Raw genomic sequence first — 47,711 nt, forward strand, 5'->3', positions numbered from 1 at the left:
CCACCCCGGCGCCTGTGCGGTACGCCTGAAGGTCGGCGCGATCGACAAGTCGCTGCTGGTATTCGGCGACCGCTACTGGGTAGACGGCAAGGCCTCCGACCCGCAGCCCTTCGATCGCATGCGCCTGGACTGGCGGCATGCTTACGGCGGCCCGAGCTGCACCGACAATCCGCTAGGCATTGGCGCGCAGGACGAAGACATCAACGGCGTGCGCGTGCGCCGGCTACCCAATATCGAAAGCCCGCATGAGCGCATTGCTTCGCCCGCTCAGCGCGTGGCTCCCGCCGGCTTCACGGCCTTGCCCATGGACAGTCCGCAACGAGCTGCGCGGCTAGGCCGCCAGTATGGCCAGCAATGGCTGGAGCATGACTTCCCGGGGTTCGCGTCCGACATGGACTGGCGCTTCTTCAATGCCGCGCCCCCCGATCAATGGGGCGCTCCCAACGCGGCGCTGGCTGGCGGCATGGAATACGAATTGTGGAACATGCATCCCGACCAGCCGCTGCAACGCGGCCGTCTGCCCGATTGGCACGCCCGTTGTTTCGTCAGCCGCCAAGCGGATGGCAGCGCACTTGAAGAAGTCGCATTGCGCCTCACCACGGCCTGGTTCTTTCCCGAGCGCAATCAGCTCGCGCTGATCTGGCACGGCGCGCTGGCGGTGCTCGAAGACGATGCAGCCGACATCCTCTACATCATGCCGGCACTGGAACATGCGGGCCAGGCGCGCGATGCGGCGCACTATCAAAGGGTGCTGGAACAGCGCCTTGATCCCGATCTCGGCGCCGTCTACGCCCTGCATGACGCTCAGCTGGTGCCGGAAGACATCTGCGGCGAACTGCCGCAAGCCGCAATGGAAGCCGTTGCCCAGCGCCCCTCGCAGCGCAACCTTTATGCCGGCGCCGCGCGGCGGCATGCCCGAGAGCGCGAATCCCTGCTCGCCCAGGGTCTGGATCCCGACTTGTACATGGCGCCGCTAGAACCGCCGCCTCAAGCGCCACGGCTGTCCGACCTGCCCAACACGATCCAGCGCATGCAACAGGAACTGGAGGAGGCCAAGCGCCTGTCCGGAGGCACCGCCGCCAGGGCGCTGGCCGATCCCAACCTACCATCCATGGCCGAAGTCTCGGGTGTCGACATCGACGCGCTGCGCAAGCTGGACAATGACGGCAAACTTCCGGCGGGTTTCGATCCCCGCGTGGTGAAGCGGCACATTGCCGACTTTGACGCCAATCCTCATACACAGGCCAAGCGAGCCGGGCAGAATGGCGACGGCGCGCCGCCTCCGCTCAGCGAAACGCTGGCCCCCCAAGTGCATCAGGCCTATCAGCAATCGGCGCACCAGTTCGCGCCGCCCCCGCCCATGCCACCGCTGCGTGCGCGGCGCACCCGCATGAAGCTGGAAGCGCGGCTGAAGGGCAACCGGGACTGCCGGGACATGAACCTGACCGGTGCGGACCTGAGCGGCCTGGACCTTTCCGGCGCCGACTTCCAGCGCGCCATTCTGGCGGGCGCCAAGCTTGTGGACGCGCGGCTGGATGGCAGCAACCTTACCGATGCCGTGCTGGCGGGCGCCGACCTGACGCGCGCCAGCCTGCGCGGCGCCAATATGTCGCGCGCCAACCTGGGACGCACGCAATGCTTCCAGACGGACTTCAGCGAAAGCCGGATTGCGGAGACCATCTGGGACCATGCAAGCTGCGAGGCATGCAGCTTTGCCGGCAGCACGTGGCGGCTCGGACGATTGAACCAGGCACGCCTGCGAGGCTGCGATCTGCGCGGCGCATCGTTCGAACAGTGGGCCGCGATGACGGCAGTCTTCGAAGACTGCCGCTTTCACGACGCGCGGTTGAATCAATGCGTGTTCATGCAGGGAACAATCGCGAACGCCGACTTTTCCCGCGCGGACCTGCAGCGCGTGAGCTTCATGGATGTGGAGTTTTCCGGCCGCTTCAGCCTGGAGAACGCCACGCTCGATGGCTGCGCCTTCGCCGGCCGCGTCGAGCTTGCCGGGGCATGCCTGCGTGGCATGCAGTTCAAAGTGGGCAGCATGCGCGGCGCAATGCTCGATCGGGCAGACATGCGCGGCGCGCAGCTCGCGGCGAGCGACTTCTCGAACTGCCGCTTGCGGGAGGCCGACCTTACCGGCGCGGCCGCCCCCGACACGCACTTCGTGCGCACCGATTTCTCGGGCGCGCGCCTGCGCAACGCCAACTTGATCAACAGCTTGCTCGGCAAGGCCGTCTTGCTGCGCGCCGACCTGACGGGCGCCAACCTCTTTCGCGCGGATGTCGCGCAAGCGCAGATGGACGGCAGCACCGGGCTGCACGACGCCTACGTCCAGGGCGCCAAGCTCTGGCCTGCCCGGCAGCCGGAGAACGCCTCATGAAGCGGGATCAATTGCTGGACCAGGTACGCCATGGCGAACCGATAGCGCACGTCAGCCTGGCCGGCCAAGACTTGCGCGGACTGGATCTCGCGGGCGCATTTTTCGACCAGGTGGATTTGAGCGGCGCCAAGCTAAGCGATTGCCAGTTGCAGGACAGTCAATTCCTCAACTGCGTGCTGACCGGCCTGGACGCCGCGGGCGCCAACCTGGACACGGCGCGGTTGTTCCGCTGCCAGGCCCGCGGCGCCGTGCTGGATGGCAGCCATGCCCATGGCATCAGCTTCACCGAATGCGATCTGAGCCGGGCCAGTCTGGATCAGGCCGAGCTGAGGGAAGCATCCTTCAACTCCACCGCGCTCGAAGAAGCCTGCTTTCGAGCTGCGCGCCTGGAGCGCTCGGTATTCTCGCGCAGCGCCTTGGCGCGCGCCGACCTATCTCGGGCGTGGATGAGCTTCACCCTGTTTCACCAGTTGGACCTGCGCAACGTCGTGCTGGCAGGCGCCAACGCGGAGAGCACCATGTTCATCGAATGCAATCTGGCGGCGCAGGACTTTGCCTCGCAAGCGTACCCGCTCTGCCATTTCACCGACTGTCAGCTGGATGCGGCGGACTTCCGCAATGCAGATCTGCGGCAGGCCGGATTCAAGGGTGCATCGTTGCGCGGCGCGCGCTTTGCCGGCGCCTCCGCGCCACAGGCGCTGTTCCCGCAAGCGGATCTGAGCGGCGCCGACCTGCAGGGCGGCCGCTTCGACGGCTCCATCTGGGCCGAGGCGACCCTGGACGACGCGTCCCTGCGCGGCGCCAGCCTGTCGCTGTGCATTTTTCAGCGCGCGCGTTGCGCCAAGACCGATTTCCGCGGCGCCAACCTGACCGACGCCGACTTTTCGCTGGCCGACCTGGGCCAGGCCGACCTGCGCGACGCCACCTTCCAACGCACGCGCATGCATCGCGCATTGACCCAAGGCACGCGCTGGACGCAGCGCCACGGCATTATCGAAAACGACGCCCCCCTGCTTGAGGCCGAACTCTGGTCGGCCGGGCGCGCCCCCACCTGACCTCGCGCGGCATCGCCGCCCCCTTTTTGCGCAAGGAGATAAACATGCTCGCTGTCTGCCAGTTGCCCAGCCTGGCCGTGGGCGTTCCAGACGTCTGCAAGACCCCCGTGCCGCCGATCCCGCATATCGACACGGCAACCTCGGCCATGGGCATTCCCGTGGTCTGGAACGTATGGTTGATGGCGGCGCCCGTGCACAACATGGCAACGCTGATACCCGTGACGCTGGGCGATACTGCCGGCGTGGGCGGCGGACTGATTTCGCAGACCTTCATGGGCCAGTCACGCTACATGACGGGCGCGTTCACCATGCTGGTACGCGGCGCGCCCATCGTTCGCATGACCAGCCTGACCCTGCAGAACACCATCAATGCGCCCGGCTTCAAGGCCTATTCGCCACAGCCCGTCATGGTGGTCCTGACGACCTGAACAGGCTGTGCGCAACTACAGTTCGCCGTAGGAGTGCAGCCCCGACAGGAACATGTTCACGCCCAGGAAGGCAAAGCCCGTGATAAGCAGGCCCATCAGTGCCCAGTAGGCCGCCATGGTGCCGCGCAAGCCCTTGATCAGGCGCATGTGCAGCCAGGCCGCGTAGTTGAGCCAGACGATCAGCGCCCAGGTTTCCTTCGGATCCCATTGCCAGTACGCACCCCAGGCGTCAGCCGCCCACAGCGCGCCCAGGATCGTAGCAACGGTGAAAAACGCGAAGCCGATCGCGATGGCGCGATACATGATGTCGTCCAGCACTTCCAGCGAGGGCAGTGCCGCGGCGATGCGGCGGCGCCCCAGCAGGATCGCGCCGACGATCACCGCGCCCACACCGAAATACAGCATCCAGGTGGCCGACAGGCCATCGGTGCGAAACACCATGGGCTCGGCGCACAGCAGCACGCCCAGCACGAACAACGGCGCCAGCTTGGCCCACGACGTGGTCTGCCCGTGCTGCTTGATCAGATAGGCAAAGCCCACCATCGCCGCCAGCGAGAAAGTGCCGTAGCCGATGAAGTTGGCCGGAACGTGCAGTTTCATCCACCAGCTCTTGAGCGCCGGCACCAACGGCTGGATCTGCCCGGCGTCGCGCGTGAACGAATACCACAGCAGGAAAACCACCGCCGACGTGACCACCAGCAACACGAAGCCGCCCAGCGCGCGCGTCGCGTACTTGCGTTCGTAATAGAGATAGAACAGTGCCGTGATCAGCGCAAAGAGCACGAACACTTCATACAGGTTACTGACCGGGATGTGGCCCAGGTCCGGCCCCATCAAGTGCCCTTCGCGCCACCGCACCAGCAGACCGGTAACGCCGGCAAACACCGCGCCCCAGGTCAGGGCCGTGCCGAGCCACGCGGCGGTGGGGCTGAAGAAGCCGATCCAGTAGCAGGCCATGGCCAGTGCAAACAGCGCGCACATCCAGAGAATGGCCGATTGCGACGAGAACAGGTATTTCAGGAAGAAAACCTGCTCGGCCCGGGCCAGATCATTGCCGTACAGCATCAGCGCCAGTCCGGCCGCGATGGCACAGGCAACCATCAGGCGGCGCAGCGGGCGCCACAGCCAGCCCATCCAGGCCAGCACCGGCACGGTGCCGCACAGGATGATCTTCTCGTAATAGTCCATCGCGTTGCTGTAGCGGTTCAGGGCGAAGCCCGCGCCCACTGCCAGCAACAGGAAGAAGACAACGTCGGTCCAGTCGGGCCTGCCGCGCTGCGCGCGGCCGTCACCGGTTTCGGACAGGGCGTCCTGCCAGAGCTGATCCGGCGCGGCGGCCAGCGATTGCGGCGACGAGGGATGCGTAGTGGTCGTAGTGGACATAGGAAACCTTAAGACCTCTTCTGGCGCAGCAGCGCCTGCTTGAAGCGTTCAAACTCCTGGTTGAAGTCGAGTGTACGCTTCTGGGACGTCATGGCCGCCAGGACGCTGCTGCCGCCGTTTTGCGGCTTGATCCAGATCCAGATGCGGCGGTCTCGAATATAGAACATCGAGAACACGCCCAGGACCAGCAGCAGGCTGCCCAGGTAGACGGTGTTCTTGCCGGGCGTGCGGCTCACCTGGAATACGCTGGCTTGCACGTGCTTGAAATCGGCCAGCGACAGGAACACGGGCGCCGGATAGACGGTCAGGTCGGACAGTGCCGCCACCGCCAGGCGCGACCACACGGCGGCGCGCTCGCCGTCCGGGCCCTCGGTCGCCACGGCGGGCAGGCCGGCGCGCTCGCGCTCGATGGCACGCAATTCGTTCATGCTGGCGCCGATCAGGCGGATCACGACGTCGGCAGCCCGTTCCAGGTCTTGCGGCGGCGTATTGGCCTGCAGGAACGAGGCCACGGCTTGCAAGCCGCCGGAGGCAAAGGTTTCCAACGCGCGCTCCGCGGCCGTCTGCAGGGGTTGACGATCCGTCCCCGACGGGCTGTTGCGCTCGGCGAAGCGGCGCGCGGCTTCCTGGCGCACCGCCGGATCGGCCAGGGTGGCCCGCAGCCGCATGAATTCGGCAATCGAACTATCGTCGTCCGCCGGAATGCGTAGATAGCGGAAGGGTTCGGAGGCATTGTTGCGCACGCCCGCCAGGAACACGCTGGCACCATCCAGCTCCACAGGCAGCATGTAGTTCTGGAATTCATGGGCCTGGCCGGCGTCGTCGATCAGCTTGTATTCGACACTGGGACCGACATTGCGCAGGTTTTCGTTCTTCTTGCCTGCGGCGCTGCCGGAGACGGAAGCGACATGCTCGGCAAAGCTCTGATTGCCGCCCTTGGGAGCGCCGCCGGTGAGATCCTCTACGTTGATGGGGCGCAGCGCCGTGATTTCGACGCCCATGCTGCGCGCCCCGCGCGCGGTGTGAGCAGTTACTTCGCTGCTCTTGCCCACGGTGCCGTCCACTGCGAAAGTAGCGATTTCAGATCCTACTAGCGGATAGCCTTTCAGCGTTACCGTACTGCCGCCGTCGTCGAAACTGGACTGGTAGACGGTCATGCCCTTGAAGCGCAGCGGCTCGTTGACCTCGATGGTGGAATCGAAGGTCTTGCCCGTATCCGGATCAGTGACCTCCACCTCGCTGGCGAAACGGCTGGGCATGCCGGTGGAGTAATAGTCCACCACGAATTTCTTGAGCTTGAGCGTGAAGGGCATCGGCTGGACCAGCGCGCCGTCGCCCACCATCACGACCGCCGTGCTGGCCTGCCCGCCCTCAGGCACCAGCACACTGGCGCGGAAGCTCGGATTGTCGACCGACAGGCGGCCGCTTTCCGGGACTTCCGAAATCAGCATGTTTTCGACGATGGGCTTCTTACCGCCGAACATGACCTGCAAGCGCACCGGCAGTTCGCTGTCCAGCAGGCCTCCAATACAGATGATGACCATGGCCGCGTGGGCAAACACGTAGCCCAGCCGGTTGGCGCTGCCTTTCTTGGCCGCCAGCAGCACCCCGTCCGCATCCTGGCGTTCGCGCACGGCATAGCCCAGCCGGCCCAGCAGGGACTTCAGGCCAGCGGCCGTCTGTGGCACGTCGGTGGGCTCGTCGGTTTCCACCCGGTGCGGGAAGGCGCGCAGGCTGCTGGCGCGCACATGTTCGCGGAACGAGCGCGCATCGCGCAGCATCTTGGGCGCGTTGCGGATCAGGCAGACCGAAGTCGACACGACCAGGAACCCCATGATCAGCAGGAACCACCAGCTGTTGTAGACATGCCAGATCGAGAACTTGTCGAACACCTCGAACCAGAACGGACCGAACTGATCGATGTAATTGTTGGACGAGCGGTTCTGCTGCAACACCGTTCCGACCAGGCTCGCCACGCAGATGAACATCAGCAGGCTGACGGCAAAACGCATCGAACCCAGCAATTCGAAGAAATCGCCGGGCAAGCTGCGCAAGGAGGGACGGGAGTGTGTACGGGTCGAATTCATGAAAAAAGGGGGGCCGCGCTATCGGCTACCCCCCTCATAGACAGCGCGCGGCGGAACGAGGTTCCGCTGCGCTAAGTTTGCAGAACGCGGACCAGCCGCGCGCGTGGCGGGCTTGCGCCTACCGCAGGCCGGCGGCGTAGTCCGACACGGCCTTGATGTCGGCGTCCGACATGCGGTCCGCGATGGCGAACATCACGTCGTTCTTACGGTCGCCACTGCGGAACAGCTTCAGCTGTTCTTCGATATACATGGGGAACTGGCCCGACAGCCGGGGGTACTGGCTGGGGATGCCGGCGCCATTGGCAGAATGGCACGAGGCGCATGCCGGAACCTTGCGATCCGGCAAGCCGCCGCGCCAGATCTTTTGACCCAGATCAACAAGCTTCTCCTGGCCGGCCGTGGCGGGCTCCTTGAGCGGCTGTTGCGCCAGGTACAGCGCGATGTTCTGCATGTCGGCGGGCGTCAGGTTCTGCGCCATAGCCGTCATCGGGGTGGGATTGCCGCCTGCACCGTTGCGCACCGGCAACTTGGCGCCGGGCTTGACCTGGAAGTCCGCCAACTGCTTGGCCAGGTACTCGTGGGACTGCGCGGCCAGGTTGGGATTCACCGGGATGGTGCTATTGCCCGCCGCGCCATGACAGGACGCACAGGCGATGATGCCTCTGGCCGCATCACCCTGGTCAAACAGCTGTCCGCCCTTGGCGGCATCAGGTTTTACCGGGCCCGCAGCGCCTTCGGCGGCGAAACTCGTAGTAGATAAGGCGGAGGCGCCGAGCAACAGCCCGCTCGCAACCAACATCCGGGACAGCACACGCTTCATGAAGACCTCGACGATCGCATCGATCAAGGCGCAAAAAGGCGCCCACGCCTGCCCGCACACCCTGGAATACCGTATCGAACCTGTTTTGCCTTCCTGCCTGCGATGTTGCTGCGAACTTGCCGGATAAAGCGTTCAGCAAGCTAAACAGTAAGCAAAAAAGACGGCTCCGCGCACGGGGACCACTGTTGCAAACGCCGGATTATACAATAGGGCTCGAAACCAACCGTATCCAAAGCCACCCGTGTCCCTCCTACATCGCGCCTCTTTCCTCACTTCCGCGGCTCGCCTCGACCAGCTGCCGGCCGCCGGCGCTCCCGAGGTCTGCTTCGTCGGCCGCTCCAACGCCGGCAAGTCCACGGCCATCAACGTGCTGTGCAACCAGCGCCGCCTTGCCTTTTCGAGCAAGACGCCAGGCCGCACGCGCCTGATCAATATGTTCAGCCTGCCCGACCCGCTGAACCCGGAAGGCCACATCGGCTATCTCGTCGACCTGCCCGGCTACGGCTACGCCTCCGTGGCCCGCGACGAAAAGGAAAAGTGGGCCGACATCCTGGGCGGCTACCTGCGCGACCGCGAATCGCTGGCCGGCATCGTGCTGCTCATCGACATCCGCCGCGGCGTCACCGAACTGGACCGCCGCCTCGCCAATTTCATCGCGCCCACCGGACGCCCGGTACTGGCCCTCCTGACCAAAGCCGACAAGCTGCCCTATGGCCAGCGCGTGCGCACGGTGTTTTCCGTGCGCAAGGATCTGGCCGATATTGGCGCCCTGCACACCATCCCCTTCTCTGCGCCGGAACGCATCGGCCTGGAAGAGGCTGGCGCGCACATAGAAAACTGGATTTCTCCCAAGGTCGTACCATGAACCCGCAGATCATTTCCCCTGAATTCCCGGTATCCCGCCCGCGCCGCCTGCGCCGCGACGACTTCACCCGCCGCCTGGTGCGCGAGAACGCCCTGACGGTCAACGATCTGATCTACCCCGTGTTCGTGGCCGAAGGAACCGGCCTGCAGCAAGCCGTGCCGTCCCTGCCGGGCGTGGTGCGCTATTCGCTGGATACGCTACTGCCCGTGGCGCAGGAATGCGTCGACCTGGGCATTCCCGTGCTGGCGCTCTTTCCCGCCATCGATCCCTCGCTCAAGACGCCCGACGGCATCGAAGCCACCAATCCCGACGGCCTGATCCCTCGCGTAGTGCGCGAACTGAAGGCCCACGTGCCCGAGCTTGGCATCCTGTGCGACGTGGCGCTGGATCCCTACACCAGCCACGGCCAGGACGGCGTCATCGACGACAACGGCTACGTCATCAACGAAGCCACCGTCGAGATCCTGGTCAAGCAGGCGCTCACTCAAGCCGCCGCGGGCGTCGACATGGTCGCCCCCAGCGACATGATGGACGGTCGCATCGGCGCCGTGCGCCGCGCGCTGGAGGCCAACGGCCATATCCACACGCAGATCATGGCTTACTCAGCCAAATACGCCAGCGCCTTCTATGGCCCCTTCCGCGACGCCGTGGGCTCGGCCACCAACCTGGGCAAGTCCAACAAGATGGCCTACCAGATGGACCCGGGCAACCTCGACGAAGCCCTGCGCGAAGTCGCGGCCGACCTGCAGGAAGGCGCCGACATGGTCATGGTCAAGCCGGGCATGCCCTACCTGGACGTGCTGCGTCGGGTCAAGGACACGTTCCGCGTGCCCACCTTCGCCTACCAGGTCAGCGGCGAATACGCCATGATCAAGGCCGCTGCCGCCAATGGCTGGCTGGACCACGACAAGGTCATGATGGAAGCCCTGCTGGCATTCAAACGCGCCGGCGCCGATGGCATCCTGACCTACTTCGCGATCGAAGCCGCGAAGCTGTTGAAGAACCAGCGCTAAACGTTCACGGCGTCGCGGGTCGGGCCGGCACGGGCCTCCCGCGATGCGTACCGTGGATCAAGTCTTCGCGGCCGCATTGCGGCCCGCCACGGGCGCCCCCCGGCGTAATCCCAGCCAGGTTCCGGCCAGCACGCAGGCCAACCCCGCGACGTGCGTCAGCGTGACGTGCTCGTCAAGGAACAGCGCCGCAAACAGCAGGCCGAAGATCGGCAGCCAGTTCACGAACAAGGCGGCGCGGCTGATGCCCAGGCGGGCGATCCCGGCATTCCAGACAATGTTGCTGACCCCGGAGGCGATCACGGCCGAGAACAGCAGCACCAGCCACGGCCACCACGTCATCTGCCAGGTATCACCCTGGTAGGACGCCGGCGTCAGGGCCGCATGCACCACCAGCATCAACCCGCCGGCCAGGTACATGTACCAGAGCATGCCCAACGGATCCATGCTGCGCGACATGCGCTGGATCACCAGACCGCCGCACACGAACACCAGCACCGCCACGAACACGATGGCGTCGCCCCAGCCCGTCAGGCCGATCCGCGCGCCGCTGCCGACGACCACCATGCCTACGCCCAAGAGACCCAGCAAGGCGCCGGAAATGCGCACCAACGTCAGTTTCTCGCGATAGAAGATCGCCGCCAGCAACGCCGACAGCAAAGGACTGGTCGCCATGATGAGCGTACCGTTGGCGGCCGAGGACACCCGCAGGCCCGTTACCAGCGCCATTTGGTGCGCGTACACGACCAGGAAGCCCGCCAACGCCACCCAGCCGAGCTCCGCGCCGCCCAGCCGGGGGATGCGGCCACGGCGCGCCTTGATGATGAGGGTGACGGTAATGAACGCGATGACGATGCGCACGGCGGCCAGCGCCTGCACATCCATATGCAGCGTCAGGTACTTGACCGACACGATGTTCAGGCCCCATGTGGCCATGACGAACATCAATTGAAGATAGATAAGACCTGTGCGGTCCTGGCTTGCATCAACTGTCGGGGACGTCACGGGCGCCGGCCTGGAGGGAGGATTGGATGCGCCGCCCACGCGGCGCCGTGGACATGGTATCGCGCCTGGGTCCGGGACTCAATGCGCGCCGAGGTAGGCCGCCCGGACGTTCGGATCGCGCAGCAGTTCAGCGCCCGAGCCGCTCAACGTAATGCGCCCGGTTTCCAGCACATACGCCCGATCGGCCACACCCAGCGCCTGGTTGGCCATTTGCTCCACCAGCACGATGGTCAGGCCGTCGTCGCGCAGCTTGCAGATCGCGGCAAAGATGTCCTGCACGATCAGGGGCGCCAGGCCCAACGAAGGCTCGTCCAGGCACAGGAGTCGCGGCTCGCTCATCAGGGCGCGCGCCATCGCCAGCATCTGCTGCTCGCCGCCGGACAGCGTGCCTGCCAGCTGATCGCGCCGTTCGCGCAGCCTTGGGAACAGCCGGTATCCGCGCTCCACGCCTTCGGCCACCGCCGCCGGGTCCCGACGCCGGATGTAGCCGCCCAGCACCAGGTTGTCGTAGACCGTCTGGTCCGCAAACACCCCCCGCCCTTCCGGCGACAGCGCCAGGCCCAGGCCCACGCGCTGATGCGCCGCCACCTGTGTAATGTCGCGCCCGTCAAAGGTCACGCGCCCGCCCTGCAAGGGCTCCAACCCTGCCACCCCCTTAAGCAAGGTGCTTTTTCCCGCGCCATTGGCGCCGATGATGGTCACGATCTCGCCCGCGCGGATCTCCAGAGACACGTCGCGCACCGCCTGGATGGCGCCATACGAAATTTGCACGGATTCTAGTTTCAGCATCGTCTACGGCCTGTTCATACCTAATGACCTGGCGCTCAGGCCATGCCGGTCCCGAGATACGCCTCGATCACCCGTTTGTCCGCCTGCACTTGCGCCGGCTTCCCTTCGGCGATCTTGATGCCGTAGTCCAGCACTATCACGTGGTCGGAAATTGCCATTACCAGATCCATGTGATGCTCGACCATCAGCAGCGTAATGCCGCAGGACGCGCCAATGCGCACCAACAGCTGCCCGAGTTCCGCGGTCTCCTGGGGGTTCAAGCCCGCCGCCGGTTCGTCCAGCAGCAGCAAGGTCGGTTCCGTCGCCAAGGCGCGCGCCAGCTCCACCCGCCTTTGCAGGCCATAAGGCAGGCTGCCCGCTGGCGTATCCGCCAGATGCTCCAGGCCCACCATGCGCACCAGCCGGTATGCGTGCTCACGCGCGCGACGTTCCTCGGCGCGGGCGCCGCGCAGTCCCAGCAGCGACGCCCAGAAACCGTTTTTCATGCGGCTATGGCGACCCAGCAATACGTTGTCCAGCACCGACAGGTCGCCGAACAAGCGCAGGTTCTGGAAGCTGCGGCCGATACCCATCTTGCAAATGGCGTGCGGCCGCTCGCCCGCGATGTCCGTGCCCAGGAAGCGGACCACGCCCGCGTCCGGCAGCACCACGCCGCTGAGCATATTGATCAGCGTGCTCTTGCCCGCGCCGTTCGGTCCGATCAGCGCATGCACGTGGCCACGGCGCAAGCAGAACGAAATGTCCTGCGCCGGCTTTACGCCGCCATACGCCTTGCTCAAGCTCTCGACCACCAGCAGCAAGTCCTCCTGCGCCGGGGCGGCCGGCTTGGTCATGGCGGGTTCCGCCTCGCCCCCGCCTTGCGGCCGCGCATCCGCGACGCGGCGTGCACGCCGCGCAAACAATCCCATCACGCCGCCCGGCATGAAGTACAGCGCGAAGAGCAACAACGCGCCATAAAAGAAGTGCTGCACCGATGGCCAGCGCGCCAGCATCGCATCGATGATGGTAAGCGCTATCGCCCCCACGGCCGGCCCCGCCTTCGAGCCCGCCCCACCGAACAACACCAGCAACAGAATGAAGATCGACAGGTTGAAGCCAATGAAATCCGAGTTGATGTACTGGTTCTGTTGCGCCACCAGCGCACCGGCAATGCCGCAGGTCACGGCCGCCACGACAAACGCGATGACCTTGGCGCGATACACCCGCACCCCGACGGAAGACGACGCGATCTCGTCGGCCTGCACCGACAGCAGCGCCCGGCCGAAGCGCCCTTCCAGCACGTTGCGCAGCAACAGCTGCGTCGCCACGCACAGCACCAACGCGAACCACACCCACTGCTGGTTGGTGAACGCATTCCCTCCCCAGGTCAGCGGCATGATGCCGAACAGACCCGACGGGCCGCCGAATACGTCCACCCATTCGGTGACGATCTTCTCCATGACGATGCCGAACGCCAGCGTCACCATGGCCAGATACGGCCCCTTGACGCGTAACGACGGCAACGCGATCAGCACACCGAACACGCCCGCCACCACCGGTGCCGCAGCCAGCGCCAGCCACGGATCCACCTGCCAGCGCGAGGTCAGCAGGGCTGCGGTATAGGCGCCAGCCGCAAACAGGCCCGCCTGTCCCAGCGACTTCTGGCCCGCATAGCCCACCAACACGTTCACACCCGCAGCGCACAAGTAATACACGCAAGCCATGAACACGATGCGAAGGTAGTAATCGTTGTCCACGAGCGCGGCGAAGGCCGCGAGCGCTGCCGCCAACGCTACGGTAATCAGGGTCTGCCCGTGCCGCGTCATACCTTCTCCACCAGGCGCTTGCCGAACAGGCCAGTGGGCTTGACCGCCAGCACCAGGATCACCAGGCCGAAGATCGCCACTTCGCGCCATTGCGACTGCCAGAGGTTCACATAGGACTCCAGCAACCCCAGCACGAAGCCGCCCAACACGCAGCCGCGCGGATTAGACAGGCCGCCTATCATCGCGCCCGAAAAGCCTTTAAGACCGATGGCCAGGCCCATGAAAATCGAAGCCGACGTGATCGGCGCGACCAGGAAGCCCGCAAGCCCGGCCAGCGCCGAACTGGCGAAGAAAGCACCGGTCATCACCGCATTCACATTGATGCCCATCAGATTGGCCACGGCGGGGTTCGCCGCCACGGCTCGCATTGCCTTGCCCAGAACGGTCCGGTTCATGACGCGGTCGAACAGCACCATCACGGCCACGGCCACCGCGAGCAGCAGCAATTCCTGGCTGCGCACGCCTGCGCCGAACACGCGGATCACCTCGTCGCCGAAAGGCGCCGGCACCGTGACGGGCGCGGGCCCCCACACCGCGAACGCGGCACTCTGCAGCAGGATGCCGAACCCGAGCGTACTCATGACCCATGCCATGCCCGGACGCGAGGCGAACGGCCGCACGCCGAACACGTAGAGCAGCACGCCCAGCAAGCCCATCACTACGACTGCCGCCAACCCGGCCAGTAGATATTCCCAGCCGTTCAGCGCAAGGCCCGTGAAGGCTGCGGTGGTGATCGGCTTGCCCGCAAACAGGAACAAGGCGCCTACCCCGATGAACGCACCCACGGACACGAACTCCCCATGCCCGAAGTTGAGCGTACGGGTGGTCGTGAACGTGATGCTGAAGCCCAGCGCCACCAGCGCATACGCGCCCCCCACGGCTAGCCCGCTGACGAGCGCCTGCAACAATGTCGCCAACATGACGGCCCCTTATCCCTGTCGCGTTCCTGCTTCTACTTGGCCACGGCGACAGTCACGTCGTCCGCGTAGGGAACCAGCTTGCCGTCCTGCCAATGCGCCCACTTGTAGTCGCTGACCAGCAGCGCGTCATGCACCGTGGCCGAGAACGGTTTGGTATAGGTTTTCATCGCGCCTTCGTAGGTACCCTGCAGGTTCTCCAGTGCCAGACGCACTTTGTCGCCATCGGTGGAGTTCGCCTGCTTGATCGCCATGCCCAACAGGTTCATGCCATCGTAGGCGTGGGCCAGGAAGCCGAAGGCGGTGGGCGAAGTCATCTTGGCCGACACGCGGTCATACAGCTTTTGCTGCGCGGGCGTGCGGTTGTCGGTGATGGTCCGCAGGAAGAAAGGCTTTTCGGACAGCGTCTTGCCCGCGGTATCGTAGAAGGCGATGTTGTCCGCCGCCCACGAGGTCAGCGTCAGCGGAAACCAATTGATCTTCTCCATGCTGCGGAACACGTGAGCGATCGGCGTGCTCTGCGCCCAGATCACCACCGTGTCCACGCCTGCCGCTTTCAGCTTGTTCAGCTGCGAAGTCATGTCGGTGTCGGCCACGCCGAACTTTTCGACCGCCACGGCCTTGACGCCCTGCGCCGCGCCCACTTCCTCCAGGTCCTTGAGCGCGCTCTGACCGTAGCCGGTGGTCTCGATCATGAAGCCCACGTTCTTGACCTTGGGGTTCTTCTTCAAGTAGCCGATCACGCCGTTTACCTGTTCGCGGTCCACCATGCCGACGCGAAACATGTAATTGTCCGCCCCGGCCCGCATGGGCTTGGTGATGTCCGTGCCGGAGCCGATGGCGCCCATGACGGGGATCTTCTTCTGGTTCGGAATGTGCTTCCAGGCCAACGCGTTGCCCGAGTTGGTCGGGCCCACGATGGCCACCACCTTCTCGTTATCGATCAAGTCCGCCATGTTCTGGATCGACTTGGGTGGCTGCGAAAGGTCATCGCGCACCACCAGCACCACCTTGCGGCCCAACAGGCCGCCGGCGGCATTGATGTCGTCGATGGCCGTGCGCAGTCCCAGCACGGCCGCCTGCCCGCTTTGCGCGGAAGGCGAAGCCGACAGATCGCCGTTAAAGCCGATCTTGATGTCCTGGGCGTACGCCTGCGCGCCAAGGGCCAGCGCGCATAAGGCGGCCGCCTTGGACAAGGTGGAGAAAATCCCCGTTGCTTTCATCGTTGTCTCCTGTGTTTTTCAGATGTGCTGCACGTCGATGATTCTTCGTCCGGCCCCAGGCGCGCGGAGGCTGCGGCTATACCGCGAGGTAGCCGCCATCCACAGGCAGGGATACGCCTGTCACGTACTCCGCCATCGGCGAAGCCAGGAACACGGCGGGGCCCACCAAGTCTTCGGGCTGTCCCACCCGGCCCAGCGGTATGCGCTGCATGAAATTCGCGAGGCGGCCGGGATCGTCCCGCGTGTACTGCGTCATCGGCGTTTCGATGACACCCGGAGCGATGGCGTTGACTCGTATGCCGTCGGGCGCAAGGTCGCGCGCCATGGCCTGCGTCATCATCTTCACGCCACCCTTGGACGGCGAATAGCCCAGCGTGGCGCCCACGCCTGCGAACGACGCAATGGAGCCTACGTTGATGATGACACCGCGCGTGGCACGCAGCGCCCCCAGAAAGGCATGGATCATGTTGAAGCTGCCGTTCAGGTTCACGTCCAGCACCCGCTTCCAGTTCTCGGCCGCGCGCGGGCTGTCGATGCCCTCGCGGATGAGGATGCCCGCGTTGTTGACCAGTACGTCGATAGGACCGACTTCCAGCTGCACTTGCGCCGCCACGGCCGCGCAAGCCTCGGAGTCCGTCACGTCCAGCACGTGGCTCCAGGCCTCCCCGCCCGCGGCGATGATGGCGTCCGCGGTATGCCTCGCCTTATCGGCCTGCACGTCGGTCGCGACCACGCGCGCGCCGGCGGCCGCCAGCCCCAGCGCCAATGCCCGTCCATTGCCTTGGCCCGCGCCTGTTACCAAGGCTAGCTTGCCCCGCAGCAGTCCTGCCGGCGCGGCGCTCATGCGGCGGCCTGCGCGGGAGCGCCCGTCGCGGGTACGTCCGCCCGAGCCTGGCCGGCGGCAGCAATGCTTTGCCCCGCGATATAGCCAAAGGTCAGCGCCGGGCCCAGTGTGATGCCCGCGCCGGGATAGTTGCCGCCCATAATGCTGCAAGCATCATTGCCCACGGCGTACAGGCCGCGAACGACTACGCCTTGTTCATTCAAGACGCGACCCTCGCCATCGACCTTCAGGCCCGCGAACGTACCAATGTCGCCGATCATGACCTTGATCGCGTAATACGGCCCCTTCACTATCGGCGCGACGCAGGGATTCGGACCGTGCAGCGCGTCCCCTTGATATCGGTTGTAGGCTTTGCTGCCCTTGCCGAACTGTGGATCGCGCCCCAGCACCGCCTCCCGATTGAATGCCTCGACCGTCTGGCGCAAGCTGCCGGCGTCGATACCTGTTTTCTGCGCCAGTTCCGCGACCGATGCGCCGCGCGTCAGATAGCCGGTATCCAGATAGCGCTTGATCGGCAGCGGAAATGGCGCAGCGCTCCCCAGGCCGTATTTGCGCAAGGTCTTGTGGTCGCAGATCAGCCAGGCGCAGGTCTCGCCCTGCCCTTCACATGCGCGCACCATCTCTTGCACGAAGTCATGGTACGAGCTGCCTTCGTTGGTAAAGCGCTTTCCGTTGCGCGTGACGGCGATGACCCCCGGCTTGGCGCGATCGATGAAGTGCGGCATGTAGCCCGGACTGCCATCCTTGCGCGTCACCACGGACACCGGCACCCACGCGGCGGCATTGGGCAAATCGGTGTTGACCTGTCCGCCCGCGCTCTCAGCCAGGCGTAGCCCGTCCCCGGTGTTTCCCGCTGGCGACGGCGAATAGTGTTCCGTGCCGTTGGGCGCATGCGCGTACAGGCGTTTGCGCCGCTCGATGTCATAGGGAAAGCCCCCGGAAGCCAGCACCACGGCACGCGCGGCACGCACGCGCACCGTCGCTCCGTCACGCTGCACCACCGCGCCATGGACGGTGCCGTCCTCGATGATGAGCGACTTGGCCGGCGCATTCAGCCATAGAGGCACGCCCAGTTTGAATGCCGACGCGGCCAGGCGGCCGGCCAGCGCATTGCCGTTGGTCAAAGTCATCCCGCGGCCATGCTTGAGCACATCCAGGAAATGCCGGGACAGGCGCTTGGCCACGTACCAGGCCGAAGCCAGGGAGCGCGTGGCCCGCATGAAATGCACGATTTCCTTGCCTGAACCCAGCATCATGCCGAATACCGTCAGCTCAGGCAGCGCCGGCGCCAGGTCGCGGATATGGGCGCCAAGCTTGCGGCCGTCATAAGGCCGCGCCACCATCGAACGCCCACCCTGCTTTCCGCCTGGCGCTTCCGCGTGATAGTCGGGAAACACCAAGGGCATGTCGAACTGGACTTCGGTATTCGACGTAAAGAAATCCACAGCGCGCGGACCATGCTCGAGAAACGCGTCGACCCGTTCAGCGTTGTAGCTGTCGCCGGCCTCATGTCGCAGATAGGCCCGCCCCTCGTCCGGGGTTTCATGTATGCCCTGCATCTTGGCCAGCGACGTGCCCGGAATCCAGAGCCAGCCCCCCGAGCGCGCGGTGGAGCCGCCGAAGCGCGGCTCTTTTTCAACGATAAGGACCTTCAGGCCCGCAGTGGCCGCAGTGATTGCCGCGGCCATGCCCGACGCGCCCGACCCGACCACCAACACGTCGCAATCGTATTGACGAGAATCTTCCACGTTGTCTCCATACCCTTTGGCGGCCTGCTCCCGATCGCGGGATCGAGGCGGCCTTCTTATTCTTTCGACTGTAGATAAGGCATTTGATAATGTCAATATGGTTCACGATTAGCGAAAGTACTAACATAGGCAATCTCGTTCGATAAAAGAAAATGGCCACCAGACCCAGCTCCGGCAAGCGCAATGCCGACCACACTCCAGCTCCGCCGCCCCGCAGGCGCGGTATCCAGTCCATCGAAGTCGGCGGCAAGATCCTGCTGGCGTTGCTGGAACACTCGTCCGCGCTGCCGCTGGGCGCGCTGGCCAAGGCGGCGGGCATGTCGGGCGCCAACGCCCATGCTTATCTCGTCAGCTATGGCAACCTGGGCCTGGTACGGCAAGACCCCAACACCGGCGAATACGAGCTGGGTCCGCTCGCGCTGCAGCTGGGCCTGGCAGCGCTGCACCGGCTGGACCCCATCAAGATCGCCGTGCCCATGACGCGCGAGTTCGCGGAAAGAACCGGACAGACCATCGCCATCGCGGTGCTTGGCAACCTGGGGCCGGTCATCGTGCATCTGCACGAATCCAACTATCCCATCCACGTCAACATGCGCACCGGCACCGTCATGTCGCTGACCAACACAGCGACCGGCAAGGTATTCGCCGCGTTGCTACCGCCAAAGAAAATAGAAAGCCTGCTGCACGAAGACCATCTGCGCCTGGGCTCGGTGCCCTCATTGGGCAAGACGGAAAAATTCGAGCGGACCCTGCGTGAAGTCCGTCAGCGCGGCATTGCCCGCGCCGTCGGCGATCCCATTCCGGGCATCAATGGCCTGAGCGCGCCGGTGTTCGACTCCAACGGCAACGTGGTGCTGGTGATCACCGCTATCGGCGCGGCCGGGGTGTTCGATGTGCGCTGGACCAGTCCGCTCATCGACGACCTCAAGCGCTGCGCCGATGCCATATCGGCGGAACTGGGCTGGCAGAACCGCGACGTACGCGCGACGCGCCAGGGCTGAAGCCAATCCACCAAACAGCCCCAAACGGCAAAAGGCCGCTCCACGGACGGGTCCGTGGAGCGGCCTTTGGGCACGGCGGGCAACTTGCGGCAAGGCCGCCGCGCATCAGCGCAACAGCACCTTGTCGAGCGATTCAGTAAAGCGCTTGGCGTCCTGGAAACCGACCACGCGCGCGTCAGGCAGCTCCTTGCCGCCTGGTTCGAAAAACATGATTCCCGGCGGCCCGAACAGGCGGAAACGCTTGAGCAGCGCGCGGTCATCGGCATTGTTCGCGGTCACGTCGGCCTGTACCAGCAGCATGCCTGCCATGCGTTGAGCGACGCCGGGATCAGTAAACGTAAACCGCTCCATCTCGCGGCACGACACGCACCAGTCCGCGTAGAAATCCAGCATGACCGGCTGGCGGCTTTGCGCCAGCAAGGCATCCAGTTCGGCATTGTTGCGCACGCGGGTAAAGTGCACTTCGCCGCTGTTGGCTGCCACGCCTGCAGGTGCGTCGGTGCGCGCGGCCAGATGCGACAGCGGTTGCAACACATCGCGTCCGCCGCTTGCCGCGCCAATGAGCCAGGCAGCCGCCGCCAGCGCCAGCAACAGACCCACGCCCTTGCCGAACATGCGCGCCGAACCTGCGCCTTCCGGCAAGGCATCGAACGCCCGCAGCATCACCGCAGCAACAACGGCCAGGAATGCCCAACCCGTCATCTGCACCCAGGTCGGCACCACCGGAATCAGCATCCACCAGGCCGTGGCCAGCAACAACATGCCGAACAGGCGCTTCACGCCATCCATCCAGGGGCCGGCCTTCGGCAGCAAAGCGCCGGAGGATGCGCCTACGATCAATAGCGGCACACCCATGCCCCATGCCATCGCGAATAGGGCCGATCCACCCAGCACCACATCGCCCGTCTGCGAGATATACAACAACGCGCCCGCGAGCGGAGCAGCCACGCAAGGTCCAACGATCAGCGCAGACAAGGCGCCCATCACCAGCGCGCCCGTGTAGCGTCCGCCCGGAATACGGGCAGAGCGCTGCGATAGCCAGCCCTGGATGCCGGCGGGCATCTGGAACGTGAAGGCATCGAACATCGCCAGTGCCAGCACCGCCAGCAGGATCGCAAACAAGCTTAGGATCCACGGCGTCTGCAGCCAGGCGGCCAGCCCGGCCCCGCTCAATCCCGCCGCCACGCCCAGCGCGGTGTAGACAACAGACATGCCCAGCACGTAGGTGGCGGCCAGCGCCAAGCCGCGGCCGCGGGACGGCTTGGCCTGCGCGGCGCCGCCCAACACGATGGACGACAGGATGGGAATCATAGGCAGCACGCAAGGCGTGAAGGCCAGTAGCAGGCCCAGCACCAGGAACACACCCGCGGTCTTGACCCAGCCGAGGCCGCCCAGGGCGTCGGCCAGTCCGGTATCGCCGGCATTGACCAGCGCGCCCAATCCACCGGACGCGCTGGACGCGCCGGTGGCGGCTGCTGCGGCACCGCCCGGTCCAGCGAGGGCATAGCCAGCGGCTACCGGCGTGAGTTTCACGCTACTGTCCATGGGTGGATAACACAACCCCGCGTCAGCGCAGCCCTGTGCCGTCACGGTCAAAGTGAAGGGCTGTCCGCCCGCAGCCAGCGGCACGCGGATCACCACGTCCTGGTGGAACACCTCCATGTCCTTCTCGAAGGTCGGGTCGTACTTGACCTCGCCCTTGGGATAGACCGCGTCGCCCAGAGTTGCGGCGCCGATGGGGCTGATGGTGATACCGAAGCGTTCCCGGTACATGTAGTAGCCGGGCGCCACGCGATAGCGCAATTCCAGCGTTTCAGGCGCCACCATCTCCGCGCTGAATATGAAGGCCTTCTCGGGTTCAAGAAACTCGGCCTCGGCACGCGCGGCCGTTTGCCAGCCCAACAACAGCAGCAGCATGGCCAGCAAGGCCAGCCACTGCCTGAAGAAGGCGCGCGACGCGCAGGACTCGCGCCGAAGCGCGCCGATACCGGCTAGTTGCAACATCAGTCTCTCTTGTTCTGCGTGACGGCCGTCTGTTCGCGCACCCAGTCCAGATAGGGCGCCGCGCCGCCGATGACAGGCAGCACAATGATCTCGGGCACATCGTAGGGATGCATCTGCGCCAAGGCCTGCACTACAGCCTGGTGGCGCGCGTATGTGGTCTTGATGTGGATGGGGATTTCCTCCGCCCCTTCGACTTCTCCTTTCCACATGTAGATGGACAGGCCGGGCGCGCCAAGGTTCACGCACGCGGCAAGACCGTCTTCGACCAGGACATGCGCAATCCGCTTGGCCAACAGCAGGTCGGGCGCATTGCTGATGACCAGCACAACGTCGTCATCTCGCAACATGAAGGCTCCTCGGGATACCCGTATGGGACGTAACTCGGGGTATTTTATCGGTATTGCGGCCATCGTCCGGATTCGCCGGGCCCGCACGCGCCGCCATGCAACCCGCTACCAACGAGGCACGCATGTCCGATAACTGTCTGTTCTGCCGTATCGCACGCCACGAAATCCCCGTGCACGTGGTCCACGAAGATGACCGCCTGCTGGCGTTTCTCGATATCCACCCTGTGCGCCCCGGACACACGCTCATCATCCCCAAGCAGCACTATCCCTATTACGAGGACATGCCGGCCGATCTGGCGGGCAGTATCCTCAATCTGGGGCAGAAGCTCGGGCGCCACATGAAGCGCCTGTATGACGTGGAACGCGTGGGCTTCGCCTTCACGGGCATCCACGTGGCGCACGCGCATGCGCACGTCATCCCCATGCATCATCCGCAAGACGTCACGTCCACCCAGTACATCGAGCAACAGAACCTGACTTTCACCATGCCGCCCCAGCCTGCAGCAGAGGCGCTGGCCGAGACTGCCGCGCAATTGCGGGGCGAACTGCACGCCTCGTGATCCTAGGCGGGCGGCCAAAAAAACAAGGGCGGGTCCGAAGACCCGCCCTTGTCGCTTATCGAGCTACCGAGGTTACTCGGCGCTGTCCTCAGCGGCTTCATCGACTTCCGGACGGTCAACCAGTTCCATGAAAGCCATGGGAGCGTTGTCGCCTTGACGGAAGCCCATCTTCAGCACGCGGGTGTAGCCGCCGTTGCGGGCCGCGTAGCGCGGGCCGATTTCGGCGAACAGCTTCACCACCGCATCGCGATCGCGCAGACGGGCAAAAGCCAGACGCTTGTTCGCGAGCGTGGGCTCCTTGCCCAGCGTGATCAGGGGTTCGATGACGCGGCGCAATTCTTTCGCCTTCGGCAGCGTGGTCTTGATCGCTTCGTGGGTGATCAACGAAACGGCCATGTTGCGGAACATGGCAAGACGGTGACTGCTGGTGCGGTTGAGCTTACGCAAGCCATTACCGTGACGCATGATAAGTTTCCTTTGAATCTAAAGACGGCGTTTCCGCCATCGGGTTATCCGGCTCTTCTATCAACCTGCAATCAGGCCGCGGTCCGGTAGAAAACGGTGCATTTTACGACGATTTCGCAAACCGGCCGGCACGAGGCCGGCTGGCAGCGGGAGCCCCCCTTCCAGGGATGGCCCCCTTTTCAAGACTTAGGGACGCTCCAGGCCCAGGGGGGGCCAGTTTTCGAGCTTCATGCCCAGCGTCAGGCCGCGTGCGGCCAGCACTTCCTTGATCTCGTTGAGCGACTTGCGACCCAGGTTCGGGGTCTTGAGCAGTTCGTTCTCGGTACGCTGGATCAGGTCGCCGATGTAGTAGATGTTTTCGGCCTTCAGGCAGTTGGCCGAACGCACGGTCAGCTCCAGGTCGTCGACCGGGCGCAGCAGCACCGGATCGATCTGCGGCGTGCCGCGGACCGGGGCTTCGTAGGAATCGCCAGCGCCTTCCAGGGCGGCGAAGACCGAGATCTGGTCCATCAGGATGCGAGCCGACTGGCGCACCGCTTCCTCGGGCGAGATCACGCCGTTGGTTTCGATGTCCAGGACCAGCTTGTCCAGGTCGGTGCGCTGTTCCACGCGGGCGCTTTCAACAGCGTAGCTCACACGGCGAACCGGGCTGAACGAGGCGTCCAGGACGATGCGGCCGATGGTGTGGGTGCGGTCTTCCGACAGCGCGCGCACGTTGCCCGGCACATAGCCGCGGCCCTTTTCAACCTTGATCTGCATTTCCAGCTTGCCTGCATCCGTCAGGTTGCAGATGGCGTGGCCGGGGTTGATGATCTCGACGTCGTGCGGCAGCTCGATGTCGCTGGCCAGCACGGTGCCCGCGCCGGTCTTGCGCAGAACCAGGGTCACTTCGTCGCGGTTGTGCAGCTTGAAGACCACGCCCTTCAGGTTCAGCAGGATGTCGACGACATCTTCGCGAACGCCCGGGATGGTCGAGTATTCATGCACCACGCCCGTCATCTGGACTTCGGTCGGCGCATAGCCGGTCATCGAAGACAGCAGGATGCGGCGCAGGGCGTTGCCCAGCGTATGACCGTAGCCACGCTCGAACGGCTCCATCACGATCTTGGCATGGTGCGTGCCGACCGGTTCGACTTCAATGGAGCGCGGCTTCAGGAAACCTTGAGTGGACATTTACTGTGTTCCTTTTCAATACCCTCGGCTCGTTACACCGATAAGGCTGATGGACAGGGTGAAACTTGAAACGCGGACGGTGCAAAAAACACCGGCCGATACTTACCGCAAAGCCCGCCCCGCCAAAAAGCGGAAAGCGGGCTGCTGCGGGACGTGCAAACGGGTCGCGAGACCAGCTCGCCGGCGCATTGCGAAGGTAGCGCCGGCAGGCCTGATTAACGCGAGTACAGTTCGACGACCATCGATTCGTTGATGTCGCGAGCGACGTCAGCGCGATCGGGGGCCGACTTGAACGTACCGGTCATCTTGGTCGTGTCGACTTCCACCCACTGGGGGATGCCGATGCTGGTGGCCAGATCGAGCGATTCCTTGATACGGCCTTGCTTCTTGGCCTTTTCACGGATCGAGATCACGTCGCCAGCCTTGACCAGCATCGAAGCGATGTCAGCCGTGTGGCCGTTCAGTTCGATGGCGCGGTGGCTCACCAACTGGCGAGCTTCGGCGCGCGTCGAGCCGAAGCCCATGCGGTAGACGACGTTGTCCAGACGCGATTCCAGCAGCTGGATCAGCGTTTCGCCGGTGTTGCCACGGCGACGCTCGGCTTCAGCGAAGTACTTGCGGAATTGCTTTTCCAGCACGCCGTACATGCGCTTGAGCTTTTGCTTTTCGCGCAGCTGCAGGCCGTAGTCGGAAGTGCGAGCACCCGAAGTGCGGCCGTGTTGGCCAGGCTTGGAATCCAGCTTGCACTTGGAATCCAGCGAGCGGCGGGCGCTCTTCAGGAACAGATCGGTACCCTCGCGGCGCGAGAGCTTGCATTTGGGTCCAATATAACGTGCCATGTGGATTCCCTTTAGATACGACGACGCTTCGGCGGACGGCAGCCGTTGTGCGGAACGGGCGTGATGTCGGCGATGCTCGAAATCTTGATGCCCAGCGCGTTCAGAGCGCGGACCGACGACTCGCGGCCGGGGCCGGGGCCCTTGATACGCACTTCCAGCGTCTTGATGCCGTACTCCAGCGCGACGCGGCCAGCCGTTTCAGCGGCAACCTGCGCGGCGAACGGGGTCGACTTGCGCGAACCCTTGAAGCCCGCACCGCCCGACGTGGCCCACGACAGTGCGTTGCCCTGACGGTCGGTGATGGTGATGATGGTGTTGTTGAACGAAGCGTGAACGTGCGCGATGCCGTCCGAGACGTTCTTCTTGACCTTTTTGCGCACGCGCGAAGCGCCGCTGGTGGAAGCTTTCGCCATAATCCAGTTCCTCGATTATTTCTTCAGGGACGCAGCAGCACGACGCGGGCCCTTGCGGGTGCGGGCGTTGGTGCGAGTGCGCTGGCCGCGCACGGGCAGGCCGCGCTTGTGGCGCATGCCGCGGTAGGTTCCCAGGTCGATCAAACGCTTGATCGAGAGCTGCACTTCACGACGCAGGTCACCTTCGACCGTGAACACACCAACGTGTTCGCGGACGCGTTCCAGTTCAGCGTCGCTCAGATCCTTGACCTTTTTGTCAAACGGGACGTTTGCCGCTTCGCAGATCTTGCGAGCGCGCGTACGACCGATGCCAAAAATGGCGGTCAGGCCGATCTCGGCGTGCTGATGCGGCGGAATGTTAATGCCAGCAATACGGGCCATGACTGTTCCTTGAATAAATCCGTTGCGTAGTCGCTAACCCGAGTTAGCCTTGACGCTGCTTGTGACGCGGGTCGGTGCAGATAACGCGCACCACGCCGTGACGTTTGATAACTTTGCAGTTGCGGCAGATCCGCTTAACCGATGCCATTACTTTCATGGTTGACTCCTAATTTTCCGTAATCCGGTTCCGCTCATTTGGAGCGGAAAACTATCCTGGCTCGCGTCAGGTCATAGGGCGTGAGCTCCACTGTGACCTTGTCACCCGGCAGGATCCGGATGTAATGCATACGCATCTTGCCGGAAATATGGCCCAACACCACGTGGCCGTTTTCGAGCTTGACGCGAAATGTCGCGTTCGGGAGGTTCTCAAGAACCTCACCTTGCATCTGAATGACGTCGTCCTTGGACATTCTTTTGCTTACCGCATCGGCAAACCCGCACCCTTGAAGTTAGCCTTCTTGAGCAGCGAGTCGTACTGGTGAGACATCATGTAGGCCTGAACCTGCGCCATGAAATCCATCGTCACCACCACAATAATCAACAGAGACGTACCACCGAAGTAGAAGGGGACGTTCCAGCGCATCACCAAGAATTCCGGCAACAGGCACACCAACGTGATGTAGATGGCACCTGCGAGCGTCAAACGCATCAGGATCTTGTCGATGTAGCGCGCCGTTTGTTCGCCCGGACGGATGCCCGGAACAAACGCACCACTCTTCTTCAGGTTGTCCGCCGTTTCGCGGCTGTTGAACACCAGAGCCGTGTAGAAAAAGCAGAAGAAAATGATCGCGACCGAGTACAGCGTGATGTAGAGCGGTTGACGAGGCGAGAGGGCCGCAGCCAGGTCGCTAAGCCAGCGCATGTTCTCACTGCTGGAGAACCAGCTCGTGATCGTGGCCGGGAACAGAATGATCGACGACGCGAAGATCGGCGGAATCACCCCAGCCATGTTCAGCTTCAGCGGCAAGTGCGAGCTTTGACCACCGTAGACCTTGTTGCCGACCTGACGCTTGGCGTAGTTCACCGTGATCTTGCGCTGTCCGCGTTCAACGAACACCACAAAAGCGGTAACCAGCACCACCAGAGCCACGATGAACAGTGCCGAAAGCACGGACATCGAGTTGGTGCGGACCAGGTCCAACAGTGCAGCCAGCGCCGCGGGCAGACCCGCAACGATACCTGCGAAGATCAGGATGGAAATCCCGTTGCCCAGACCACGTTCCGTGATTTGCTCACCCAGCCACATGACGAACATGGTGCCAGTGACCAAGGTCACGACGGTCGTGAAGCGGAACAGCATGCCCGGATCGATCACCAGTCCCTGCTGGGACTCCAACGCTACCGAAATGCCCACAGCCTGCACCAGCGCCAGCACGACTGTGCCGTAGCGGGTGTATTGGGTGATCTTCCGACGGCCGGCTTCGCCCTCTTTCTTGAGCGATTCCAGCGACGGCACCACCACAGACATCAGCTGCATGATGATGGATGCCGAAATGTACGGCATGATCCCCAGGGCAAAAATCGAGAAGCGCGAGAGCGCCCCGCCCGAGAACATGTTGAACAGGCCCAGGATCCCGCCCTGGTTCTGACGGAACAAGTCCGCCAGCGCATCCGGGTTGATGCCCGGCACGGGGATGTGTGTACCCAAACGGTAAACCACCAGGGCGAGCACCAGGAACACGAGGCGGCGCTTCAGATCGCCGTACCGTGCTCCGGTTTTGCCCAATGCCTGCGCGTTAGCCACTCGTCACCTCGTGATCAAGCAAGCGAGCCGCCCGCGGCTTCGATGGCGGCGCGAGCGCCGGCCGTCGCGGTAATGCCCTTGAGCACGACCTTGCGCGAGAGTTCACCCGACTTGATGACCTTGGCGAAACGAACCGCCTGGCCAATCACGCCAGCGGCCTTCAGCACTTGCACGTCGACTTCGTCGATGGGCAGGGCTTGCAGGTCCGACAGACGGACTTCGGCAAACAGGTGCTGGCCGAGCGGGGTGAAACCACGCTTGGGCAGACGACGCTGCAGCGGCATTTGACCGCCTTCGAAGCCAACCTTATGGAAACCGCCCGAGCGCGACTTCTGACCCTTGTGACCACGGCCGGCGGTCTTACCCAGACCCGAACCGATGCCACGGCCGACGCGGCGCTTGGCGTGCTTGCTGCCCTCAGCGGGCTTCAGCGTATTGAGTTGCATATCCGACATGGTGATTCCTTAGGCTTCCGAGACGGAAATGAGATAATCCACCTTACGGATCATCCCACGCACCTCGGGCGTATCGACCAGCACGCGGCTGCTGTTGATGCGGCCCAAGCCCAAACCGCGAACCGTATCACGGTGCGATTGCTTGGTACCGATCACCGAGCGCACGAGGGTCACTTTGATCTGCTTCTGAGCCATGATTTACCCCAGGATTTCTTCGACGGACTTGCCGCGCTTGGCAGCAACATCAGCCGGGGTCAGGGAAGCGCGCAGGCCATTCAACGTGGCGCGAACCATGTTGTAGGGGTTGCTCGAGCCCAGGCTCTTGGCAACCACGTTACGCACACCCATCACTTCGAAAATAGCGCGCATCGGGCCGCCGGCGATGACGCCGGTACCTTCAGCAGCGGGCGAAATCAGCACGGTAGCGGCGCCATGCTTGCCAACCACGGTGTGGTGCAGCGTGCCGTTCTTCAGAGCGACCTTGAACATGCCGCGACGGGCTTGTTCCATAGCCTTCTGAACGGACACCGGCACTTCACGCGCCTTGCCCTTACCCATGCCGATGCGGCCATCGCCATCGCCAACCACGGTCAGCGCGGCAAAGCTCATGGTGCGACCACCCTTGACCACTTTGCTCACGCGGTTGACCGCGATCATCTTTTCGCGGAGGCCGTCATCGTTCTCTTTTTCCGCGGCGTTCTTGCCTTGTACTTTAGCCATTTGACAGATCCTCGCTTAGAACTTCAGGCCGGCTTCACGCGCGGCATCGGCCAGCGCTTTCACGCGGCCATGGTAACGAAAGCCCGAGCGATCGAAAGCGACCAGTTCGATACCGGCAGCCTTGGCCTTTTCGGCCACGCGCTTGCCGACCAGCGACGCAGCGGCTTTGTTGCCGCCCTGACCGGTTTGGCCGGCCAGTTGCGCGCGCACTTCGGCTTCGACCGTCGAGGCGCTGACCAGAACGCGATCGCCTTCCGGCGAAATGATGTTGGCGTAGATGTGCTGGTTCGAGCGGAAAATCGAGAGGCGATGAACGCGCAGCTCGTTGATCTTCCGGCGGGTCGGAACCGCACGACGCAAACGGGAAACTTTTTTGTCCATGATTCGTCCTTGCGTGCGCCGTTATTTCTTCTTGGTTTCTTTGATGACGACGCGTTCGTCCGAGTAACGCACGCCCTTGCCCTTGTAGGGTTCGGGTTCGCGGTACGAACGGATTTCAGCGGCCATCTGACCGACGACTTGCTTGTTGGCGCCCTTGATGACGATTTCCGTCTGGGTCGGGCACTCGGCCTTGATACCAGCCGGCAACTTGTGCAAAACGTCGTGCGAGAAACCGAGCTGCAGCTTAACGGCGTCGCCTTGGATCGAAGCGCGGTAACCCACGCCGACCAGGGTCAGCTTGCGCTCGAAGCCCTTGCTCACGCCCGTGACCATATTGGCCACCAGAGCGCGCACGGTACCCGACATGGCGTTGGCGTGACGGCTGTCGTTGGCGGCAACAAACGTGAGCTTGCCGTTGTCCAACGCAATCGTGACGTCGCCGGTCAGGGCTTGGGTCAAGGTGCCCAGCGGGCCCTTGACGGTGATCTGATCCTGCTGGATGTTGGCTTCAACACCCTTGGGCAGTTCGACCGGATACTTAGCGATACGTGACATTAGAATTTCTCCTTAGGCCACGTAGCACAGCACTTCGCCGCCGACGCCGTTGGCGCGAGCCTTACGGTCGGTCATGACGCCGCGCGAGGTCGAAACGATAGCCACGCCCAGGCCGTTCATGACCTGAGGAATGCTGGTACGGCCCTTGTAGATACGCAGACCGGGGCGCGAAACGCGCTCGATGCGCTCGATGACCGGACGACCAGCGTAGTACTTCAGGGTGATCTCGAGCTCAGGCTTGGCCTGGGTGCCCTTGATTTCAAAGCTGTCGATGTAGCCTTCGTCCTTCAGCACAGCGGCAATGGCCGCCTTCAGCTTCGAGGAGGGCATGCTCACCGTAACTTTGTCCACTTGCTGCGCATTGCGAATGCGGGTCAGCATATCGGCGATGGGATCGCTCATGCTCATATTGTTTCTCCTACCAGCTGGCCTTGGTGATGCCGGGGATTTCACCCTTCATCGCCATTTCACGCAGTTTGTGGCGCGTCAGGCCGAACTTGCGGAACACACCGCGCGGACGACCAGTGACCACGCAACGGTTACGTTGACGCGTCGGGTTGGCATTGCGCGGCAGCTGTTGCAGCTTGAGCCGAGCTTGGTAACGTTCTTCGTCGGTCTTCGACTGATCGTCGATGATCGCCTTCAACTCAGCGCGCTTGGCGGCGAACTTGTCAGCCAGCTTGGCACGCTTGATGTCGCGATTGATGAGGGAAAGTTTAGCCACGTCATCAGCCCCTTAGTTACGGAACGGGAAGCTGAAGGCCGTCAACAGCGCCTTGGCTTCTTCGTCGGTCTTCGCGGTGGTGGTGATGCTGATGTTCAGCCCACGCAGCGCGTCGATCTTGTCGTACTCGATTTCGGGGAAAATGATCTGCTCTTTCACCCCGATGTTGTAGTTGCCACGGCCGTCGAACGCACGACCCGAGATACCGCGGAAGTCGCGCACGCGAGGCAGCGCAACCGCCACCAGGCGATCCAGGAATTCGTACATGCGTTGACCACGCAGCGTGACCATGCAACCGATCGGGTAGTTTTCGCGGATCTTGAACCCGGCGATAGCCTTCTTGGTCTTCGTCACGACGGGCTTTTGCCCGGCGATCTTGGTCAGGTCGCCAACAGCGTGCTCGATGACTTTCTTGTCCGACACCGCTTCCGACACACCCATGTTCAGGGTGATCTTGGTGATGCGCGGCACTTCCATCGTGCTCTTGTAGCCAAACTTGGCCTGCAGGTCGGCAGCGACCTTGTTCTTGTAGAAATCTTGCAAACGAGACATGTCTATCGCCCCTTACGCCTTGGCGCCGACAACGGCACCATTGGAACGGAACACGCGAACCTTGCGGCCTTCGACTTCTTGCACGCCCACGCGATCGCCACGGCCGGTGGCCGGGTTGAACAGCGCGACGTTCGAGATGTGAATCGGCATGGTCTTTTCGACAATCCCGCCCGGGTTGTTAGCCATCGGGTTGGCTTTCACGTGCTTCTTGACGACGTTGACGCCTTCGACCAGGACGTGGTCGGCATCAACGCGGGCCAGCACGGTACCGCGACGCTTCTTGTCGCGGCCGGTCAGGACGATGACTTCGTCGCCTTTACGAATGTTGTTCATCGTAGGGCTCCTTACAGCACTTCCGGGGCCAGCGACACGATCTTCATGAACTTCTCGGTACGCAGTTCACGCGTCACGGGTCCGAAGATGCGGGTGCCGATAGGCTCCAGCTTGGCGTTGAGCAACACGGCGGCATTGCCACCGAAACGAATCAGCGAACCGTCTTTACGGCGCACGCCCTTGGCGGTACGAACCACCACGGCATTGTAAATTTCGCCTTTCTTGACGCGTCCGCGCGGAGCCGCATCTTTGACGCTCACCTTGATGATGTCGCCGATACCGGCATAACGGCGCTTGGAGCCACCGAGCACCTTAATGCACATGACATGACGCGCACCAGTGTTATCGGCCACATCCAGCGTGGTCTGCATTTGGATCATGATTTTTCCTGTTCCAACTTAACTGGAAATACGGTTTTCCCAACAAGGGAACACTGCAATTCCTGCCAGTTTTGGTCCCGTCAGGTCTGCCGCCCTGCTTTAGTGTTGGCACGCCTAGCGCTTTCGCCCTACGCCTGCAACTGGTTGGCAACGCAACGACCCTGGGTTGAAATCCTGCGGGTATTCCCCCAACACGTCGGGTTAACCTGCAAAGGCGCGGGCCAACTCGATCGACAATCTGGGAAAGCTGATAATTCTAACGTGGTTAATTTTTGAGCGCAAGCACTTTGTGTGGATAACGCACAAAAGCCACGCTTCGCTGTCAAGAGGGGAGCGCGAACCATCCGCCCCCTATTTCTGGCGGTAGTAGCCCTTCTCCCAGGCGTCGTGATTGGCCTTGCCGCGGCGGATTTCGTCCGTAAACGGCGCGGCCATGAGTACCAGGCGGTTCAGCCACTTGATCGGCGCCCGGCAGGGTCGCTCGAAGTCCACGAAAAGGACCGCGCGCAGGCCGGATGTGTCGTTATGGACCTGGTGAGGGTACAGGTCGTCGAACACCACCGCCCGTCCTTCGTGCCAGCTGTAGCGTTCGCCCCCCACTTCGATCCAGCATTGTTCAGCCGGTTCCGGCACCACCAGGCCGAGGTGCAGGCGTAAGACACCATTGTACGGGCCCGTGTGCAGCGGAATGCGCTTGCCTGCCTCCAGGATGGAAAAGAACGCCGTGCGCAGGCCCGGAATCCCCTGCAACGCGCGGGCGGTCGCGGGGCAACGCGCCAAATTGCGTTCAGAGCGCAAGCCGTAGCCCATGAACACGAAGGTCTTCCATTGGTCGTCCGAGGTAATCTGACCCACGTCGGGGGAGATTTCGTGGAAGGCGGGCAGGTGCTGGCGTTCAGCGAGCAGATTCGACAGTTCCGCCCTGATGGCGGGCGCCTGGGCCTCCAGGACGGTCACCCATGGGAACTGGCCGTTGTCGAAGATCGGCCGGTCGCCGACCAGCGACGCCTGGGCGATGCGGTTGCGCAACCAGTCTATGAAGCGAAAAAAGGTGCGCGAGTAAAAACTGGGCTTGCCGGGCGGACGCGCATCGATGGGTTGCACAATAAGTAGCCGGATGGACAGCCAAAGATGCACCATTTTGTCGATGCAGCGGCCGCCACGCAAGACTTGACGTCCACATATTGGCTCCAATGCGCCGTCCGGCATTGGCCCTCCCCGCCGCGGACAAGCTGGTTTAGACTGGCGTGGGCGACAGTGATCGCTATCCACTCCTATTTCGCAAGGGAAGACAGGCATGTATGAACAGTTGGCGCTGTATATCGACGGCGAATTCGTCGCCGGAGAGGGCAGGCGCACCCAGGACGTCATCAACCCGGCCACGCTGGAAGTTCTCGGCCAGCTGCCCCACGCCACCGAAGCGGATCTGGATCGCGCGCTAGCCGCCGCCCAGCGCGCGTTCGAGTCGTGGAAGAAATCCTCTCCCATGGACCGTTCGGCCATCCTGCGCAAGGTCGCGACGCTGTCGCGCGAGCGCGCCCAGGAAATCGGCCGCAACATGACGCTGGACCAGGGCAAGCCGCTGGCCGAAGCCGTAGGCGAGGTCACCTCCTGCGCCGAGCACGCCGACTGGCACGCCGAGGAATGCCGCCGCATCTACGGCCGCGTGGTCCCGCCGCGCAATCCTGACGTGCGCCAGATCGTGGTCCGCGAACCCATCGGTGTCTGCGCCGCGTTCACGCCCTGGAACTTCCCCTACAACCAGGCCATCCGCAAGATCGCCGCCGCCATCGGCGCAGGCTGCACCGTGGTGCTGAAGGGTCCGGAAGATTCGCCGAGCGCCGTGATGGCAATCGCCCGCATGTTCCATGACGCCGGCCTGCCCAAGGGCTGCCTGAACATCGTCTGGGGCGAACCCGCCAAGATTTCGGACTACCTGATCCGTTCGCCGATCGTGCGCAAAGTGTCGTTCACGGGCTCCGTGCCAGTGGGCAAGCAACTGGCCGCGCTGGCTGGCGCCCACATGAAGCGCGTCACCATGGAACTGGGCGGCCACTCGCCCGTGCTGGTGTTCGACGACGCCGACATCGACCGCGCCGCCACCATGCTGGCCAAGTTCAAGATCCGCAACGCCGGTCAGGTCTGCGTGTCGCCCACCCGCTTCTACGTGCAGAACGGCGCCTACGAACAGTTCCTCGCGCGCTTCTCCGAAGTGCTGAAGAACATCAAGGTAGGCGACGGCCTGGAAGCCGGCACCGACATGGGCCCGCTGGCGCACGAGCGCCGCGTTCCGGCCATGAGCGCTTTCATCGACGATGCCAAGAAGCATGGCGGCAAGGTCGTGGTCGGCGGCGGCCCGCTGGACCGCAAGGGCTTCTTCTTCGCCCCCACGGTCGTGACCGACCTGCCCGACAACTCGATGCTGATGACCGAAGAACCCTTCGGCCCGGTCGCGCCGGTGGTCCGCTTCACGGATACCGATGAAGTGCTCAAGCGCGCCAACAGCCTGCCGTTCGGCCTGTCGTCCTACGTGTTCACCAACTCGCTGCAGACCGCCACCAAGGTCTCCAACGGCCTGGAAGCGGGCATGGTCAACATCAACCATTTCGGCAGCGCCCTGGCCGAGACGCCCTTCGGCGGCATCAAGGACAGCGGCATCGGCAGCGAAGGCGGCCTGGAAACGTTCGACGGCTACCTGGTCACGAAGTTCATCACGCACATCTGACCTGGCGCTTTCGCCACGAAAAAGCCCCGCGGTTTTCCGCGGGGCTTTTTTTTGCCCTGCCGCACGGCACAGGCAGACTTGGCGGTTCGATCAGGAACTCGCCCGCAAGTCGCGCGGCGTCATGCCGAAGCGGCGCTTGAACAAACGGCTGAAATGCGAGGGATGGGAAAAACCCACCTGATAGGCCAACTCGGCGATGCTGCGATGCCTGTGCTGCGGGTTCAAGAGCAGTTCACGGCACTTGTCGAGCCGCTGGTCAAAAATAAAGGATTCGGCCGACAGCCCGCCCGCGCGCAGGATACGGTGCAGATAGGCCACCGAAATGCCGCAGCCTTGCGCCACCTGCTGCGGCGACAACGCCGGATCCGCCAGATGCTGGCGGATGTAGGCCAGCACGCGCTGGCGGTGCGCCAGCGTGACGCTGCTGTCCGACTCCGATGCATGCCCCTGCCCTGACTGCACCAGGAACAGCACGATCAGGTCGATCAGGCGCTCGCCGAGTTCCGCCACCTCCACATCCGACCAGCCATCCACGCCCTTGAACAGATGGTCCATGTAACTGGCCAGCAAGGCGCCGCGAGGCGAGCCGTCATCGACCCGCAACTTGTAGAAAGCACCGATGCGGGAATCGCGCTGCAGCAGCGCGCTGCGCGGGAACGATACGCTCAGGCTGCGATAGCCGGCCGCCCCCTGCGCCGTCGCCTGATAGGGCAGGCTCTGGTTCATCAGGTAGACGCAGCCAGGCTCGACCTGGAACTCCCGGCCTTGCTGCTGCACGGCCAGCGGTCCGGCCAATGGCAGGCCGAAGGTATAGAACTCCTGGTCCAGGCGCGACACGTTGCCGGCGGTCCGTTCCAGCTTCTGCCCCTGGTAATGCAGATCGTTGAACTGCAGGCTGCCCCGGCGCGCGTAGCGCACATGGCCGGCGAAATTGTCGGGCCGGCCGCCATGCACCTCGAACGGTCCGAACGCGTCCGACAGGGCCGCGCGCCATTCGTCGCGCCGGTCAGCGCCAGCGCTGGCCGAAATGGCGAATTCCGTATCGGACATGGCTCGGTCTCCTTGGACCCCCGCGCCGCAGGCGGGCGCTCGTGATCCTGCGTCTACATATTCTTGACTCACCCTGCTCCGGGGTGTCCGGCGTCTTGAAGGCGCACTTGGCGCAAGTCTATATTCAGCCCGATAAGCACACAACCTGGACAACCCGGGAGGAGACCCATGGCACCTGCGTCCGCATCGGCCGGCCGCCACGCGCCCGCTTCGCGCTATCTGCGCTGCGCAGGCCGCGAGCTGCACTACACCGAATGGGGCGCCCCTCACGCGCCTGCCGTCATCATGTGGCACGGCCTGGCCCGCACGGGCCGGGACTTCGACGACCTGGCACAGGCGCTTGCAGACGACTATCGCATCATCTGCCCGGATACGATTGGCCGCGGTCTCTCGCAATGGAGCTCCGACCCTGTCGCCGAGTACCGGCTGGACTTCTACGCCACGCTTGCCCGCGCCCTGGTGGACGGCCTGTCGCTGGAACGCGTGCGCTGGGTCGGCACCTCCATGGGCGGGGCCACCGGCATGCACGCCGCCGCCACCACCTTGCGCAACCGGATTTCCCACCTGGTCGTGAACGATATCGGGCCCGAGCTTCCGCAACCCGCCATCGACCGCATCGTCGCGTATGTGGGCGCGCCGCCGGCCTTCGATACCGTAACGGAACTGGAAGCCTGGCTGCGCATCGCCTACAAGCCCTATGGATGGCAGAGCGACGAACAATGGCGCCGGATGGCCGAAACCTCGGTGCGCCGGCTGCCGGACGGCCGCGTTACGCTGCACTATGACCCGGCCATCGTCGGCCAGTTCAGCAACCATCCGGACGACTACGATCGCTGGAGCGGTTACGACTCGCTGAACATGCCACTGCTATTGCTGCGCGGCGTCGATTCGGACCTGCTGCTGCCCGAGGTCGCCGATGCCATGACCCGCCGCGGACCGCGCGCCCAGCGCATCGACTTCCCCGGCTGCGGCCACGCCCCCGCCCTGAACGTCGCGCCCCAGATCGACGCCATCCGACATTTCCTTGCCACGCCGGACCACACGGCTGCTGTCCGCCACCAATAACAGGAGACTCCCATGAAACGCGTCCTGCTCGCCGCGCTCGCCGGCCTCTGCATGAACTCTGCGATAGCAGCGAAAGATTTCGTCGTTGCCCACGTCTATGACAAGACCGGCCCGCTGGAAGCCTATGCCAAACAGACTCAAAACGGCCTGATGCTGGGATTGGAGTATGCGACGCAAGGCACCATGACGGTGGCAGGCCGCAAGATCCGCGTCATTGAAAAGGACAACCAGGGCAAGCCCGACGTGGCGCGTGCACAGCTGGCCTCCGCCTATGCCGACGACAACGCCGATATCGCGGTGGGGCCCACCTCATCGGGCGTCGCGCTAGCCATGCTGCCGATCGCCGAGGAGTACGAGAAGATCCTCCTGGTTGAACCCGCCGTGGCGGATTCGATCACCGGCGACAAGTGGAACAAGTACATCTTCCGCACCGGCCGCAACTCTTCGCAAGACGCCATCGCCAACGCGGTCGCCTTCGACCAGGCAGGCACCTCCATCGCCATGCTGGCGCAGGACTATGCCTTCGGTCGCGACGGGGTCAAAGCCTTCAAGGGCGCGCTAAAGAACGCCAAGATCGTGCATGAGGAATACCTGCCCGCCAACGCGACCGACTTCACTGCCGGCGCGCAGCGCCTGTTCGATGCGCTGAAGGACAAGCCGGGCCGCAAGATCATCTTCATTCTCTGGGCCGGCGCAGGCAATCCGTTCAAGATCGCCGACCTGGATCCCAAACGCTTCGGCATCGAGATCGCCACGGGCGGCAATACGCTGGCCGCCATGACGCCGCTGAAATCGCTGGCCGGCATGGAAGGCGCCACCTATTACTACTACGGCATCCCCAAGAACCCGATCAACGACTGGCTGGTGGCGGAACATCAGAAGCGCTATGGTCAGCCGCCAGACTTCTTCACGGCGGGCGGCATGGCTTCGGGGATCGCGATCGCAACCGCGCTGGCCAAGACCAATGGCAATTCCGACACCGACACCCTGATCAAAGCCATGGAAGGCATGAGCTTCGATTCGCCGAAGGGCAAAATGACCTTCCGTCCCGAGGACCACCAGGCCATGCAGTCCATGTACCACTTCCGGATCAAGAACGATCCGTCCGTGCCTTGGGCCGTGCAAGATCTGGTGAAGGAAATCACGCCGGACCAGATGTCGGTGCCGATCCAGAACAAACGCTGAGACCGCGGCCGATCCATGCTGGAGACCCAATCGCTCACGATCCGTTTCGGCGGGCACGTGGCTGTCAATGCCGTCAGCTGCCGCTATGCGCCTGGCACATTGACCGCCATTGTCGGCCCGAACGGCGCGGGCAAGACCACCTACTTCAACCTGATCTCCGGCCAGCTGCGCGCCAGCGCGGGGACGGTGCACCTGAACGGGCGCGACCTGACGCCACTGGCCGCGCCCGCGCGCATGCATGCGGGCCTGGGTCGTGCCTTTCAGTTGACTCAGCTGTTCCCGCGCCTGAGCGTGCATGAAAATGTGCGGCTGGCATTGCAATCGCGTCAGCAAGGCATGAGCTGGCGCCAGATCCGGTTCTGGCGCACCTGGAACGACGACCGCGACCTGATCGCGCGTGCTGATGCACTGCTGGAACGCACCCGCCTGTTCGCGCGTCGCGACCAGTCCGCCGCCGACCTGCCGCACGGCGACCAGCGCAAACTGGAAATCGCCATGCTAATCGCCCTGGAACCGCAGGTATTCATGTTCGACGAGCCAACGGCAGGCATGAGTGTGGACGACGTGCCCGTCGTACTGGAGCTGATCCGCGACATCAAGAACGACCCAAGCAAAACGATTCTGCTTGTTGAACACAAGATGGATGTGGTGCGCGAGCTGGCAGACCGCATCGTCGTTCTGCATAACGGCCAACTGATGGCCGACGGCGACCCTGCCGCGGTGATCGCCTCGCCTATCGTGCAACAGGCCTATCTGGGCATAAGTCCGGCGGAGAAGGCGGCATGACGCAAGCGTTGCTCGAACTGAAGGACGTGCACACGCACATCGGCGCGTATCACATACTCCACGGCGTGGACCTCGCCGTCCCGCCCGCTGCGGTGACCATGCTGCTGGGCCGCAACGGCGCCGGCAAGACCACCACGCTGCGTACGATCATGGGATTGTGGCGCGCCTCGCAAGGCAAGGTGAGCTTCGACGGCGCAGCCGTCGGCGGGCCTGGCACGCGCACGTCGCCGCCCGACATGGCACGCATGGGCATGGCCTATGTGCCGGAGAATATGGGCATCTTCGCCGACCTGTCCGTAAAAGAGAACATCCTGCTCGCGGCTCGGCAGGCCAGGAACGCCAGCCAGCTGGACACGGCGCGGCTGGAATGGATCTTCGGTTTCTTTCCCGCACTGAAGAAGTTCTGGCTGCATCCGGCCGGCAAACTATCAGGCGGACAGAAGCAGATGCTGGCGGTGGCGCGCGCCATCATCGAGCCGCGCCGGCTGCTGCTGGTGGATGAACCCAGCAAGGGCCTGGCGCCCGCCATCATCCAGAACATGATCGACGCCTTTCTCGAACTGAAACAGGCGTCCACCACCATCCTGCTGGTCGAGCAGAACTTCAACTTCGCGCGCCTGGTGGGCGATCACGTCGCCGTGATGGACAACGGCCGCGTGGTCCATGCCGGCCACATGGCGCAGCTGGCCGAGGACGACGAACTACAGACGCGCCTGCTGGGCCTGTCGCTGGGAAGCCATCAATGAGCACGCTCGAAATCGATACGCCCTTGCCGCGGGTGCGCGCGGACCTGCGCCCTGTCCTGCTGGTACTGGCCCTGGCCGCGCTGGCCTTGCCCCTGGTGGGCTCTTTCTCTACCTGGGTCACCCTGACGCTCGCGGGGCTGGCGATGGGCATGATCATCTTCATCGTCGCTTCGGGCATGACGCTTGTGTTCGGCCTGATGGACGTATTGAACTTCGGCCACGGACTGTTCATTGCCATCGGCGCCTACATGGCCGCGACCGTACTGGGCTCCATGGCCGACTGGACGCAGTCTGGCAGTCTCTGGATAAACCTGGGCGCGGTGCTGCCGGCCATGATCGTCGGCATGCTGGTTGCCGGCGCGGTGGGCCTGGCGTTCGAACGCGTGATCGTGCGGCCTGTCTATGGCCAGCATCTGAAGCAGATCCTCATCACCATGGGCGGGATGATCATCGGCGAAGAGATCATTAAGATGCTGTGGGGTCCGCAAACGATTTCCCTGCCGCTGCCCGAAGCGCTGCGCGGCGCATTCCTGCTGGGCGACGCCGCCATCGAGAAATTCCGCATCGTCGCACTGCTGATCGGCTTGCTGGTCCTGGGCGGCATGCTATGGCTGCTCAACCGCACCAAGCTGGGACTTTTGATCCGTGCCGGAGTCGAGGACCGCGAAATGGTGGAGAGCCTGGGCTACCGTATCCGCCATCTTTTCGTAGGCGTCTTCGTCGCCGGTTCGATGCTGGCGGGACTGGGCGGCGTGTTGTGGGGCATGTACCAGCAATCCGTCGTGCCGCAACTGGGCGCGCAGGTGAACGTGCTGATCTTCATTGTCATCATGATCGGTGGGCTGGGCTCGACCGTGGGCTGTCTGATCGGCGCACTGCTGGTCGGCCTGATGGCCAACTACACCGGTTTCCTCCTGCCCAAGGCCGCCCTGTTCTCGAACATCGCGCTGATGGTCGCCATCCTGCTCTGGCGCCCGCAGGGCGTGTACCCGGTCACGAATCGCTAGGAACCGCCGACATGTCCGTACGCCTGCTTTCCGGCGATCCCCCCCGCAGCGCGCTGCTGGCCGTGGCGCTGATCCTCATCGTCGCCCTGCTGGCTGCCGCGCCCTTCCTCTTCCCTGGTCCCAAGTCCCTGGCCGTGGCCGCGAAGATCCTGGTATTCGTGATCCTGGTCGCCAGCTATGACCTGCTGCTGGGATACACCGGCATCGTCAGCTTCGCTCACACCATGTTCTTCGGCATTGGCGCCTATGGTGTGGCGATTGCCAGCATACGCATGGAGCCAGGCTGGACCGCGGTGTTCGCGGGCCTCGGTGGCGGCTTGGTCGTGTCGCTGGCGTTCGCGCTGCTGATCGGCCTGGCCAGCCTGCGCGTGCGCGCCATCTTCTACGCCATGATCACCTTGGCGGTGGCCGCGGCGTTCCAGACGCTGGTGTCCCAGCTGTCCGACCTGACAGGCGGCGAGGACGGCCTGAATTTCAAGGTGCCGCAAATGCTGCGGCCGGCCTTCCGGCCCTTCTCCGAACCGATCTTCGACGTCACGGTGGACGGGCGCGTCATCACCTATTACCTGATCGCGGCGGTCTGCCTGGTGTTGTTCCTGCTGCTGCTGCGGATCGTGAATTCGCCCTTCGGCCGCGTGCTGCAAGCCATACGCGAGAATCCGTTCCGTGCTGAAGCCATCGGCTATCGCACCGTGCTTTACCGCAGCTTGTCCAATCTGCTGGCTGCCGCGTTCGCCACGCTGGCGGGCGCCATGTATGCGCTCTGGCTACGTTACAACGGTCCGGATACCTCGCTGTCCTTCGAGATCATGCTCAATATCCTGCTGATGCTGGTCATCGGCGGCATGGGCACCATGTATGGCGCCGTGGTGGGCGCCAGCCTCTTCGTCTTCGCGCAAAGCTATCTCCAGGACGGCCTGCATGTGATCCACGATGCGGTATCGGGGGTGGCGCCATTGGCGCTGCTGTTCGAGCCGGACCGGTGGCTATTGTGGCTGGGGATCCTGTTCGTGGTGTCCGTGTACTACTTCCCAACCGGCATCGCGGGACGGTTACGGGAGTTGGCCCGCCGACACTGAGGCAGGCTTTCTCAGCGTCCCCGCTGGCTCAGCGCATCCGCCTCGCGTCGCAATCCGTCAACGCGCCGCTGCATGTCATCCAGACTGCGGCGCGTATCCATGCCGCCCCGGTCCAATTGCGAGCCGGAAGGCACCGGCGCCAGGCCGGGCATGGCCATGGGCGCACCGTGATTCAGGGGAATCATCGCCGGCGGATGCGGATCAACCGCCGGCGGCTTCTCCGTCAGCAGCTTTTCCAGCACGCGCATCTGCTCCCGTCGCGCCTGGATCGCGCGCTCCTGCTCCATCAATGCCTGCTCATTCTGATCTTCGGTCCCAAAGATCGCGGCATGATCGCGCGACAGCCCGTCCAGGCGCACACGTGCGTCCGGCCCCGCATTGAGCAATGCGCGGCCAAGCGCTGCGGGATCCTTGGTCGAGGCGTCGGACCCACGCGGATCCGCGATGGTAGCGTTCGGGGAGATCAACGCCCCGGCAGAGGCTTCGGTTGACGGCGGGATCGACCCTGAGGCCGGTGCCACGGTCTGGACCTGTTGCGCCTGCGCCGCCCAAGGCAACGCCGCGCCCCACCCGCAGCCTGCGAGCCATAGGCCGATCCGGGCCGCATCCATGAAACCGCGCATGATGTCCTGATCCCTGGGTTCGTAAGGCGAAAAAAGAGGCAAAAAAAACGGCAAGGGTTTGATCCCTTGCCGTCTTATATCAGAACGGCGCGCCGTCCCGATGTACTACTTAGATGATACGTGCGGCTTCAACCAGACGCACCACGCGCCACGACTTCGAGCGCGAGATGGGACGGCCTTCAGCGATTTCAACCGTATCGCCTTCGTTGTACTGGTTCGATTCGTCGTGCGCCTTGTACTTCGCGGAACGCATGATGATCTTGCCAAAGATGGGGTGCTTGACGCGGCGCTCAACGAGCACGACGACAGTCTTGTCCATCTTGTTGCTGACGACCTTGCCAACCAGCGTGCGCTGGCGCTTGGCCACTTGGGTGTTTTGAGTTTCGCTCATCTTTATTTCCCTGCCTTCTCGGTCAGCAAGGTACGAACGCGCGCGATATCGCGACGCACGTTGCGCAGCTGGCTGGTGTTGGCCAGTTGCTGCGTGGCCTTCTGCATGCGCAGACCGAATTGTGCCTTCAGCAGGCTTTCGAGCTCTTTGCCGAGCTCGGCGGCATCTTTCGAACGGAGTTCGCTAGCTTTCATGTTAGTACTCCTTAAGCACCGATATGACGCGCGACGAACGTGGTCGAAATCGGCAACTTGGCAGCGGCCAGGCGGAAAGCTTCACGCGCGAGCTCTTCGCTAACCCCTTCCATTTCGTAGAGCACCTTGCCGGGCTGGATTTCAGCAACCCAGTACTCCGGGTTGCCCTTACCGTTACCCATACGGACTTCGGCAGGCTTCTGCGAGATGGGCTTATCCGGGAAAATGCGAATCCAGATACGGCCGCCACGCTTGATGTGACGATTGATGGCACGACGAGCAGCTTCGATCTGGCGAGCGGTCAGACGGCCACGGCCGGTGGCCTTCAGACCGAATTCGCCGAACGACACGTGGGTACCACGGGTCGCCAGACCGGTGTTGCGGCCCTTCTGCTCTTTGCGATACTTTCTGCGAGAGGGTTGCAGCATGGTTATTCTCCTTCAGGCGCCGGAGCAGCGTCCGCCTTGCGGGGACCACCACGACCACGACCACCCGGACGACCGGTGCGAGCACCGTCCGGACGATCACCACGCGGAGCGCGGCGCGGACGACGTTCTTCTTCGCGCGGGGCAGCGGTTTCCGGCGGCAATTCGCCGTTGGCCAGCATGTCGCCCTTGTAGACCCAGACCTTGATGCCGATCACGCCATAGGTCGTGTGGGCTTCGGAGGTGCCGTAGTCAATGTTGGCCTTCAGGGTGTGCAGCGGCACACGGCCTTCGCGATACCACTCGGTGCGAGCAATTTCGATACCGTTCAGACGGCCCGAGCTCATGATCTTGATGCCTTGGGCACCCAGACGCATGGCGTTCTGCATCGCGCGCTTCATGGCGCGACGGAACATGATGCGCTTCTCGAGCTGTTGCGAGATCGAGTCGGCGATCAGTTGAGCATCGGTTTCCGGCTTGCGGATTTCTTCGATGTTGACGTGCACGGGCACGCCCATCAGACGCTGCAGATCAGCCTTCAGGCTTTCGATGTCTTCGCCGCGCTTGCCGATCACCACGCCCGGACGAGCCGAGTAGACGGTGATGCGTGCATTCTTGGCGGGACGCTCGATGATCACGCGACCGACGGAGGCGCTCTTGAGCTTCTTCTTCAGGTACTCGCGAACGCGAATGTCTTCGGCCAGCATCGAGCCGAAGGCCTTGTCGTCGGCGAACCAACGCGAGGACCAATTACGGGTGACCGCGAGACGGAACCCAGTGGGGTGAATTTTCTGACCCATCGTGACTCCTTAAGCTCCGACCTTGACCGTGATGTGGCAGGTCTGCTTCTCGATACGGTTGCCGCGGCCCTTGGCGCGAGCGGAGAAGCGCTTCATCGACTGAGCCTTGTCCACGAAAATCGTGGTGACTTTCAGTTCGTCGATGTCGGCGCCGTCGTTGTGCTCGGCGTTGGCGATGGCGGATTCGACAGCCTTCTTCAGGATGGCGGCCGCCTTCTTCGGCGAGAAGGTGAGGATTTCCAGCGCACGGCCGACCTTCTGGCCGCGGATCAGGTCCGCAACCAGACGGGTCTTTTGAGCGGAGATGTGAACCCCACGGATAATGGCAGTAGTTTCCATCGCTTACCTCTTCGCCTTCTTGTCCGCGGCGTGACCCTTGAACGTACGGGTCAGCGCGAACTCGCCCAGCTTGTGACCGACCATGTTCTCGTTGATGTACACGGGAACGTGCTGCTTGCCGTTGTGCACAGCGATCGTCAGACCGATGAACTCGGGCAGGATCGTGGAGCGACGCGACCAGGTCTTGATCGGCTTCTTGTCTTTGCCCGCGACGGCCGTGTCCACCTTTTTGATCAGGTGAGCATCGACAAACGGGCCTTTCTTGATCGAACGTGACATAGTGTTCGCCTCTTACTTGCGCTTGCGCCGTTGGACGATCATATTGTTCGTCCGCTTGTTGCGACGGGTCTTGTAACCCTTCGCCGGAGTGCCCCACGGGCTGACCGGTTCGCGTGCTTCACCGGTGCGGCCTTCACCACCACCGTGCGGGTGATCCACCGGGTTCATGGCAACGCCACGGACCGTCGGGCGGACACCACGCCAACGCATTGCACCGGCCTTGCCGATTTGGCGCAGGCTGTGTTCTTCGTTACCGACTTCACCGATGGTGGCGCGGCATTCGATGTGCACACGGCGGACTTCACCGGAGCGCAGACGCACTTGAGCGTAGATGCCTTCGCGAGCCAGCAGGACGGCGGAAGCGCCGGCCGAGCGGACCATCTGGGCACCCTTGCCAGGCAGCATTTCGACGCAGTGAATCGTCGTACCCACCGGGATGCTGCGGATCGGCAGCGTGTTGCCGGCGCGGATCGGGGCTTCAGCGCCCGACAGCAGCGTGGCACCAACTTCCAGGCCGCGGGGAGCGATGATGTAGCGACGTTCGCCGTCGGCGTAGCACAGCAGAGCGATGTGCGCCGTACGGTTGGGGTCATACTCCAGGCGCTCGACCTTTGCCGGAATGCCATCCTTGTCGCGACGGAAGTCGACGACACGGTAGTGCTGCTTGTGACCACCGCCACGGTGGCGGATCGTGATGTGACCGTTGTTGTTACGGCCAGAACCACGAGTCTTCTTTTCGAGCAGCGGCGCGTAGGGCTCACCCTTGTGCAGGTTCGGGCTAACAACCTTCACCATGCCACGGCGGCCAGCCGAAGTCGGCTTAACTTTTACGAGGGCCATTTACTTCACCTCCGCAAAGTCGATTTCCTGGCCGTCCTTGAGCGAAACGTAAGCCTTGCGCTCATTGCGACGACGGCCAACGAATCGGCCAAAGCGCTTGACTTTGCCCTTACGGTTGAGGACCTGCACGGACTCGACCTGCACCTTGAAGAGCAGTTCGACGGCAGCCTTGATTTCCGGCTTGGTAGCGTCAGCCACGACACGGAAAGCGACTTGCTGATTCTTCTCGGCAACGAAGGTGGCCTTTTCGGTCACGATCGGGGCCAGAATGACTTGCATCAAGCGTTCAGCGTTCATCCCAGCATCTCCTCGAGTTGAGCGATGGCCGGCTTGGTGATCAGCACTTTCTTGTAGTGGACCAGCGACAACGGATCGGCATAACGGGGCTCGACAACAGCAACGTGCGGCAGGTTGCGGGTGGCGAGGTAAACATTTTCATCAACGCTGTCGGTGATGATCAGGACCGAGTCCAGGCCCAGGCTCTTCAGCTTTGCAGCGGCAGCCTTGGTCTTGGGCGATTCCAGATCAAACGATTCGACGACGGCGATGCGGTCTTCGCGAGCGAGCTGCGACAGGATCGAACGGATCCCGGCGCGGTACATCTTCTTGTTGACCTTCTGGCTGAAGTTCTCTTCGGGCGAGTTCGGGAAAATCCGACCACCGCCACGCCACAGCGGCGACGAAGTCATACCGGCGCGAGCGCGGCCGGTACCCTTCTGGCGCCAGGGCTTCTTGGTCGAGTGCTTGACTTCAGTGCGATCCTTCTGAGCGCGGTTGCCGGAACGGGCGTTGGCTTGGAAAGCCACCACGATCTGATGAATCAGCGCTTCGTTGAAGTCACGGCCGAAGATGGTGTCGGGAGCGCTGAACGTAGCAGCGGCCTGACCTTGGTCGTTCAGGAGCTTGAGATCCATTTACTTACGCTCCCTTCTTGGCCGGGGCCTTGATGGCCGGGCGCACGACGATATCGGCACCAGCGTGGCCGGGGACAGCGCCCTTGACCAGCAGCAGGCCGCGCTCGACGTCAACGCGAACGATGTCGAGGTTTTGAACGGTGCGGGTGACATCACCCAGGTGGCCGGCCATGCGCTTACCCGGGAAAATACGGCCCGGATCTTGAGCTTGACCAATCGAGCCCGGGACGCGGTGCGAACGGGAGTTACCGTGCGACGCGCGTTGCGAACCGAAATTGTGGCGCTTGATGGTACCGGCAAAGCCTTTACCAATGGTGGTGCCCGTGACGTCGACCTGTTGGCCGGCTTCGAACACCGATTCCACGGCGATCACGGCACCGGCCGAAAATTCGGCGGCACGGGCGGGATCAAGGCGGAATTCTTTGAGGATGCTACCGGCTTCAGCGCCGGCTTTGGCGTAGTGGCCCGTTTGCGGCTTCGCCACACGCGAGGCACGACGAGTGCCATAAGCCACTTGGATCGCGGCGTAGCCGTCGGTTTCCAGCGACTTAACCTGGGTCACGCGGTTGTTCGACACGTCCAGCACGGTCACCGGGATGGATTCACCTTCCTCGGTAAAAATGCGGGTCATGCCGACCTTGCGACCCACCAGCCCCAGCCGGTGAGCGGCGGGCGTGGGTGTCGAATTCGACATCGTTTTCTCCATTCCCGACTGCGATTGGTCGGGGCTAATCAGGCAAAAGGTAACGGCCTTTGCCCTACGACTATGTTCAACCTGGTCAAGATTCGGGCACGTATTGAGCACGTATCCCTGGTATGCAGTGACTGCCAGCCCAGAGACTTGCCCTTCTCTTTTCCATAGTTGTTCTTGCCACAAAATGGCAAGCTTCGCATATTAGCACGTTTTTTTCAGTCAGCACAAGCACTTAGCGCGCTTTGGCATCGTTGAGCAAGGCGATTTCGCGACACTTTGCGCGCCACAAAGCGACCGGCCGCGCAACGTGAAGCCGAAGGCGACAGTGAGCGCCTGCTAACTTACTCTGAAGTGACGTGGCCGTTCCCGGCTCATCCGCCTCGCGGGCCGACTTGGCGCAGGAAAGATGCCGAGGACGTACATAAAAAACAAATGGCCGCACTCACAAGGAATGCGGCCATTTTTTCGTGCCTGCCGGCGAAGGTAGCAGGCCCGATACGCTTTACTGCAGCGCGATTTCGACGTCGACGCCAGCCGGCAGGTCCAGACGCATCAGAGCGTCAACGGTCTTGTCGGTGGGATCAACGATGTCCATCAGGCGCTGGTGCGTGCGGATTTCGAACTGGTCACGCGACGTCTTGTTGACGTGCGGCGAACGCAGGACGTCGTAGCGACGGATACGCGTGGGCAGCGGCACCGGACCGCGGACAACAGCGCCGGTACGCTTGGCGGTATCGACGATTTCAGCGGCCGACTGATCGATCAGCTTGTAATCGAAGGCTTTCAAGCGGATACGGATCTTTTGGTTTTTCATGGCGTTTCCTAAAGAACGAGAGGCGAGGGCGACGAGGCCGCCCTCGCTGGTTGTGTGCTGCTTAAGTGATCCGGATTACTTCAGGATCTTGGCGACGACGCCGGCGCCGACGGTACGACCGCCTTCACGGATGGCGAAACGCAGACCTTCTTCCATGGCGATGGGGGCCAGCAGCTTGACGGTCATCGTCACGTTGTCGCCCGGCAGAACCATTTCCTTGTCGGCCGGCAGGTCGATCGTGCCCGTCACGTCCGTCGTGCGGAAGTAGAACTGGGGACGATAGCCGTTGAAGAACGGGGTGTGGCGGCCGCCTTCTTCCTTGGACAGGATGTACACCTCGGACGTGAAGTCCGTGTGCGGGGT

Annotated in this window: 59 protein-coding genes (1 of these 59 only partly in view); 14 read left to right on the top strand and 45 right to left on the bottom strand. The window is 63.3% G+C overall.

From position 1 onward, the window contains the following. The 3 genes in view from CEY08_RS21580 to CEY08_RS21590 are tightly spaced (at most 44 nt apart) and all read left to right on the top strand, a layout consistent with a single transcriptional unit that may run on beyond the window. Positions 1-2,386, top strand: the 3' portion of a protein-coding gene (locus CEY08_RS21580; RefSeq protein ID WP_076816802.1) for a DUF2169 family type VI secretion system accessory protein. 242 nt of this gene lie to the left of the window's left edge; the window shows 2,386 of its 2,628 coding nt (coding positions 243-2,628); the start codon falls outside the window, past its left edge; its stop codon occupies positions 2,384-2,386. After that, positions 2,383-3,441, top strand: a complete 1,059-nt coding sequence (locus CEY08_RS21585; protein ID WP_076816805.1) for a pentapeptide repeat-containing protein — start codon at positions 2,383-2,385, stop codon at positions 3,439-3,441. Before CEY08_RS21580 ends, CEY08_RS21585 begins: the two co-directional genes overlap by 4 nt. A 44-nt stretch (positions 3,442-3,485) precedes the next feature. Next, positions 3,486-3,869, top strand: coding sequence for a DUF4150 domain-containing protein (locus CEY08_RS21590; RefSeq protein ID WP_042795933.1), 384 nt, complete (start codon positions 3,486-3,488; stop codon positions 3,867-3,869). A gap of 15 nt (positions 3,870-3,884) precedes the next feature. Here CEY08_RS21590 and ccsB read toward each other — a convergent pair whose 3' ends face one another. The 3 genes from ccsB to CEY08_RS21605 all read right to left on the bottom strand — a co-directional run bounded on the left by ccsB (position 3,885) and on the right by CEY08_RS21605 (position 8,159). Then, entirely contained in the window at positions 3,885-5,252 is a 1,368-nt protein-coding gene (gene ccsB, locus CEY08_RS21595) for a c-type cytochrome biogenesis protein CcsB (RefSeq protein ID WP_042795932.1), read from the bottom strand. A gap of 8 nt (positions 5,253-5,260) precedes the next feature. Next, positions 5,261-7,339, bottom strand: coding sequence for a cytochrome c biogenesis protein ResB (locus CEY08_RS21600; protein WP_076816807.1), 2,079 nt, complete (start codon positions 7,337-7,339; stop codon positions 5,261-5,263). 118 nt (positions 7,340-7,457) lie between these two features. Next, positions 7,458-8,159: a c-type cytochrome gene (locus CEY08_RS21605; protein ID WP_042797483.1), complete on the bottom strand. Its 702-nt coding sequence runs from the start codon at positions 8,157-8,159 to the stop codon at positions 7,458-7,460. Between the two features lie 241 nt (positions 8,160-8,400). Between CEY08_RS21605 and yihA the strand changes: the two genes are divergently transcribed. Together yihA and hemB are read left to right on the top strand one after the other, a co-directional pair. After that, on the top strand, positions 8,401-9,024 hold the full coding sequence (yihA, locus tag CEY08_RS21610; RefSeq protein WP_076816809.1) for a ribosome biogenesis GTP-binding protein YihA/YsxC: 624 nt from the start codon (positions 8,401-8,403) through the stop codon (positions 9,022-9,024). Next, positions 9,021-10,037 carry a porphobilinogen synthase gene (gene hemB, locus CEY08_RS21615; RefSeq protein ID WP_076816811.1) on the top strand — a complete coding sequence of 339 codons (1,017 nt, stop codon included), beginning with the start codon at positions 9,021-9,023 and terminating at the stop codon, positions 10,035-10,037. The genes yihA and hemB overlap by 4 nt, the downstream gene beginning before the upstream one ends. 57 nt (positions 10,038-10,094) lie before the next feature. On the opposite strand, the gene CEY08_RS21620 is transcribed toward hemB, so the two are convergent. From CEY08_RS21620 to CEY08_RS21650, 7 genes are all read right to left on the bottom strand, one after another. Continuing rightward, a complete protein-coding gene (locus CEY08_RS21620) occupies positions 10,095-10,979 on the bottom strand; it encodes a DMT family transporter (protein WP_042797482.1) in 885 nt (294 codons plus the stop codon). A gap of 138 nt (positions 10,980-11,117) precedes the next feature. Next, positions 11,118-11,828, bottom strand: a complete 711-nt coding sequence (locus CEY08_RS21625) for an ABC transporter ATP-binding protein (protein WP_063641544.1) — start codon at positions 11,826-11,828, stop codon at positions 11,118-11,120. A 35-nt stretch (positions 11,829-11,863) separates the two neighbouring features. Next, positions 11,864-13,633 (bottom strand): branched-chain amino acid ABC transporter ATP-binding protein/permease, encoded by a 1,770-nt coding sequence (locus tag CEY08_RS21630; protein ID WP_063961640.1) that lies wholly within the window; start codon positions 13,631-13,633, stop codon positions 11,864-11,866. Further along, the gene (locus tag CEY08_RS21635) at positions 13,630-14,553 is read right to left on the bottom strand and encodes a branched-chain amino acid ABC transporter permease (RefSeq protein WP_042795927.1); all 924 of its coding nucleotides are present in this window, start codon (positions 14,551-14,553) and stop codon (positions 13,630-13,632) included. The genes CEY08_RS21630 and CEY08_RS21635 overlap by 4 nt, the downstream gene beginning before the upstream one ends. A 32-nt stretch (positions 14,554-14,585) precedes the next feature. Beyond that, positions 14,586-15,773, bottom strand: coding sequence for an ABC transporter substrate-binding protein (locus tag CEY08_RS21640; protein ID WP_076816814.1), 1,188 nt, complete (start codon positions 15,771-15,773; stop codon positions 14,586-14,588). Between the two features lie 76 nt (positions 15,774-15,849). Continuing rightward, positions 15,850-16,617: an SDR family NAD(P)-dependent oxidoreductase gene (locus CEY08_RS21645; protein ID WP_063641547.1), complete on the bottom strand. Its 768-nt coding sequence runs from the start codon at positions 16,615-16,617 to the stop codon at positions 15,850-15,852. After that, positions 16,614-18,365, bottom strand: a complete 1,752-nt coding sequence (locus CEY08_RS21650; protein WP_063961637.1) for an FAD-dependent oxidoreductase — start codon at positions 18,363-18,365, stop codon at positions 16,614-16,616. The genes CEY08_RS21645 and CEY08_RS21650 overlap by 4 nt, the downstream gene beginning before the upstream one ends. A 152-nt stretch (positions 18,366-18,517) precedes the next feature. Between CEY08_RS21650 and CEY08_RS21655 the strand changes: the two genes are divergently transcribed. Next, positions 18,518-19,366, top strand: coding sequence for an IclR family transcriptional regulator (locus CEY08_RS21655; protein ID WP_082884676.1), 849 nt, complete (start codon positions 18,518-18,520; stop codon positions 19,364-19,366). A 105-nt stretch (positions 19,367-19,471) separates the two neighbouring features. Here CEY08_RS21655 and dsbD read toward each other — a convergent pair whose 3' ends face one another. After that, positions 19,472-21,370, bottom strand: coding sequence for a protein-disulfide reductase DsbD (gene dsbD, locus CEY08_RS21660; protein WP_088607789.1), 1,899 nt, complete (start codon positions 21,368-21,370; stop codon positions 19,472-19,474). Continuing rightward, positions 21,370-21,717: a divalent-cation tolerance protein CutA gene (gene cutA / locus CEY08_RS21665; protein ID WP_054457254.1), complete on the bottom strand. Its 348-nt coding sequence runs from the start codon at positions 21,715-21,717 to the stop codon at positions 21,370-21,372. Before cutA ends, dsbD begins: the two co-directional genes overlap by 1 nt. A gap of 122 nt (positions 21,718-21,839) precedes the next feature. Between cutA and CEY08_RS21670 the strand changes: the two genes are divergently transcribed. Further along, positions 21,840-22,277 carry an HIT family protein gene (locus tag CEY08_RS21670; RefSeq protein WP_076818058.1) on the top strand — a complete coding sequence of 146 codons (438 nt, stop codon included), beginning with the start codon at positions 21,840-21,842 and terminating at the stop codon, positions 22,275-22,277. Between the two features lie 72 nt (positions 22,278-22,349). Here the strand turns inward: CEY08_RS21670 and rplQ are convergent, their stop codons facing one another. From rplQ to CEY08_RS21765, 19 genes are all read right to left on the bottom strand, one after another. Further along, entirely contained in the window at positions 22,350-22,742 is a 393-nt protein-coding gene (rplQ, locus tag CEY08_RS21675; RefSeq protein WP_006389635.1) for a 50S ribosomal protein L17, read from the bottom strand. Between the two features lie 186 nt (positions 22,743-22,928). Beyond that, a complete protein-coding gene (locus CEY08_RS21680; RefSeq protein ID WP_006216514.1) occupies positions 22,929-23,915 on the bottom strand; it encodes a DNA-directed RNA polymerase subunit alpha in 987 nt (328 codons plus the stop codon). Positions 23,916-24,130: 215 nt separating this feature from the next. After that, positions 24,131-24,754: a 30S ribosomal protein S4 gene (gene rpsD, locus CEY08_RS21685; protein WP_042795921.1), complete on the bottom strand. Its 624-nt coding sequence runs from the start codon at positions 24,752-24,754 to the stop codon at positions 24,131-24,133. An 11-nt stretch (positions 24,755-24,765) separates the two neighbouring features. Further along, on the bottom strand, positions 24,766-25,167 hold the full coding sequence (rpsK, locus tag CEY08_RS21690; RefSeq protein WP_006216516.1) for a 30S ribosomal protein S11: 402 nt from the start codon (positions 25,165-25,167) through the stop codon (positions 24,766-24,768). A gap of 15 nt (positions 25,168-25,182) precedes the next feature. Continuing rightward, the gene (gene rpsM / locus CEY08_RS21695; protein ID WP_006389632.1) at positions 25,183-25,548 is read right to left on the bottom strand and encodes a 30S ribosomal protein S13; all 366 of its coding nucleotides are present in this window, start codon (positions 25,546-25,548) and stop codon (positions 25,183-25,185) included. Between the two features lie 43 nt (positions 25,549-25,591). Beyond that, complete coding sequence (gene rpmJ / locus CEY08_RS21700) at positions 25,592-25,705, bottom strand: 50S ribosomal protein L36 (protein ID WP_003806928.1); 114 nt, start codon at positions 25,703-25,705, stop codon at positions 25,592-25,594. Between the two features lie 34 nt (positions 25,706-25,739). Further along, on the bottom strand, positions 25,740-25,958 hold the full coding sequence (gene infA, locus CEY08_RS21705; protein ID WP_003806927.1) for a translation initiation factor IF-1: 219 nt from the start codon (positions 25,956-25,958) through the stop codon (positions 25,740-25,742). Positions 25,959-25,966: 8 nt separating this feature from the next. After that, positions 25,967-27,292 carry a preprotein translocase subunit SecY gene (gene secY, locus CEY08_RS21710; protein ID WP_013397001.1) on the bottom strand — a complete coding sequence of 442 codons (1,326 nt, stop codon included), beginning with the start codon at positions 27,290-27,292 and terminating at the stop codon, positions 25,967-25,969. Between the two features lie 14 nt (positions 27,293-27,306). Beyond that, positions 27,307-27,747 (bottom strand): 50S ribosomal protein L15, encoded by a 441-nt coding sequence (gene rplO / locus CEY08_RS21715; protein WP_042795920.1) that lies wholly within the window; start codon positions 27,745-27,747, stop codon positions 27,307-27,309. A gap of 9 nt (positions 27,748-27,756) precedes the next feature. Further along, positions 27,757-27,942, bottom strand: coding sequence for a 50S ribosomal protein L30 (gene rpmD, locus CEY08_RS21720; RefSeq protein WP_042795919.1), 186 nt, complete (start codon positions 27,940-27,942; stop codon positions 27,757-27,759). A 3-nt stretch (positions 27,943-27,945) separates the two neighbouring features. Next, positions 27,946-28,467 carry a 30S ribosomal protein S5 gene (gene rpsE / locus CEY08_RS21725; protein ID WP_042795917.1) on the bottom strand — a complete coding sequence of 174 codons (522 nt, stop codon included), beginning with the start codon at positions 28,465-28,467 and terminating at the stop codon, positions 27,946-27,948. A 15-nt stretch (positions 28,468-28,482) separates the two neighbouring features. Beyond that, positions 28,483-28,848 carry a 50S ribosomal protein L18 gene (gene rplR / locus CEY08_RS21730; RefSeq protein ID WP_013397004.1) on the bottom strand — a complete coding sequence of 122 codons (366 nt, stop codon included), beginning with the start codon at positions 28,846-28,848 and terminating at the stop codon, positions 28,483-28,485. Positions 28,849-28,869: 21 nt separating this feature from the next. Continuing rightward, positions 28,870-29,403: a 50S ribosomal protein L6 gene (gene rplF, locus CEY08_RS21735; RefSeq protein ID WP_042795916.1), complete on the bottom strand. Its 534-nt coding sequence runs from the start codon at positions 29,401-29,403 to the stop codon at positions 28,870-28,872. A 12-nt stretch (positions 29,404-29,415) separates the two neighbouring features. Then, a complete protein-coding gene (gene rpsH / locus CEY08_RS21740) occupies positions 29,416-29,811 on the bottom strand; it encodes a 30S ribosomal protein S8 (RefSeq protein WP_006216525.1) in 396 nt (131 codons plus the stop codon). A gap of 10 nt (positions 29,812-29,821) precedes the next feature. Continuing rightward, positions 29,822-30,127, bottom strand: a complete 306-nt coding sequence (gene rpsN / locus CEY08_RS21745) for a 30S ribosomal protein S14 (RefSeq protein WP_006216527.1) — start codon at positions 30,125-30,127, stop codon at positions 29,822-29,824. 12 nt (positions 30,128-30,139) lie between these two features. After that, positions 30,140-30,679, bottom strand: a complete 540-nt coding sequence (gene rplE / locus CEY08_RS21750; protein WP_042795915.1) for a 50S ribosomal protein L5 — start codon at positions 30,677-30,679, stop codon at positions 30,140-30,142. A gap of 12 nt (positions 30,680-30,691) precedes the next feature. Further along, positions 30,692-31,012 (bottom strand): 50S ribosomal protein L24, encoded by a 321-nt coding sequence (gene rplX, locus CEY08_RS21755; protein ID WP_006389623.1) that lies wholly within the window; start codon positions 31,010-31,012, stop codon positions 30,692-30,694. Positions 31,013-31,023: 11 nt separating this feature from the next. Beyond that, entirely contained in the window at positions 31,024-31,392 is a 369-nt protein-coding gene (gene rplN / locus CEY08_RS21760) for a 50S ribosomal protein L14 (protein ID WP_006216531.1), read from the bottom strand. Between the two features lie 351 nt (positions 31,393-31,743). Next, the gene (locus tag CEY08_RS21765; RefSeq protein WP_232033772.1) at positions 31,744-32,532 is read right to left on the bottom strand and encodes an aspartyl/asparaginyl beta-hydroxylase domain-containing protein; all 789 of its coding nucleotides are present in this window, start codon (positions 32,530-32,532) and stop codon (positions 31,744-31,746) included. 157 nt (positions 32,533-32,689) lie between these two features. On the opposite strand from CEY08_RS21765, the gene CEY08_RS21770 reads away from it, so the two are divergent. After that, positions 32,690-34,117 (top strand): NAD-dependent succinate-semialdehyde dehydrogenase, encoded by a 1,428-nt coding sequence (locus CEY08_RS21770; protein WP_042795914.1) that lies wholly within the window; start codon positions 32,690-32,692, stop codon positions 34,115-34,117. A 90-nt stretch (positions 34,118-34,207) separates the two neighbouring features. On the opposite strand, the gene CEY08_RS21775 is transcribed toward CEY08_RS21770, so the two are convergent. Next, positions 34,208-35,167 (bottom strand): AraC-like ligand-binding domain-containing protein, encoded by a 960-nt coding sequence (locus CEY08_RS21775; protein WP_063641549.1) that lies wholly within the window; start codon positions 35,165-35,167, stop codon positions 34,208-34,210. 168 nt (positions 35,168-35,335) lie between these two features. Here CEY08_RS21775 and CEY08_RS21780 point away from each other — a divergent pair, with 168 nt between their 5' ends. Genes CEY08_RS21780 through CEY08_RS21805 form a run of 6 tightly spaced genes read left to right on the top strand, consistent with a single transcriptional unit; the run spans position 35,336 to position 41,035 of the window. Next, positions 35,336-36,232 carry an alpha/beta fold hydrolase gene (locus CEY08_RS21780; RefSeq protein ID WP_042795912.1) on the top strand — a complete coding sequence of 299 codons (897 nt, stop codon included), beginning with the start codon at positions 35,336-35,338 and terminating at the stop codon, positions 36,230-36,232. A gap of 12 nt (positions 36,233-36,244) precedes the next feature. Then, positions 36,245-37,417 (top strand): substrate-binding domain-containing protein, encoded by a 1,173-nt coding sequence (locus CEY08_RS21785; RefSeq protein ID WP_076816816.1) that lies wholly within the window; start codon positions 36,245-36,247, stop codon positions 37,415-37,417. Positions 37,418-37,432: 15 nt separating this feature from the next. After that, positions 37,433-38,203 (top strand): ABC transporter ATP-binding protein, encoded by a 771-nt coding sequence (locus CEY08_RS21790; protein WP_076816818.1) that lies wholly within the window; start codon positions 37,433-37,435, stop codon positions 38,201-38,203. Next, on the top strand, positions 38,200-38,949 hold the full coding sequence (locus tag CEY08_RS21795) for an ABC transporter ATP-binding protein (protein WP_042795909.1): 750 nt from the start codon (positions 38,200-38,202) through the stop codon (positions 38,947-38,949). Before CEY08_RS21790 ends, CEY08_RS21795 begins: the two co-directional genes overlap by 4 nt. Beyond that, positions 38,946-39,956, top strand: coding sequence for a branched-chain amino acid ABC transporter permease (locus CEY08_RS21800; RefSeq protein ID WP_076816820.1), 1,011 nt, complete (start codon positions 38,946-38,948; stop codon positions 39,954-39,956). The genes CEY08_RS21795 and CEY08_RS21800 overlap by 4 nt, the downstream gene beginning before the upstream one ends. Before the next feature lie 11 nt (positions 39,957-39,967). Then, positions 39,968-41,035: a branched-chain amino acid ABC transporter permease gene (locus CEY08_RS21805; protein ID WP_076816822.1), complete on the top strand. Its 1,068-nt coding sequence runs from the start codon at positions 39,968-39,970 to the stop codon at positions 41,033-41,035. A gap of 11 nt (positions 41,036-41,046) precedes the next feature. Here CEY08_RS21805 and CEY08_RS21810 read toward each other — a convergent pair whose 3' ends face one another. From CEY08_RS21810 to CEY08_RS21870, 13 genes are all read right to left on the bottom strand, one after another. Continuing rightward, complete coding sequence (locus CEY08_RS21810) at positions 41,047-41,658, bottom strand: hypothetical protein (RefSeq protein WP_232033773.1); 612 nt, start codon at positions 41,656-41,658, stop codon at positions 41,047-41,049. Positions 41,659-41,767: 109 nt separating this feature from the next. Continuing rightward, positions 41,768-42,049 (bottom strand): 30S ribosomal protein S17, encoded by a 282-nt coding sequence (gene rpsQ / locus CEY08_RS21815; RefSeq protein WP_006216549.1) that lies wholly within the window; start codon positions 42,047-42,049, stop codon positions 41,768-41,770. Positions 42,050-42,051: 2 nt separating this feature from the next. Continuing rightward, a complete protein-coding gene (rpmC, locus tag CEY08_RS21820) occupies positions 42,052-42,243 on the bottom strand; it encodes a 50S ribosomal protein L29 (RefSeq protein ID WP_003806912.1) in 192 nt (63 codons plus the stop codon). Positions 42,244-42,254: 11 nt separating this feature from the next. Next, positions 42,255-42,671: a 50S ribosomal protein L16 gene (gene rplP / locus CEY08_RS21825; protein ID WP_006389610.1), complete on the bottom strand. Its 417-nt coding sequence runs from the start codon at positions 42,669-42,671 to the stop codon at positions 42,255-42,257. A gap of 2 nt (positions 42,672-42,673) precedes the next feature. Beyond that, positions 42,674-43,468 (bottom strand): 30S ribosomal protein S3, encoded by a 795-nt coding sequence (gene rpsC / locus CEY08_RS21830; protein WP_042795906.1) that lies wholly within the window; start codon positions 43,466-43,468, stop codon positions 42,674-42,676. 9 nt (positions 43,469-43,477) lie between these two features. Then, positions 43,478-43,807 (bottom strand): 50S ribosomal protein L22, encoded by a 330-nt coding sequence (gene rplV / locus CEY08_RS21835; protein ID WP_006389608.1) that lies wholly within the window; start codon positions 43,805-43,807, stop codon positions 43,478-43,480. A gap of 3 nt (positions 43,808-43,810) precedes the next feature. Further along, positions 43,811-44,086 (bottom strand): 30S ribosomal protein S19, encoded by a 276-nt coding sequence (rpsS, locus tag CEY08_RS21840; protein ID WP_006216555.1) that lies wholly within the window; start codon positions 44,084-44,086, stop codon positions 43,811-43,813. A 12-nt stretch (positions 44,087-44,098) separates the two neighbouring features. Further along, positions 44,099-44,926 (bottom strand): 50S ribosomal protein L2, encoded by an 828-nt coding sequence (rplB, locus tag CEY08_RS21845; RefSeq protein ID WP_042795905.1) that lies wholly within the window; start codon positions 44,924-44,926, stop codon positions 44,099-44,101. Continuing rightward, the gene (gene rplW / locus CEY08_RS21850) at positions 44,927-45,223 is read right to left on the bottom strand and encodes a 50S ribosomal protein L23 (RefSeq protein ID WP_006216557.1); all 297 of its coding nucleotides are present in this window, start codon (positions 45,221-45,223) and stop codon (positions 44,927-44,929) included. Further along, a complete protein-coding gene (rplD, locus tag CEY08_RS21855) occupies positions 45,220-45,840 on the bottom strand; it encodes a 50S ribosomal protein L4 (RefSeq protein ID WP_042795904.1) in 621 nt (206 codons plus the stop codon). Before rplD ends, rplW begins: the two co-directional genes overlap by 4 nt. 4 nt (positions 45,841-45,844) lie before the next feature. After that, positions 45,845-46,534, bottom strand: coding sequence for a 50S ribosomal protein L3 (gene rplC / locus CEY08_RS21860; protein ID WP_076816824.1), 690 nt, complete (start codon positions 46,532-46,534; stop codon positions 45,845-45,847). A gap of 502 nt (positions 46,535-47,036) precedes the next feature. After that, entirely contained in the window at positions 47,037-47,348 is a 312-nt protein-coding gene (gene rpsJ / locus CEY08_RS21865; protein WP_003806903.1) for a 30S ribosomal protein S10, read from the bottom strand. A gap of 75 nt (positions 47,349-47,423) precedes the next feature. After that, positions 47,424-47,711, bottom strand: a 288-nt coding sequence (locus tag CEY08_RS21870) for an EF-Tu C-terminal domain-related protein (protein ID WP_088607791.1), incomplete at its 5' end; no start/stop codon positions are given.

Origin of the sequence: Achromobacter insolitus, assembly GCF_002209555.1 — a bacterium.
Classification (GTDB): Bacteria; Pseudomonadota; Gammaproteobacteria; order Burkholderiales; family Burkholderiaceae_B; genus Achromobacter; species Achromobacter insolitus.

What these genes read in the sequence shown, in the direction of transcription:
- rpsD (WP_042795921.1), bottom strand. Translation starts at nt 24,754, where the DNA reads ATGGCACGTTATATTGGACCCAAATGCAAGCTCTCGCGCCGCGAGGGT.
- CEY08_RS21600 (WP_076816807.1), bottom strand. Translation starts at nt 7,339, where the DNA reads ATGAATTCGACCCGTACACACTCCCGTCCCTCCTTGCGCAGCTTGCCC.
- rpmC (WP_003806912.1), bottom strand. Translation starts at nt 42,243, where the DNA reads ATGAAAGCTAGCGAACTCCGTTCGAAAGATGCCGCCGAGCTCGGCAAA.
- rpsK (WP_006216516.1), bottom strand. Translation starts at nt 25,167, where the DNA reads ATGGCGAAAGCTTCCACCAGCGGCGCTTCGCGCGTGCGCAAAAAGGTC.
- rpsE (WP_042795917.1), bottom strand. Translation starts at nt 28,467, where the DNA reads ATGGCTAAAGTACAAGGCAAGAACGCCGCGGAAAAAGAGAACGATGAC.
- CEY08_RS21680 (WP_006216514.1), bottom strand. Translation starts at nt 23,915, where the DNA reads ATGTCCACTCAAGGTTTCCTGAAGCCGCGCTCCATTGAAGTCGAACCG.
- hemB (WP_076816811.1), top strand. Translation starts at nt 9,021, where the DNA reads ATGAACCCGCAGATCATTTCCCCTGAATTCCCGGTATCCCGCCCGCGC.
- rpsH (WP_006216525.1), bottom strand. Translation starts at nt 29,811, where the DNA reads ATGAGCATGAGCGATCCCATCGCCGATATGCTGACCCGCATTCGCAAT.
- rpsS (WP_006216555.1), bottom strand. Translation starts at nt 44,086, where the DNA reads ATGTCACGTTCGATCAAGAAAGGCCCGTTTGTCGATGCTCACCTGATC.
- CEY08_RS21795 (WP_042795909.1), top strand. Translation starts at nt 38,200, where the DNA reads ATGACGCAAGCGTTGCTCGAACTGAAGGACGTGCACACGCACATCGGC.
- rplE (WP_042795915.1), bottom strand. Translation starts at nt 30,679, where the DNA reads ATGTCTCGTTTGCAAGATTTCTACAAGAACAAGGTCGCTGCCGACCTG.
- rpmD (WP_042795919.1), bottom strand. Translation starts at nt 27,942, where the DNA reads ATGGCTCAGAAGCAGATCAAAGTGACCCTCGTGCGCTCGGTGATCGGT.
- CEY08_RS21645 (WP_063641547.1), bottom strand. Translation starts at nt 16,617, where the DNA reads ATGAGCGCCGCGCCGGCAGGACTGCTGCGGGGCAAGCTAGCCTTGGTA.
- CEY08_RS21630 (WP_063961640.1), bottom strand. Translation starts at nt 13,633, where the DNA reads ATGACGCGGCACGGGCAGACCCTGATTACCGTAGCGTTGGCGGCAGCG.
- rplQ (WP_006389635.1), bottom strand. Translation starts at nt 22,742, where the DNA reads ATGCGTCACGGTAATGGCTTGCGTAAGCTCAACCGCACCAGCAGTCAC.
- rplV (WP_006389608.1), bottom strand. Translation starts at nt 43,807, where the DNA reads ATGGAAACTACTGCCATTATCCGTGGGGTTCACATCTCCGCTCAAAAG.
- rpsM (WP_006389632.1), bottom strand. Translation starts at nt 25,548, where the DNA reads ATGGCCCGTATTGCTGGCATTAACATTCCGCCGCATCAGCACGCCGAG.
- CEY08_RS21655 (WP_082884676.1), top strand. Translation starts at nt 18,518, where the DNA reads ATGGCCACCAGACCCAGCTCCGGCAAGCGCAATGCCGACCACACTCCA.
- CEY08_RS21605 (WP_042797483.1), bottom strand. Translation starts at nt 8,159, where the DNA reads ATGAAGCGTGTGCTGTCCCGGATGTTGGTTGCGAGCGGGCTGTTGCTC.
- rplW (WP_006216557.1), bottom strand. Translation starts at nt 45,223, where the DNA reads ATGAACGCTGAACGCTTGATGCAAGTCATTCTGGCCCCGATCGTGACC.
- CEY08_RS21805 (WP_076816822.1), top strand. Translation starts at nt 39,968, where the DNA reads ATGTCCGTACGCCTGCTTTCCGGCGATCCCCCCCGCAGCGCGCTGCTG.
- rplN (WP_006216531.1), bottom strand. Translation starts at nt 31,392, where the DNA reads ATGATCCAAATGCAGACCACGCTGGATGTGGCCGATAACACTGGTGCG.
- CEY08_RS21810 (WP_232033773.1), bottom strand. Translation starts at nt 41,658, where the DNA reads ATGCGCGGTTTCATGGATGCGGCCCGGATCGGCCTATGGCTCGCAGGC.
- rplC (WP_076816824.1), bottom strand. Translation starts at nt 46,534, where the DNA reads ATGTCGAATTCGACACCCACGCCCGCCGCTCACCGGCTGGGGCTGGTG.
- infA (WP_003806927.1), bottom strand. Translation starts at nt 25,958, where the DNA reads ATGTCCAAGGACGACGTCATTCAGATGCAAGGTGAGGTTCTTGAGAAC.
- CEY08_RS21770 (WP_042795914.1), top strand. Translation starts at nt 32,690, where the DNA reads ATGTATGAACAGTTGGCGCTGTATATCGACGGCGAATTCGTCGCCGGA.
- CEY08_RS21785 (WP_076816816.1), top strand. Translation starts at nt 36,245, where the DNA reads ATGAAACGCGTCCTGCTCGCCGCGCTCGCCGGCCTCTGCATGAACTCT.
- CEY08_RS21780 (WP_042795912.1), top strand. Translation starts at nt 35,336, where the DNA reads ATGGCACCTGCGTCCGCATCGGCCGGCCGCCACGCGCCCGCTTCGCGC.
- rplO (WP_042795920.1), bottom strand. Translation starts at nt 27,747, where the DNA reads ATGTCGGATATGCAACTCAATACGCTGAAGCCCGCTGAGGGCAGCAAG.
- rpsJ (WP_003806903.1), bottom strand. Translation starts at nt 47,348, where the DNA reads ATGAAAAACCAAAAGATCCGTATCCGCTTGAAAGCCTTCGATTACAAG.
- CEY08_RS21765 (WP_232033772.1), bottom strand. Translation starts at nt 32,532, where the DNA reads ATGGTGCATCTTTGGCTGTCCATCCGGCTACTTATTGTGCAACCCATC.
- CEY08_RS21790 (WP_076816818.1), top strand. Translation starts at nt 37,433, where the DNA reads ATGCTGGAGACCCAATCGCTCACGATCCGTTTCGGCGGGCACGTGGCT.
- rplF (WP_042795916.1), bottom strand. Translation starts at nt 29,403, where the DNA reads ATGTCACGTATCGCTAAGTATCCGGTCGAACTGCCCAAGGGTGTTGAA.
- CEY08_RS21775 (WP_063641549.1), bottom strand. Translation starts at nt 35,167, where the DNA reads ATGTCCGATACGGAATTCGCCATTTCGGCCAGCGCTGGCGCTGACCGG.
- rpsC (WP_042795906.1), bottom strand. Translation starts at nt 43,468, where the DNA reads ATGGGTCAGAAAATTCACCCCACTGGGTTCCGTCTCGCGGTCACCCGT.
- CEY08_RS21640 (WP_076816814.1), bottom strand. Translation starts at nt 15,773, where the DNA reads ATGAAAGCAACGGGGATTTTCTCCACCTTGTCCAAGGCGGCCGCCTTA.
- CEY08_RS21590 (WP_042795933.1), top strand. Translation starts at nt 3,486, where the DNA reads ATGCTCGCTGTCTGCCAGTTGCCCAGCCTGGCCGTGGGCGTTCCAGAC.
- rplR (WP_013397004.1), bottom strand. Translation starts at nt 28,848, where the DNA reads ATGGACAAAAAAGTTTCCCGTTTGCGTCGTGCGGTTCCGACCCGCCGG.
- rplX (WP_006389623.1), bottom strand. Translation starts at nt 31,012, where the DNA reads ATGAACAACATTCGTAAAGGCGACGAAGTCATCGTCCTGACCGGCCGC.
- CEY08_RS21625 (WP_063641544.1), bottom strand. Translation starts at nt 11,828, where the DNA reads ATGCTGAAACTAGAATCCGTGCAAATTTCGTATGGCGCCATCCAGGCG.
- dsbD (WP_088607789.1), bottom strand. Translation starts at nt 21,370, where the DNA reads ATGTTGCAACTAGCCGGTATCGGCGCGCTTCGGCGCGAGTCCTGCGCG.
- ccsB (WP_042795932.1), bottom strand. Translation starts at nt 5,252, where the DNA reads ATGTCCACTACGACCACTACGCATCCCTCGTCGCCGCAATCGCTGGCC.
- CEY08_RS21800 (WP_076816820.1), top strand. Translation starts at nt 38,946, where the DNA reads ATGAGCACGCTCGAAATCGATACGCCCTTGCCGCGGGTGCGCGCGGAC.
- CEY08_RS21620 (WP_042797482.1), bottom strand. Translation starts at nt 10,979, where the DNA reads ATGTTCGTCATGGCCACATGGGGCCTGAACATCGTGTCGGTCAAGTAC.
- rpmJ (WP_003806928.1), bottom strand. Translation starts at nt 25,705, where the DNA reads ATGAAAGTAATGGCATCGGTTAAGCGGATCTGCCGCAACTGCAAAGTT.
- CEY08_RS21635 (WP_042795927.1), bottom strand. Translation starts at nt 14,553, where the DNA reads ATGTTGGCGACATTGTTGCAGGCGCTCGTCAGCGGGCTAGCCGTGGGG.
- rplD (WP_042795904.1), bottom strand. Translation starts at nt 45,840, where the DNA reads ATGGATCTCAAGCTCCTGAACGACCAAGGTCAGGCCGCTGCTACGTTC.
- rplB (WP_042795905.1), bottom strand. Translation starts at nt 44,926, where the DNA reads ATGGCCCTCGTAAAAGTTAAGCCGACTTCGGCTGGCCGCCGTGGCATG.
- rplP (WP_006389610.1), bottom strand. Translation starts at nt 42,671, where the DNA reads ATGCTGCAACCCTCTCGCAGAAAGTATCGCAAAGAGCAGAAGGGCCGC.
- rpsQ (WP_006216549.1), bottom strand. Translation starts at nt 42,049, where the DNA reads ATGAGCGAAACTCAAAACACCCAAGTGGCCAAGCGCCAGCGCACGCTG.
- CEY08_RS21585 (WP_076816805.1), top strand. Translation starts at nt 2,383, where the DNA reads ATGAAGCGGGATCAATTGCTGGACCAGGTACGCCATGGCGAACCGATA.
- cutA (WP_054457254.1), bottom strand. Translation starts at nt 21,717, where the DNA reads ATGTTGCGAGATGACGACGTTGTGCTGGTCATCAGCAATGCGCCCGAC.
- CEY08_RS21670 (WP_076818058.1), top strand. Translation starts at nt 21,840, where the DNA reads ATGTCCGATAACTGTCTGTTCTGCCGTATCGCACGCCACGAAATCCCC.